Source organism: Serratia sp. CY32780 (assembly GCF_052169135.1).
Taxonomy (GTDB): Bacteria; Pseudomonadota; Gammaproteobacteria; order Enterobacterales; family Enterobacteriaceae; genus Serratia; species Serratia sarumanii.
This window is the reverse complement of sequence record NZ_JBJNLI010000008.1, coordinates 1-56,577: the sequence shown is the minus strand read 5'-3', so window position 1 is coordinate 56,577 and position 56,577 is coordinate 1. Positions and strand designations below refer to the sequence as shown.

At 60.3% G+C, this 56,577-nt stretch carries 53 protein-coding genes and 1 riboswitch (1 of these 54 only partly in view); of the genes, 25 read left to right on the top strand and 28 right to left on the bottom strand.

Annotated elements, in window-relative coordinates; genetic code table 11:
* Window positions 1-1,492 carry the 5' portion of a 2,3-bisphosphoglycerate-independent phosphoglycerate mutase gene (gene gpmM / locus ACJ8HH_RS22955; RefSeq protein WP_089186597.1) on the bottom strand. 53 nt of this gene lie to the left of the window's left edge, so 1,492 of the gene's 1,545 nt are visible here — the first part of the coding sequence; its start codon is at window positions 1,490-1,492; its stop codon lies beyond the left edge, outside the window.
* Between the two features lie 297 nt (window positions 1,493-1,789).
* Here gpmM and ACJ8HH_RS22950 point away from each other — a divergent pair, with 297 nt between their 5' ends.
* The 5 genes from ACJ8HH_RS22950 (at window position 1,790) to cysE (ending at window position 4,973) form a co-directional block, all read left to right on the top strand.
* Entirely contained in the window at window positions 1,790-2,224 is a 435-nt protein-coding gene (locus ACJ8HH_RS22950; protein WP_038872623.1) for a rhodanese-like domain-containing protein, read from the top strand.
* 28 nt (window positions 2,225-2,252) lie between these two features.
* Window positions 2,253-2,501 carry a glutaredoxin 3 gene (gene grxC / locus ACJ8HH_RS22945; RefSeq protein ID WP_004931142.1) on the top strand — a complete coding sequence of 83 codons (249 nt, stop codon included), beginning with the start codon at window positions 2,253-2,255 and terminating at the stop codon, window positions 2,499-2,501.
* Window positions 2,502-2,558: 57 nt separating this feature from the next.
* On the top strand, window positions 2,559-3,029 hold the full coding sequence (gene secB, locus ACJ8HH_RS22940; protein WP_025304678.1) for a protein-export chaperone SecB: 471 nt from the start codon (window positions 2,559-2,561) through the stop codon (window positions 3,027-3,029).
* On the top strand, window positions 3,029-4,048 hold the full coding sequence (gene gpsA / locus ACJ8HH_RS22935) for an NAD(P)H-dependent glycerol-3-phosphate dehydrogenase (RefSeq protein WP_038872626.1): 1,020 nt from the start codon (window positions 3,029-3,031) through the stop codon (window positions 4,046-4,048). The genes secB and gpsA overlap by 1 nt, the downstream gene beginning before the upstream one ends.
* A 103-nt stretch (window positions 4,049-4,151) precedes the next feature.
* Entirely contained in the window at window positions 4,152-4,973 is an 822-nt protein-coding gene (cysE, locus tag ACJ8HH_RS22930) for a serine O-acetyltransferase (RefSeq protein WP_004931135.1), read from the top strand.
* A 61-nt stretch (window positions 4,974-5,034) separates the two neighbouring features.
* Here cysE and ACJ8HH_RS22925 read toward each other — a convergent pair whose 3' ends face one another.
* From ACJ8HH_RS22925 to cpxR, 5 genes are all read right to left on the bottom strand, one after another.
* On the bottom strand, window positions 5,035-5,706 hold the full coding sequence (locus tag ACJ8HH_RS22925) for a DUF3313 domain-containing protein (RefSeq protein WP_038872629.1): 672 nt from the start codon (window positions 5,704-5,706) through the stop codon (window positions 5,035-5,037).
* Window positions 5,707-5,810: 104 nt separating this feature from the next.
* A complete protein-coding gene (locus tag ACJ8HH_RS22920; RefSeq protein WP_197766327.1) occupies window positions 5,811-6,584 on the bottom strand; it encodes a CHAD domain-containing protein in 774 nt (257 codons plus the stop codon).
* Window positions 6,585-6,645: 61 nt separating this feature from the next.
* Complete coding sequence (trmL, locus tag ACJ8HH_RS22915) at window positions 6,646-7,119, bottom strand: tRNA (uridine(34)/cytosine(34)/5-carboxymethylaminomethyluridine(34)-2'-O)-methyltransferase TrmL (RefSeq protein WP_197766326.1); 474 nt, start codon at window positions 7,117-7,119, stop codon at window positions 6,646-6,648.
* A 43-nt stretch (window positions 7,120-7,162) separates the two neighbouring features.
* A complete protein-coding gene (gene cpxA, locus ACJ8HH_RS22910) occupies window positions 7,163-8,557 on the bottom strand; it encodes an envelope stress sensor histidine kinase CpxA (protein WP_047729612.1) in 1,395 nt (464 codons plus the stop codon).
* Window positions 8,554-9,252: an envelope stress response regulator transcription factor CpxR gene (cpxR, locus tag ACJ8HH_RS22905; protein ID WP_004931124.1), complete on the bottom strand. Its 699-nt coding sequence runs from the start codon at window positions 9,250-9,252 to the stop codon at window positions 8,554-8,556. The genes cpxA and cpxR overlap by 4 nt, the downstream gene beginning before the upstream one ends.
* 148 nt (window positions 9,253-9,400) lie before the next feature.
* Here cpxR and cpxP point away from each other — a divergent pair, with 148 nt between their 5' ends.
* The 4 genes from cpxP (at window position 9,401) to ACJ8HH_RS22885 (ending at window position 13,285) form a co-directional block, all read left to right on the top strand.
* The gene (gene cpxP, locus ACJ8HH_RS22900) at window positions 9,401-9,880 is read left to right on the top strand and encodes a cell-envelope stress modulator CpxP (protein WP_004931122.1); all 480 of its coding nucleotides are present in this window, start codon (window positions 9,401-9,403) and stop codon (window positions 9,878-9,880) included.
* Between the two features lie 132 nt (window positions 9,881-10,012).
* Window positions 10,013-10,915 (top strand): CDF family cation-efflux transporter FieF, encoded by a 903-nt coding sequence (gene fieF, locus ACJ8HH_RS22895; RefSeq protein WP_197766325.1) that lies wholly within the window; start codon window positions 10,013-10,015, stop codon window positions 10,913-10,915.
* A 231-nt stretch (window positions 10,916-11,146) separates the two neighbouring features.
* Window positions 11,147-12,109, top strand: coding sequence for a 6-phosphofructokinase (pfkA, locus tag ACJ8HH_RS22890; RefSeq protein WP_004931116.1), 963 nt, complete (start codon window positions 11,147-11,149; stop codon window positions 12,107-12,109).
* Between the two features lie 186 nt (window positions 12,110-12,295).
* Window positions 12,296-13,285, top strand: a complete 990-nt coding sequence (locus ACJ8HH_RS22885; RefSeq protein WP_197766324.1) for a sulfate ABC transporter substrate-binding protein — start codon at window positions 12,296-12,298, stop codon at window positions 13,283-13,285.
* A gap of 65 nt (window positions 13,286-13,350) precedes the next feature.
* Here ACJ8HH_RS22885 and tpiA read toward each other — a convergent pair whose 3' ends face one another.
* Together tpiA and ACJ8HH_RS22875 are read right to left on the bottom strand one after the other, a co-directional pair.
* Window positions 13,351-14,118: a triose-phosphate isomerase gene (gene tpiA, locus ACJ8HH_RS22880; RefSeq protein WP_004931113.1), complete on the bottom strand. Its 768-nt coding sequence runs from the start codon at window positions 14,116-14,118 to the stop codon at window positions 13,351-13,353.
* A 127-nt stretch (window positions 14,119-14,245) separates the two neighbouring features.
* Window positions 14,246-14,830 (bottom strand): DUF1454 family protein, encoded by a 585-nt coding sequence (locus ACJ8HH_RS22875; RefSeq protein ID WP_047729614.1) that lies wholly within the window; start codon window positions 14,828-14,830, stop codon window positions 14,246-14,248.
* 199 nt (window positions 14,831-15,029) lie between these two features.
* Here ACJ8HH_RS22875 and ACJ8HH_RS22870 point away from each other — a divergent pair, with 199 nt between their 5' ends.
* Window positions 15,030-15,449: a DUF805 domain-containing protein gene (locus tag ACJ8HH_RS22870; protein ID WP_019452229.1), complete on the top strand. Its 420-nt coding sequence runs from the start codon at window positions 15,030-15,032 to the stop codon at window positions 15,447-15,449.
* A gap of 11 nt (window positions 15,450-15,460) precedes the next feature.
* Here the strand turns inward: ACJ8HH_RS22870 and fpr are convergent, their stop codons facing one another.
* Window positions 15,461-16,207: a ferredoxin--NADP(+) reductase gene (fpr, locus tag ACJ8HH_RS22865; protein ID WP_047729616.1), complete on the bottom strand. Its 747-nt coding sequence runs from the start codon at window positions 16,205-16,207 to the stop codon at window positions 15,461-15,463.
* Window positions 16,208-16,210: 3 nt separating this feature from the next.
* Window positions 16,211-16,822, bottom strand: a complete 612-nt coding sequence (locus ACJ8HH_RS22860; RefSeq protein WP_197766323.1) for an HTH domain-containing protein — start codon at window positions 16,820-16,822, stop codon at window positions 16,211-16,213.
* A gap of 297 nt (window positions 16,823-17,119) precedes the next feature.
* Here ACJ8HH_RS22860 and emrD point away from each other — a divergent pair, with 297 nt between their 5' ends.
* A complete protein-coding gene (gene emrD / locus ACJ8HH_RS22855) occupies window positions 17,120-18,304 on the top strand; it encodes a multidrug efflux MFS transporter EmrD (RefSeq protein WP_004931102.1) in 1,185 nt (394 codons plus the stop codon).
* A 194-nt stretch (window positions 18,305-18,498) separates the two neighbouring features.
* Here emrD and glpX read toward each other — a convergent pair whose 3' ends face one another.
* The 3 genes from glpX to ACJ8HH_RS22840 form a co-directional block, all read right to left on the bottom strand.
* Window positions 18,499-19,509, bottom strand: coding sequence for a class II fructose-bisphosphatase (gene glpX, locus ACJ8HH_RS22850; RefSeq protein ID WP_033636438.1), 1,011 nt, complete (start codon window positions 19,507-19,509; stop codon window positions 18,499-18,501).
* 128 nt (window positions 19,510-19,637) lie between these two features.
* On the bottom strand, window positions 19,638-21,146 hold the full coding sequence (glpK, locus tag ACJ8HH_RS22845; protein ID WP_033649890.1) for a glycerol kinase GlpK: 1,509 nt from the start codon (window positions 21,144-21,146) through the stop codon (window positions 19,638-19,640).
* Window positions 21,147-21,188: 42 nt separating this feature from the next.
* Window positions 21,189-22,034, bottom strand: a complete 846-nt coding sequence (locus ACJ8HH_RS22840) for an MIP family channel protein (protein WP_197766322.1) — start codon at window positions 22,032-22,034, stop codon at window positions 21,189-21,191.
* Between the two features lie 524 nt (window positions 22,035-22,558).
* On the opposite strand from ACJ8HH_RS22840, the gene zapB reads away from it, so the two are divergent.
* Window positions 22,559-22,798, top strand: a complete 240-nt coding sequence (zapB, locus tag ACJ8HH_RS22835; protein ID WP_004931092.1) for a septal ring assembly protein ZapB — start codon at window positions 22,559-22,561, stop codon at window positions 22,796-22,798.
* 60 nt (window positions 22,799-22,858) lie between these two features.
* Here zapB and rraA read toward each other — a convergent pair whose 3' ends face one another.
* The 7 genes from rraA to priA form a co-directional block, all read right to left on the bottom strand.
* On the bottom strand, window positions 22,859-23,344 hold the full coding sequence (rraA, locus tag ACJ8HH_RS22830; RefSeq protein ID WP_004931090.1) for a ribonuclease E activity regulator RraA: 486 nt from the start codon (window positions 23,342-23,344) through the stop codon (window positions 22,859-22,861).
* A 75-nt stretch (window positions 23,345-23,419) separates the two neighbouring features.
* On the bottom strand, window positions 23,420-24,337 hold the full coding sequence (locus tag ACJ8HH_RS22825; protein WP_033636436.1) for a 1,4-dihydroxy-2-naphthoate polyprenyltransferase: 918 nt from the start codon (window positions 24,335-24,337) through the stop codon (window positions 23,420-23,422).
* Between the two features lie 96 nt (window positions 24,338-24,433).
* Window positions 24,434-25,768: an HslU--HslV peptidase ATPase subunit gene (gene hslU, locus ACJ8HH_RS22820; protein WP_060423742.1), complete on the bottom strand. Its 1,335-nt coding sequence runs from the start codon at window positions 25,766-25,768 to the stop codon at window positions 24,434-24,436.
* A 12-nt stretch (window positions 25,769-25,780) separates the two neighbouring features.
* Complete coding sequence (gene hslV / locus ACJ8HH_RS22815) at window positions 25,781-26,311, bottom strand: ATP-dependent protease subunit HslV (protein ID WP_033649891.1); 531 nt, start codon at window positions 26,309-26,311, stop codon at window positions 25,781-25,783.
* Between the two features lie 102 nt (window positions 26,312-26,413).
* Window positions 26,414-27,349: a cell division protein FtsN gene (gene ftsN, locus ACJ8HH_RS22810; protein WP_033654538.1), complete on the bottom strand. Its 936-nt coding sequence runs from the start codon at window positions 27,347-27,349 to the stop codon at window positions 26,414-26,416.
* Window positions 27,350-27,414: 65 nt separating this feature from the next.
* Window positions 27,415-28,443, bottom strand: a complete 1,029-nt coding sequence (gene cytR, locus ACJ8HH_RS22805; RefSeq protein WP_004931082.1) for a DNA-binding transcriptional regulator CytR — start codon at window positions 28,441-28,443, stop codon at window positions 27,415-27,417.
* 291 nt (window positions 28,444-28,734) lie between these two features.
* Window positions 28,735-30,930 (bottom strand): primosomal protein N', encoded by a 2,196-nt coding sequence (priA, locus tag ACJ8HH_RS22800; RefSeq protein ID WP_197766321.1) that lies wholly within the window; start codon window positions 30,928-30,930, stop codon window positions 28,735-28,737.
* A gap of 199 nt (window positions 30,931-31,129) precedes the next feature.
* Between priA and rpmE the strand changes: the two genes are divergently transcribed.
* Window positions 31,130-31,345, top strand: a complete 216-nt coding sequence (gene rpmE, locus ACJ8HH_RS22795; protein WP_004931078.1) for a 50S ribosomal protein L31 — start codon at window positions 31,130-31,132, stop codon at window positions 31,343-31,345.
* Window positions 31,346-31,422: 77 nt separating this feature from the next.
* On the opposite strand, the gene metJ is transcribed toward rpmE, so the two are convergent.
* On the bottom strand, window positions 31,423-31,740 hold the full coding sequence (gene metJ / locus ACJ8HH_RS22790) for a met regulon transcriptional regulator MetJ (protein WP_006317756.1): 318 nt from the start codon (window positions 31,738-31,740) through the stop codon (window positions 31,423-31,425).
* 304 nt (window positions 31,741-32,044) lie between these two features.
* On the opposite strand from metJ, the gene metB reads away from it, so the two are divergent.
* The 3 genes from metB (at window position 32,045) to metF (ending at window position 36,766) form a co-directional block, all read left to right on the top strand.
* Window positions 32,045-33,205, top strand: coding sequence for a cystathionine gamma-synthase (gene metB / locus ACJ8HH_RS22785; protein ID WP_033645215.1), 1,161 nt, complete (start codon window positions 32,045-32,047; stop codon window positions 33,203-33,205).
* A 2-nt stretch (window positions 33,206-33,207) separates the two neighbouring features.
* Window positions 33,208-35,643, top strand: a complete 2,436-nt coding sequence (locus ACJ8HH_RS22780) for a bifunctional aspartate kinase/homoserine dehydrogenase II (protein WP_060452108.1) — start codon at window positions 33,208-33,210, stop codon at window positions 35,641-35,643.
* Between the two features lie 226 nt (window positions 35,644-35,869).
* A complete protein-coding gene (gene metF / locus ACJ8HH_RS22775) occupies window positions 35,870-36,766 on the top strand; it encodes a methylenetetrahydrofolate reductase (protein WP_033649895.1) in 897 nt (298 codons plus the stop codon).
* A gap of 109 nt (window positions 36,767-36,875) precedes the next feature.
* Here metF and ppc read toward each other — a convergent pair whose 3' ends face one another.
* Entirely contained in the window at window positions 36,876-39,512 is a 2,637-nt protein-coding gene (gene ppc / locus ACJ8HH_RS22770) for a phosphoenolpyruvate carboxylase (protein ID WP_033638623.1), read from the bottom strand.
* Window positions 39,513-39,769: 257 nt separating this feature from the next.
* Window positions 39,770-40,915 (bottom strand): acetylornithine deacetylase, encoded by a 1,146-nt coding sequence (gene argE, locus ACJ8HH_RS22765; RefSeq protein WP_033649896.1) that lies wholly within the window; start codon window positions 40,913-40,915, stop codon window positions 39,770-39,772.
* A 216-nt stretch (window positions 40,916-41,131) separates the two neighbouring features.
* Here argE and argC point away from each other — a divergent pair, with 216 nt between their 5' ends.
* The 4 genes from argC to argH all read left to right on the top strand — a co-directional run bounded on the left by argC (window position 41,132) and on the right by argH (window position 45,618).
* A complete protein-coding gene (argC, locus tag ACJ8HH_RS22760; protein ID WP_025304655.1) occupies window positions 41,132-42,136 on the top strand; it encodes an N-acetyl-gamma-glutamyl-phosphate reductase in 1,005 nt (334 codons plus the stop codon).
* 20 nt (window positions 42,137-42,156) lie between these two features.
* Complete coding sequence (argB, locus tag ACJ8HH_RS22755) at window positions 42,157-42,930, top strand: acetylglutamate kinase (RefSeq protein WP_033636427.1); 774 nt, start codon at window positions 42,157-42,159, stop codon at window positions 42,928-42,930.
* Between the two features lie 25 nt (window positions 42,931-42,955).
* Entirely contained in the window at window positions 42,956-44,176 is a 1,221-nt protein-coding gene (locus ACJ8HH_RS22750) for an argininosuccinate synthase (RefSeq protein ID WP_033649897.1), read from the top strand.
* Between the two features lie 68 nt (window positions 44,177-44,244).
* Window positions 44,245-45,618, top strand: a complete 1,374-nt coding sequence (gene argH, locus ACJ8HH_RS22745) for an argininosuccinate lyase (protein ID WP_033636426.1) — start codon at window positions 44,245-44,247, stop codon at window positions 45,616-45,618.
* A 36-nt stretch (window positions 45,619-45,654) separates the two neighbouring features.
* On the opposite strand, the gene ACJ8HH_RS22740 is transcribed toward argH, so the two are convergent.
* The 3 genes from ACJ8HH_RS22740 to ACJ8HH_RS22730 form a co-directional block, all read right to left on the bottom strand.
* On the bottom strand, window positions 45,655-45,981 hold the full coding sequence (locus ACJ8HH_RS22740; RefSeq protein WP_060452109.1) for a type II toxin-antitoxin system HicB family antitoxin: 327 nt from the start codon (window positions 45,979-45,981) through the stop codon (window positions 45,655-45,657).
* A gap of 182 nt (window positions 45,982-46,163) precedes the next feature.
* A complete protein-coding gene (locus tag ACJ8HH_RS22735; RefSeq protein WP_060452110.1) occupies window positions 46,164-47,612 on the bottom strand; it encodes a dihydrolipoyl dehydrogenase in 1,449 nt (482 codons plus the stop codon).
* A 72-nt stretch (window positions 47,613-47,684) separates the two neighbouring features.
* Complete coding sequence (locus tag ACJ8HH_RS22730) at window positions 47,685-48,416, bottom strand: glutathione peroxidase (protein ID WP_019452251.1); 732 nt, start codon at window positions 48,414-48,416, stop codon at window positions 47,685-47,687.
* A gap of 151 nt (window positions 48,417-48,567) precedes the next feature.
* Between ACJ8HH_RS22730 and oxyR the strand changes: the two genes are divergently transcribed.
* On the top strand, window positions 48,568-49,485 hold the full coding sequence (oxyR, locus tag ACJ8HH_RS22725) for a DNA-binding transcriptional regulator OxyR (protein ID WP_033636422.1): 918 nt from the start codon (window positions 48,568-48,570) through the stop codon (window positions 49,483-49,485).
* On the opposite strand, the gene sthA is transcribed toward oxyR, so the two are convergent.
* Window positions 49,468-50,865 (bottom strand): Si-specific NAD(P)(+) transhydrogenase, encoded by a 1,398-nt coding sequence (gene sthA, locus ACJ8HH_RS22720; protein ID WP_004931047.1) that lies wholly within the window; start codon window positions 50,863-50,865, stop codon window positions 49,468-49,470. The genes oxyR and sthA overlap by 18 nt on opposite strands.
* Before the next feature lie 217 nt (window positions 50,866-51,082).
* Here sthA and fabR point away from each other — a divergent pair, with 217 nt between their 5' ends.
* Both fabR and ACJ8HH_RS22710 read left to right on the top strand, forming a co-directional pair.
* A complete protein-coding gene (fabR, locus tag ACJ8HH_RS22715; RefSeq protein WP_004931044.1) occupies window positions 51,083-51,715 on the top strand; it encodes an HTH-type transcriptional repressor FabR in 633 nt (210 codons plus the stop codon).
* Between the two features lie 15 nt (window positions 51,716-51,730).
* A complete protein-coding gene (locus ACJ8HH_RS22710) occupies window positions 51,731-52,102 on the top strand; it encodes a YijD family membrane protein (RefSeq protein ID WP_033649905.1) in 372 nt (123 codons plus the stop codon).
* 34 nt (window positions 52,103-52,136) lie between these two features.
* Here ACJ8HH_RS22710 and trmA read toward each other — a convergent pair whose 3' ends face one another.
* A complete protein-coding gene (trmA, locus tag ACJ8HH_RS22705) occupies window positions 52,137-53,240 on the bottom strand; it encodes a tRNA (uridine(54)-C5)-methyltransferase TrmA (protein WP_033636420.1) in 1,104 nt (367 codons plus the stop codon).
* Between the two features lie 115 nt (window positions 53,241-53,355).
* Window positions 53,356-53,575, top strand: a riboswitch (cobalamin riboswitch).
* 69 nt (window positions 53,576-53,644) lie between these two features.
* On the opposite strand from trmA, the gene btuB reads away from it, so the two are divergent.
* Complete coding sequence (gene btuB, locus ACJ8HH_RS22700; RefSeq protein ID WP_033649900.1) at window positions 53,645-55,516, top strand: TonB-dependent vitamin B12 receptor BtuB; 1,872 nt, start codon at window positions 53,645-53,647, stop codon at window positions 55,514-55,516.
* The gene (gene murI / locus ACJ8HH_RS22695; RefSeq protein ID WP_033636418.1) at window positions 55,461-56,324 is read left to right on the top strand and encodes a glutamate racemase; all 864 of its coding nucleotides are present in this window, start codon (window positions 55,461-55,463) and stop codon (window positions 56,322-56,324) included. Before btuB ends, murI begins: the two co-directional genes overlap by 56 nt.
* Window positions 56,325-56,577: the final 253 nt, after the last annotated feature.

The window sequence follows — 56,577 nt, the reverse complement described above, 5'->3', positions numbered from 1 at the left end:
CCATCAGCGTTAACAGGGTTGGCGCGATGTCCGAAAGCTTGCCGCCTTCGACCGCCCGCGCCGGTTTGCCGACGTAAATCAATGGCACCGGCAGGCTGGTGTGGGCGGTGTGCGCCTGGCCGGTGGCCGGATCGCGCATCTGCTCGGCGTTGCCGTGATCGGCGGTGATCAGCAGCTGGCCGTCGACGTCGCGCACTGCATCAACCACCTGGGCGATGCAGGCGTCCAGCGTTTCCACCGCTTTGACCGCCGCTTCATACACGCCGGTATGCCCTACCATGTCGCCGTTCGGGTAGTTGCAGATAATGGCATCGTATTTGCCGCTGCGGATGGCGCTCAGCAGCTTGTCGGTCAGCTCGGCGGCGCTCATCTCCGGCTGCAGATCGTAGGTGGCAACCTTCGGCGAGTTGACCAGCACGCGGTCTTCGCCCTTGAACGGCGTTTCCACGCCGCCGTTATAGAAGAAGGTGACGTGGGCGTATTTTTCGGTTTCCGAGATGCGCAGCTGGGTTTTGTCGTGCTTCATCAGCCATTCGCCGAAGGTGTTGGCCAGCGACGCCGGCGGATAGGCGCAGGCGGTCGCGATGTCGGCGGCGTATTCGGTCAGCATCACGAAATCGCCGAACTGTACCTGCTTGGCGCGTGGGAAACCGTCGAAATCCGCGTTCACGAAGGCGCGGGTGATCTGGCGCGCGCGGTCGGCGCGGAAGTTCATGAAGATCAACGCGTCGCCGTCCTGCATTGCGGCATCAGCCTCACCGGCGGCGCGGATCACGGTCGGTCTGACGAACTCGTCGTTTTCACCGCGCTGATAAGCGGCCTGCAGGCCGGCCATCGCATCCTCGGCCACGGCGTCGCCTTTGGCCGCGGTCAGCAGGTCATAGGCCAGCTGCACGCGATCCCAGCGGTTGTCGCGGTCCATCGCGTAGTAGCGGCCGATCAGCGAGGCGATGCGGCCGACGCCCAACGCGGCGAAGGCGTCACGGCAGCGTTGCAGCGGGGCTTCGGCGCTGCGCGGCGGCGTGTCGCGCCCGTCGAGGAAGGCATGCAGATAAACGGCTTTGGCGCCGCGTTGGGCGGCTAGCTTGATCATGGCCAGGATGTGCTCGTCGTGGCTGTGCACGCCGCCCGGCGACAGCAGGCCCATGATATGCACCGCCTTGTCGGCCGCTACGGCCTTATCGACGGCGGCGGTCAGCACCGGGTTGGCGAAGAAGTCGCCGTCGGCGATCGCTTTGTCCAGCCGGGTCAGATCCTGGTACACGATGCGCCCGGCACCCAAATTGACGTGGCCGACTTCGGAGTTGCCCATTTGGCCGTCGGGCAGGCCGACATCCAGCCCGGAGGCGGCGATCAGCGTATGCGGCTGCTCCCGCCACAGGCGATCCATCACCGGGGTGCCGGCGTTCAGGATCGCGTTGTCCTGCCGCTCTTCACGATGGCCGTAACCGTCCAGGATCACCAGTACCATCGGTTTTTTGTTGCTCGACATTGCATTGACCTCTTATGAACTTTTTAAGCTGCGAATAGCCATGCGCCCGCCGCAGGCATGGCTATTCACCCTCGAAAAACCGGCTGATTTTACACCGCCGGCGGCGATAAATAGCCCAAAGAGATCAAGGTTGCGGCGAATCGCGCGGGCTTTTATGCTCTGACGTCGGGAATTTCTCAGCGCAGCCCGCAGTTTCTGCAATCGCGCTTGCTTATTGGCTGTATTTGCCGCACTCGGCAGGTATACTCTGGAACCTTGACTTATTTATCCCTTAACTGACGGGAGTTGTTACACCCCATGCTGCAAGAAATTATGCCATTCGTAAGCAGACACCCTATTCTGAGCCTGGCTTGGATCGCTCTGCTGGTCGCCGTGATCGTCATGACCTTCAAAAGCCGTTTCTCCAAGGTTAAAGAGATCGCCCGCGGTGAAGCTATTCGCCTGATCAACAAAGAAGAAGCCGTGGTGGTCGACACCCGCAGCCGCGACGATTTCCGCCGTGGTCACCTGGCCAACGCCATCAACCTGACCGCCAGCGAAATCAAAAACGGCAGCCTGGGCGAGCTGGAAAAACACAAAGCGCAGCCGATCATCGTCGTGTGCGCCAACGGCACCGCCTCCCGCGAGCCGGCGGAGAACCTGAGCAAGGCCGGTTTTGAAAAGGTGACTATGCTGAAAGACGGCATTTCCGGCTGGAGCGGAGAAAACCTGCCGCTGGTGCGCGGTAAGTAACCGTTTAACCTATTTGAGGTGGCAATCCATGGCTAACATTGATATCTACACCAAAGCGACCTGTCCGTTCTGCCATCGCGCCAAGGCGCTGTTGAACAGCAAGGGCGCGGCGTTTAACGAGATCGCCATCGACGGCGATAACGCCAAGCGCGAAGTGATGATCGAGCGCAGCGGGCGCACCACGGTGCCGCAGATTTTCATCGACGGCCGGCATATCGGCGGCTGCGATGATTTATATGAACTCGATGCTCGCGGCGGCCTGGATCCGCTGCTTTAAGCAGCTTGCCGGTTCACCGAGTGTCAATAAGGACGTTTAACCAAGGGTATTACTCACATGTCAGAACAAAACAGCACCGAAATGGCTTTCCAGATCCAACGTATTTATACCAAGGACATCTCCTTCGAAGCGCCGAACGCGCCGCAGGTTTTCCAGCAGGAATGGCAGCCGGAAGTTAAACTTGATCTGGATACCGCGTCCAGCCAGCTGGCTGACGAAGTGTATGAAGTGGTACTGCGCGTAACCGTGACGGCGAGCCTGGGCGAAGAAACTGCGTTCCTGTGCGAAGTGCAACAGGCGGGCATCTTCTCGGTAGCAGGCATCGAAGGCACGCAGCTGGCGCATTGCCTGGGTGCATACTGCCCGAACATCCTGTTCCCGTATGCGCGCGAGTGCATCACCAGCCTGGTTTCCCGCGGTACATTCCCGCAGCTGAACCTGGCACCGGTCAACTTTGACGCGCTGTTCATGAACTATCTGCAGCAGCAGGCGGAAGGCGAAGGTGCCGCACCACATCAGGATGCCTGATGAACACCGTCAATGCTTCAATGACTGTCATCGGTGCCGGCTCGTACGGCACCGCATTGGCCATTACGCTGGCGCGTAACGGCCACTCCGTGGTGCTGTGGGGGCACAACCCCGCGCAAATTCAAACGTTGCAGCAAGATCGCTGCAATCAGGCGTTTCTGCCCGACGTTCCCTTCCCCGACACCCTGCTGCTTGAAGCCGATTTGGCGCGTGCGCTGGCGGCCAGCCGCGACGTGCTGGTGGTGGTACCGAGCCACGTGTTCGGCGACGTGCTGCGCCAGCTGAAGCCGCATCTGCGCCCGGACGCCCGCATCGTGTGGGCCACCAAGGGGCTGGAAGCGGAAACCGGCCGGTTGCTGCAGGACGTGGCGCGTGAGGCGTTGGGCGAGACGATCCCGCTGGCGGTGCTCTCCGGGCCGACGTTCGCCAAAGAGCTGGCCGCCGGTTTGCCAACGGCGATCGCGCTGGCGGCGACCGATGCGCAGTTCGCCGACGATCTGCAACAGCTGCTGCACTGCGGCAAGAGCTTCCGTGTCTATAGCAATCCCGACTTCATCGGCGTGCAGCTTGGCGGCGCGGTGAAGAACGTGATCGCCATCGGCGCCGGCATGTCCGACGGCATCGGTTTCGGCGCCAACGCCCGCACCGCGTTGATTACACGCGGGCTGGCGGAAATGAGCCGTCTGGGTTCTGCGCTCGGCGCCGATCCTTCGACGTTCATGGGCATGGCGGGGCTGGGGGATCTGGTGCTAACCTGCACGGACAACCAATCGCGCAACCGCCGCTTCGGCATTATGCTGGGGCAGGGCAAAGGCGTGCAGGAAGCGCAGGACAGCATCGGCCAGGTGGTCGAGGGCTATCGCAATACCAAAGAGGTGTTGGCGCTGGCGCAGCGACACGGCGTGGAAATGCCGATCACCGAACAGATTTATCAGGTGCTTTACTGCCATAAAGACGCCCGCGAAGCGGCGCTGAGCCTGCTGGGGCGAGCCCGAAAGGACGAAAAACCCAGCGCGTGACATAAAACGATATGCCGGGGCAGCGTGCTGACCCCGCAAATGACCTGGGCCGCTTCGCGCTACCGTGTGAAGCGGCCCGTTTGGCAAGGCAGAGGGGAATGTGATGTCGTCAGAAGAGTTGGAGCAGGTCTGGAACAGCATTAAATCAGAAGCGCGAGCACTGGCTGATTGTGAACCGATGCTGGCCAGCTTTTTCCATGCGACGTTGCTCAAGCACGAGAACCTGGGCAGCGCGCTCAGCTATATGCTGGCCAACAAGCTGGCGACGCCGATCATGCCCGCCATCGCGGTGCGCGAGGTGGTGGAAGAGGCCTACAAGTCCGACAACCAGATGATCGTTTCGGCGGCGCGCGATATCCTCGCGGTGCGGCTGCGCGACCCGGCGGTCGATAAATACTCCACGCCGCTGCTTTACCTGAAAGGGTTCCATGCGCTGCAGGCTTACCGTATCGGTCACTGGCTGTGGCAGCAAGGGCGGCAAGCGCTGGCTATCTACCTGCAAAATCAAATTTCCGTCGCCTTCGGCGTGGACATCCACCCGGCGGCGACCATCGGCTGCGGCATCATGCTCGACCACGCCACCGGCATCGTGATCGGTGAAACGGCGGTGGTGGAGAACAACGTCTCTATCCTGCAGTCGGTCACCCTGGGCGGTACCGGTAAAACCAGCGGCGATCGTCACCCGAAAATTCGCGAAGGGGTGATGATTGGCGCCGGCGCCAAAATTCTCGGCAATATCGAAGTGGGCAAGGGCGCGAAGATCGGCGCGGGCTCGGTGGTCTTGCAGGCGATACCGCCGCACACCACCGCCGCCGGCGTACCGGCGCGCATCGTCGGGCGTCCGGAGAGCGATACGCCGTCGATGGATATGGACCAATACTTCAACGGCACCAATCACGGCTTTGAGTACGGCGACGGCATTTGAGTGCCGTCTGCGCAGCCATTCAGGGGGAGCTTCGGCTCCCCCTGTGTTTTTCAGGCGGCGGTCAGCCCTGTTTCGGGAAGTTGGTGATATCGGTAACGATGTCGTCGATCGCCGCCTTGACGTCATCCGCCGTGACCGGCGTGCTGTCGTTGTTGACGGTTTTGCCGTAAGCCTTGCGTACCACTTCCATCACCGTTTTACCGGTATCCTGGTCGATCAGCTCGCCTTCGATATACAGCGCGGTATTTTGCGTCCGGTGCCCGGTCGCCGCCATGGTGCTGGCAACGACCGCCGCGACCGGTACCACCTCATAGAACTTCATGTCTTCGTTTTCGGCAGAAACGGCGGTGATGGCGAGTTTGGCTACTAACACACGTGAGCCTGCCGGGCTGGGCAGAATGGTGAAGCGGTTCTGCAGCGCGGCTTTAATCCGCTGGGTCGCATACGCCTTGATTTTGTTCAGCGTGTCCTGGCTGACGCGCGTGGTCGGTTTTTCCGCCGGGAAATAGACCACCGGTTGGAAATAGAGGCCGCGGTAGTTGGATTCCTTGTAGTTTGGATCTATCCAGCGCAGCGTTTTATGGCCGCTTGGCGAGGTGGTTTCCTGCAGTTTGCTGTAATCGGACAAGAAGCCCGAATATTGAGACGTTTGGGTGACTTTGGACGAACAGCCCGCCAGCAACAGGCCCGCTGCCAGAACCGCCATGGCAACGCTCAAGCGTTGTTTCTTCATATGGTTTCCTATGATGAGTGGTGATTACCCTTACAAAACATAGCGCATTATCTGTGCCTCATCGGGCATTTTCGGGGCCGGGCGTGCCCTGCCGTGGCCTTTTTTCAGGATCGTGATGCGCCGCCGGTTTTCGCCGCCAGCGCCGGTGATAAGGCGGCGAGTAGGGTATCCGTTCTGGCCAGCGCCTGGCGTTGCTCAACTTGCCATAGGGGCAACAACGGCCAGAGATCCGCCTGATGCTCGGCCTGCAGGCACCAGACCTCCCGATCGTGCCAGTCGCCGAGGGCGTTTTGCGCCGCTTTGAGGCCCGCCGTCGCTTCGGCAGAGAGGGAAAGGCGTTGCGGATAGGCTTCGGCGGCATAACGCAGGCGTTTTATCAGCAGCCGCAGACGGTGGCGATCGTAGCCGGTATCGGCCAATGCCCGGCGCAGCTGCCGCTGCTGGCGCTGTAGGCGCCGGTTCAGGCGGTATTTGGCGGTGCGTCGCGCGGTGCGGCGGAAGCGGCGCGGCCAGGCGTGCAACAGCGAGGGAAAGTCGATGAGCTGCGGATGGGCGAGCAGTTGGCGGTAGCGAGCCTGAAGATCGCTCCGGCGCACGTTGGCCTGCCAATCGAGGCGATGGTGCGCCAGCTCGGCGATCAGCACCTCGAGATCGCGCAGCGGCGTCGTGAGCCTGCCCAACTCGGCGGCGGCCCGATCGAGCCGCGTTGCGCCGGGGCTGCCGCGCAACGGGCGCAGCAGGCTGCGAATGCGGCGCAGACAGACGCGCAGGTCGTGCAGCGCTTCGCTGTCTTGCGCCTGCTGCAGCCGCAGCAGCGCCTCGTTCAGCGCCGTCTCGAGGCGGCGAAGCTGGGTGACAATATCCTCGATGAAAGCCATGTGCCGTTCCTGGAAAGAACATCGCAGCGATGATGCTTCCAGTATGGCGCGTCGTCGCGGATTATGCCTTGATCAGCGCGCCGGCATAGTCCAGCTGCCGCCAGGCCTCATACACCACCACCGATACGGCATTCGACAGGTTCATGCTGCGGCTTTGCTCCTGCATCGGGATGCGGATTTTTTGCTGCGCAGGCAGCGCATCGAGGATGTCGGCGGGCAACCCGCGCGTTTCCGGGCCGAACAGCAGATAGTCGCCGGCCTGATAGCTGACGGCGCTGTGCGCCGGCGTGCCTTTGGTGGTCAGGGCAAACAGCCGCTGTGGGTTTTCGGCGGCGAGAAAGGCGGCGTAATCGGCATGGCGGCTGACGCGGGTGAACTCATGGTAGTCCAACCCGGCGCGGCGCAGGCGCTTGTCGTCCCACGGGAAACCCAGCGGTTCGATCAGGTGCAGGTTAAAGCCGGTGTTGGCACACAGGCGGATGATATTGCCGGTGTTGGGTGGAATTTCGGGTTCAAATAAAACGATGTTCAGCATGTTGCAGGCCCCTCGTGAACGAGGGGCGCAGGATAGCAAACTCTTACTGTTCTGTCTTAGTCGACAGACGTTGATGATGCAGCGGCAGCCACAGCACCAGCCGCAGGCCGCCAAGCGGGCTGTCTTCGGCCTTCACCCAGCCGCGATGCTGGTTGACTGCCGCTTCGACGATCGCCAAGCCGAGGCCGGTGCCGCCGGATTCGCGGTCGCGCGCTTCATCGGTGCGGTAGAACGGACGGAAGATCTGCTCGCGATCTTCGGCGCTGACGCCGGGGCCGTCGTCGTCAACCTCGATGGTCACGCCCTGATTGTCGGCGCTGAACGCCACGGCAATGCGGGTGTGCGAATAACGCAGGGCGTTGCGCACGATGTTTTCCAACGCGCTGTCCAGCGCACTCGCGTTGCCGAACAGCGTCCACGGGCCGGGCGGCGCGGTGATCTCCAACTGCTTGCCCATCTGTTCCGCTTCGAAACGGGCATTGTCCAGCACGTCGGCCCACAGGTCGTTGGCCTTCAGCTGCTCGCGCGCCAGCTCGCCTTTTTGCTGCCCGCGCGACAGCGCCAGCAGATCGTTGATCATCGAATCCAGCCGCTGCGCTTCGGTTTCGATGCGCGCCAGCTCGTGGCCTTCACCATGGCGGCGACGCATCAACGCGGTGGCCAGCTGCAGGCGCGTCAGCGGCGTGCGCAGCTCGTGCGAGATGTCCGAGATCAGCCGTTGCTGCGCGTTCATCATGCGTTCCAGCGCGCTGACCATCTGGTTGAAGCTGGCGCCGGTGGCCAGAAACTCCTGCGGGCCTGCCTCCAGTTCCGGATGCTGCTTCAGGTTGCCACGCGCCACGTCATCGGCGGCGTTCTTCAGCTTGCGTGCCGGTTTCGCCAGGCTCCAGGCCAGCCACAGCAGCAGCGGGGCGCTGATCAGCATGGTGACGATCAGCAGCAGCAGCGGCCGGTCGAACATCAGGTTGATGAAATCGGATTGCGGGCTGTTGGCGGGGCGGATCAGGTACAGCTGGTAGTTGTCTTCGCCGTCGCGCACCGCGAACGGCCCGACCAGCTCGACGCGACCGTACTTTTTCTTCTTCGGATGATCTGAATTATCGGATTGGCCGATGAAGTTGCGGACGATCTGCATTTCATTGCGCTGCGCGCCGATCACCCGGCCTTCGCTGGTGACCAGCAGCAGGCGTTGGCCCGGCGGCGCCCATTTGTCGATGGCGCGGAACAGGCGGCGCCACCACATCAGATCGTTGGCCGGATCGTTTTGCAACTCGGCCTCGACGTGCTGTTCCAGCATCAACCCCTGCCGCTGCTCGCTGTCGAGCAGCGAGGTCATTTGGCGGGAGTCGAGCTTGGGCACCATCAGCACCAACATTAGCACCAGGGCTAACGTGAACCAGAAAATGGCGAAGATGCGTGCCGTCAAACTGTTGATCATGTTGCAGATACCATCAAATAACCCCGCCCGCGCAGGGTTTTGAACCACGGATGCCCGTCTTTGCGATCCGGCAGCTTACGCCGCAGGTTGGAAATGTGCATGTCGATGGCGCGATCGAACGGGGTCAGGCGTTTGCCCAGCACTTCCTGGCTCAGCAGTTCGCGCGACACCACCTGGCCGAGATGCTGCGCCAGCAGGTAAAGCAGGGTGAATTCGGTGCCGGTCAGATCCAGTACCTGACCGTCGAAGCTGGCCTCCTGGCGGCCGGGGTTGAGCTGCAGGCCATCGACATCCAGCGTCGGGGCGCCGCTGTCGACCTGCTGCTGCTGTTCGCTCCAGTTGGAACGGCGCAGAATGGCGCGAATGCGCGCGACCAGTTCGCGATCGTTAAAGGGTTTCGGCAGGTAATCATCGGCGCCCAGCTCCAGGCCCAGCACGCGGTCCAGTTCGCTGCCGCGCGCGGTCAGCATGATGACCGGCGTTTGGTGATGTTGGCGCAGTTCTTTCAGCGTATCGATGCCGTTTTTCTTCGGCATCATGATATCGAGCAGCAGCAGATCGACGGAGCTGTCCAGCAGCGACAACGCCTGCTCGCCATCGTGCGCGACGACGATATTAAAACCTTCCATTTCAAGCAGTTCTTTTAACAGCGAGGTCAACTCGCGGTCGTCGTCAACTAACAGAATCTTGTTCATTATGATTTACCTCCAGACGCAAAATACGTCATCAACTGTTGCCATTCCATGACTTTACGTAGTTTTACATGCACTGACGCAGGTTTTCAGGTGTAGCGGTACACTGCTCCTCGTTGATTCGCAAAGTGAGAAAGCTTGAGGAGTTGAAATGCGTAAGGTGACCGCATTAGTTATGGCATCACTGCTGGCAATTGGTTCGACCGCTGCCTTCGCTGCCGACACTATACCGGACACAGCCCAACCTCCCGGCAACGACGCGATGACCCGAATACCCGGCCAGCACCATATGTTCGACGGTGTCAGCCTCAGTGAACAGCAGCGCCAGCAAATGCGCGATTTGATGCGCCAGGCCCGGCACGATCTGCCTGGTGTCAATGTAGCTGAAATGGAAGCCATGCATAAACTGGTGACCGCAGAGAAATTTGACGAAGCCGCCGTGTATGCCCAGGCGGAAAAGATGGCCCAACAGCAGGTCAAGCGCCAGGTCGAAATGGCCCGGGTGCGCAACCAAATGTATAACCTGCTGACGCCAGAGCAAAAAAGTGTTTTAGACCAGAAACATCAGCAGCGTATGCAGCAGATGGAGCAACAAATTTCTGGTTTGCAGCAAGCTTCTGCCCAGAAGTGAAGTACGACTGAGTAGTCCCCTGTTTTTCCTTGCCATAGACACCATCCCTGTCTTCCCCGCCATGATGGCGGGGTTTTTTTTATCCGACATTTCGCTATATTGAGCGCCACACCTTTTGACCGGGATCCCTTCATGGAACAGCGCTATGCACGCCTGGTAAAGTCCGCTGCGTTGGCCGCTACCGCGCTGGCGTCGTCGCTGCTGTTGATCAAAATCGTCGCCTGGTACCACACCGGTTCGGTCAGCCTGCTGGCGGCGCTGGTGGATTCGCTGGTCGATATTGCCGCCTCGCTGACCAACCTTCTGGTGGTGCGCTATTCGCTGCAGCCGGCCGATGCCGAGCACACCTTTGGCCACGGCAAAGCGGAATCGCTGGCGGCGCTGGCGCAAAGCATGTTTATTTCCGGCTCCGCCCTGTTTCTGTTCCTCACCGGCTTCCAGCATTTGTATGCGCCGCAAACGCTGCGCGATCCCGGCGTCGGGATCGTCGTGACGGTGATCGCGTTGATCAGCACCCTGATTCTGGTCACCTATCAACGTTGGGTGGTCAGAAAAACGCGCAGCCAGGCGGTGCGCGCAGATATGCTGCATTATCAGTCAGATGTCATGATGAATGGTGCTATTCTTATCGCTCTTGGGCTAAGCTGGTACGGCTTCCGGCGGGCGGACGCGCTGTTCGCGCTGGGCATCGGCGTTTACATCCTGTATAGCGCGCTGCGCATGGGCTACGAAGCTGTGCAGTCGCTGCTGGATCGGGCGTTGCCGGATGACGAACGCCAGGCGATTATCGAGGTGGTTTCCTCCTGGCCCGGGGTGAAAGGCGCGCACGATCTGCGCACGCGGCAGTCGGGGCCGACGCGTTTCATCCAGCTGCATCTGGAGATGGAAGACACGCTGCCGCTGCGTGAGGCGCATCGGTTGGCCGATCAGGTGGAACAGGCGTTGCGGCACCGTTTTGCGGGGGCGGACGTCATCATTCACCTGGATCCGTGCTCCGTGGTGCCACCGGGTAGGCAGGGGCATTGGGAGCTATAATCAGATAGAGGCATAGATCGAAGTATTATCATGAATATCTGAGTTAGCTCAGCGTGCCATGCGGTGTTTTTACCGTTATATTGCGTGACTTGAATCAATTCAGCTGGGTGTTTTTGATATAATATCCAGCAATAAGCCGTAAAGCTGGTTTTCTGCAGCCGGAGAGGTTTCAAGACGATCGGCGGAGACAGAATTCTTAAGAAATTGCATCTACACAGTTCAGAGGTAGTCATGATCAAGAAAATCGGTGTACTGACGAGCGGCGGTGATTCGCCGGGTATGAACGCTGCAATCCGCGGCGTTGTGCGTTCTGCGCTTTCAGAAGGTCTGGAAGTTTTTGGTATTTACGATGGCTACCTTGGCTTGTACGAAGATCGCATGGAGCAGCTGGACCGCTATAGCGTGTCCGACATGATCAACCGCGGCGGCACCTTCCTTGGCTCGGCCCGCTTCCCGGAGTTCAGGGATGAAAACGTGCGCGCCAAGGCGATTGAAAACCTGAAGAATCGCGGCATCGACGCGCTGGTGGTGATCGGCGGCGACGGTTCCTACATGGGCGCCAAACGCCTGACGGAAGAAGGCTTCCCGTGCATCGGCCTGCCGGGCACCATCGATAACGACGTTGCCGGCACCGACTACACCATCGGTTACTTCACTGCGCTGGAAACCGTGGTGGAAGCGATTGACCGCCTGCGCGATACCTCCTCTTCGCACCAGCGTATCTCCATCGTGGAAGTGATGGGCCGTTACTGCGGCGATCTGACGCTGGCGGCGGCGATTGCCGGCGGTTGCGAATTCATCGTGCTGCCTGAAATCGAATTCAACCGCGAAGATCTGGTGTGCGAAATCAAGGCCGGTATCGCCAAGGGTAAAAAACACGCCATCGTGGCGATCACCGAGCACATCTGCGACATCGATGAGCTGGCGCGCCACATCGAGCAGGAAACCAAGCGTGAAACTCGCGCTACCGTGTTGGGCCACATTCAACGCGGCGGTTCGCCGGTTGCCTACGACCGCATCCTTGCCTCGCGCATGGGCGCCTACGCCATCGAGCTGCTGCTGCAGGGTTACGGCGGCCGCTGCGTCGGTATCCAGAACGAAAAAATGGTGCATCACGACATCATCGACGCGATCGAAAACATGAAACGTCCGTTCAAGGGTGACTGGCTGGAAACGGCGAAAAAACTGTACTGATATGCCGCTCACCGCACGACAAAAAAGCCTCCGCTCGCGGGGGCTTTTTTATGCCCGTCGGCGATATATTCCGGAATCATCTATCCCAAAATTTTTTATTCTTTAATTGCCGGGAAAGTTTCTGGCAGGCTCTGATGCTAAATCAACCGATTGAGGTTGCGCTTAATTTTCTCGGAGAGCCTGTCGATGCGTAAATGGGGTGTTGGTCTGACATTGGTGCTGTTGGCGTCCGGCGCCATGGCGAAGGATATTCAATTGCTGAACGTGTCATACGATCCGACGCGTGAGTTCTATCAGGCTTACAACACGGCATTCAGCAAGCACTATCAGGCGGAAACCGGCGACAAGGTGACGGTGCGCCAGTCGCATGGCGGCTCCGGCAAACAGGCGACCTCGGTGATCAACGGCATCGAGGCCGACGTGGTGACGCTGGCGTTGGCCTATGACGTCGACGCCATCGCCGAACGCGGGCGCATCGAGAAAGACTGGATCAAACGCCTGCCGGACAACTCGGCGCCTTACACCTCGACCATCGTCTTCCTGGTGCGCAAAGGCAACCCGAAACAAATTCACGACTGGCCCGATTTGCTCAAGCCGGGTGTGTCGGTGATCACCCCGAACCCGAAAACCTCCGGCGGTGCCCGCTGGAACTACTTGGCCGCCTGGGGCTACGCGTTGCACCACAACAACAACGATAAGGCCAAGGCGCAGGAGTTCGTCAAAAACCTGTACAAGAACGTCGAAGTGCTGGATTCCGGCGCGCGCGGCGCGACCAACACCTTCGTTGAGCGCGGCATCGGCGACGTGCTGATCGCCTGGGAAAACGAAGCGCTGCTGGCGGAGAAAGAGCTCGGTAAAGACAAGTTCGAGATTATCACCCCGAGTGAATCGATCCTGGCCGAACCGACGGTGTCGGTAGTGGATAAGGTGGTCGATAAACGCGGTACCCGCGATGTGGCGACCGCCTACCTGAAGTATCTGTATTCGCCGGAAGGGCAGACCATCGCGGCACAGCACTATTATCGTCCGCGCGATGCGGCGGTGGCGGCCAAGTTTGCCGGGCAGTTCCCGCAGCTGAAGCTGTTCACCGTGGATGACACCTTCGGCGGCTGGACCGAAGCGCAGAAGGTGCACTTCGCCACCGGCGGCGTGTTCGACGAGATCAGCAAACGCTGATGCCGTCTGAGCGGCAATAAAAAACCCCGGCTTGCCGGGGTTTTTTTATGGCAAGCCTAAGGTAATCAGGCTTTTTTCGCTGCGGCAGCGGCTTTGACGATCACGGCGAAAGCGTCGGCTTTCAGCGAAGCGCCGCCAACCAGCGCGCCGTCGATGTCCGGCTGAGAGAACAGCTCTGCGGCGTTCTTGTCGTTCACCGAACCGCCGTACTGGATGATGATTTCAGCGGCAACCGCGGCATCGTGCTTGGCGATGTGGTCACGGATAAATTTGTGCACGGCCTGCGCCTGCGCAGGGGTAGCGGACTTGCCGGTACCGATGGCCCAGACCGGCTCATAGGCGATCACGGTGCCTTTCATCGCCGGTGCGCCCAGCGTTTTCAGCACGGCGTCGATCTGGCGCGCGCACACTTCTTCAGTTTTGCCCGCAGCGTTTTCCGCTTCGGTTTCACCGATGCACAGTACCGGGATCAGGCCGGCTTCTTTCAGCACGGCGAATTTCTCGGCGATGACTTCGTCGCTCTCTTTGTGGTAGGTGCGACGCTCGGAGTGGCCGATGATGATGTACTGGGCGCCGACGTCTTTCAGCATGTTGGCGGAAACTTCACCGGTGAAGGCGCCGGACAGGTTAACGTCCACGTTCTGCGCGCCCAGCGCGATGCGGCTGCCGGCCAGCGCGTGCTTGGCCTGATCCAGATACATCACCGGCGGGGCGATGGCGACGCCACAGCCGTCAACGCTGCTCAGCTCATTGCGCAGGCCGGCGATCAGTTCGTTGACCATGTGGGTGCTGCCGTTAAGCTTCCAGTTACCCATAACTAATGGATGACGCATGTTTTTTCCTCCAACTAGAAAACGCGAGAGTCGAAATGACAACTGCCGGACCGGCAGTTTACCTGCCCAACAGTATAGAGATCATTAAGCGCGAAGGCTTTGCTTTTCGTCATTAAATGCCGCGCCGTTACGGCTCGGAAAGCGCCAGCTTAATCGGTTCAACCGCGAAGGTTACGCCTTTATCGCCGTTGTCCGAGACGACATAGCGAATGGCGCCGACCTGCTGTTGGTAAAAGCGCGACCCTTTGCCTTTTTCCAGCAGGCTGTTCACCTTGTTCTGGCTCTGTTCCACCGTCAACGCCGGTTCGAACTGGCGCATCAGCGCCGCCATGTAGCTGATGGCGATGGCGCGCGCGGCTTTTTCTTCATTGGCCTGCTGCAGCGGCAGGTGAGTGATCTGCAACGTTTTGATTTTACCGGTGCCTTTCTCCAGCGCGGTGGAGGCGTACAGGTTTTCGTTGAGTTTGCTGGCGGCGCGCGTCAGCAGCGGCGAATCGTCTTCGGCGGCGGGAATGGCGCGGAATTCGCCAATCGGCAGCTTCGGGTTATCGCGGTTGTATTTTTCGCGGAATTTGACCACCGTCAGATCGAACGTCGGTGCCCCGGCCAGCAGGTAAGGTGCGGCGGGCGTCGCATCGGCGGGCGGCGGATCGGCCCAGGCGCTGGCGGCCACCTGAAGCAGGCAGGCGATGACGAGGGTTTTTCTCAGCATGGCGTATGGCATCAAGGACAAAGATGGCTCCGATTAAAGCGATAACCCGCGGGGCTTGTCAAAGATCCCACGCCATTATCGGTTCGCTGACGAGAAAGCTGTGCGGCGCACCGCGTTATGCGAGGCGGAAAACTCGGCCCGGCAGCGCCTATGTTACACTGCGGCGCAGAATATGGGCAGGCTTAGAGCGCAGGAATCGATGACGTTACAACAGTGGTGTTTTTCTTTTAAGGGCCGCATCGGGCGGCGCGACTTCTGGATTTGGATGGGGCTGTGGTTGGTGCTGATGGCGGCGGCGTTTACGCTGGCCAATTATCAGCTGGTCGCCATCCAATCCATCGCCTTCTTTATCGTGGCGCTGCTGTGGCCGACGGCGGCGGTGCTGGTCAAGCGCCTGCACGATCGCAACAAGGCCGGCTGGTGGGCGCTGCTGCTGATCCTGGCGTGGATGCTGGCGGCGGGGAACTGGCAGATGCTGGCGCCGATCTGGCAATGGGGCGTTGGGCGTTTCATTCCGACGCTGATTATCGTGATGATGATGATCGATCTGGGTGCCTTCGTCGGCACGCCGGGAGATAACCGGTTTGGCCCGGAAGCCGAACCGGTGAAGTTCCGCTGATCCTCGCCGGGTTACCAGTAGTGTTCGCTGGTGATGTGGCCCGGCTTGCGGCGCAGGTGCTTGCGCATCTGGCGGTGGTCTTTCAGCGTTTGCTGGGTGTCCCGCACCATTTGCGGGTTGCCGCACAGCATCACGTGGCTGGTTTCGGCGTCGATAGTCAAACCGATCGCCGCTTCCAGCCGGCCGTCCTCGATCAGCGCCGGTACGCGGCCGGTCAATGAGCCGGGCGCCTCTTCGCGGCTGACGACGGTCTGGATGCGCAGCTTGCCGTTGTAGCGTTGCTGCAGTTGCTGCATCAGCGGCAGGTAGCTCAGGTCACGCGCAAAGCGCGCGGCGTGCACCAGCACCAGGTTGTTGAAGCGCTCCAGGCCGGCGCCCTGCTGCAGAATCGATAAATAGGGGCCGATGGCGGTGCCGGTCGCCAGCATCCACAGCGTATCGCAGTCGGGCACCTCGTCCAGCACGAAGAAGCCGGCCGCTTCTTTGGTTACCATCACGTCCGAGCCCGGCTGCAGCTGACTGAGGCGCGGGCTCAGCTTGCCTTCCGGCACGGTGACCAGATAGAACTCCAGATTGGCGTCGTCGGGGGCATTGACGTAGGAGTAGGCACGTTGCACCCGTTCGCCGTCGATCTCCAGCGCCAGCTTGGCAAATTGCCCGGCGGTGAAAGGATCGATGGGGGCATTGACCACCAGGCTGAACAGCCCGTCGGTCCATTGTTTTACCTGCGTAACCTTGCCGTTTACCCATTCAGCCATACTCTAAAGCTCCCGTGGTCGAATCAAATAAGCACAATGTCGTGAGCCGGAAATGGCGTGCGCGGTGCGCTCTACCCGGTAGTCGTTGCCGAACAGGCGGTGAAACAGCTGCAGCTCGGAATTGCACAGGCTGCTGCAGCTGGAACCGGCCACGCCGATCGGGCAGTGGTTTTCCACCAACAGCGTGCCGTGCGGGTGGTCGAACAATTCGGCCATGTAACCGTCGTGTTGCCGCAGGCGCACCAGGCGGGCTAACCGGTCCTGATGGCTGCGCTCGGCGGACAGCGCTTCGGCATAACGCAGATAAAGCTGCTCTTCGCGCGCGTTGAGCAACGGCTCCACCCCGGCGCCGCCAAACAGCTGCAGCGCGGATGCCCGCAGCCGCTCCTGATCGGCGGCGGCAAAGGCGTGCCCTCGCTCGGTCAGCGACCAGTAGCGCGTCGGGCGGCCGACCTTGCTGCGCGCTTCTTCGTAACAAACCAACTCACGTTTTTCCAGGGATTGCAGATGTTGTCGGATGCCCATCGGCGTAATGTCCAGACGCTCCGCCAGCATTTTGGCCGAGTGCGGGCCGAGAGCCTTTAACTGCAATAAAATCAGCTCAGGTGTTTTCATGAACCAAATCCCTATGGTGTTATTTTATTTCAAGTTGATGAAAAGAATTATCGATTAAATGCTAAAGCGCGGCTACTGCAAGGGCGCTATTTTTAACTCCAAAGCGTTAGACGTACAGTTTAATTTACGAGCCTGGTCGGGTTTGCTGCCAGTGTGACCTGGATCAATATCTGCCTGAAACTCGCTAAAAAAATCAGATTTGATTAGTTTATGCCGCCATAGAGGGCTGCTCGCCGTTCTGGCTGCTGCAACGGCCATACCGGGACGCTGTGACGAGTTGAAACGTTAACGAAGATAATGAGAAAACTAGAGAATTTTCACCTGCTGGTGATGCTTATCCTGTTGGTCGCCGTCGGCCAGATGGCGCAAACCATTTATGTTCCCGTGATTGCTGATATCGCCCACGATCTGTCGGTTCGCACCGGCGCCGTGCAACGGGTGATGGCGGCGTATCTGCTGACCTACGGTTTCTCCCAGCTGATTTACGGTCCGATATCGGACCGTATCGGACGTCGTCCGGTGATCCTGACCGGCATGATGATCTTCCTGGTCGGTGCGCTGGGCGCGCTGCTGTCCACCAACCTGACGATGCTGGTCGCCGCCAGCGCGATTCAGGGCATGGGCACCGGCGTGGCGGGCGTGATGGCGCGCACCATGCCGCGCGATCTGTATGCCGGCACCGCGCTGCGCTACGCCAATAGCCTGTTGAACATGGGGATTCTGGTTAGCCCGCTGCTGGCGCCGGTGATCGGCGGCGCATTGGCAATGGTGTTCGGCTGGCGCGCCTGTTATGCCTTCCTGTTGGCGCTGTGCGCCTGCGTCGCCTTCGCCATGTTTCGCTGGTTGCCGGAGACCCGCCCGGTGCAGACGGAAAAACGCCGCATGCTGGCCAGTTTTCGCCAGCTGCTGGGCGACAGCACCTTCAGCTGCTATCTGGTGATGCTGATCGGCGCGCTGGCGGGGATTGCGGTATTCGAGGCCAGCTGTGGCGTGTTGATGGGCGGCGTATTGGGGCTGAGCGGTCTGACCGTCAGCATCCTGTTCATTCTGCCGATCCCGGCGGCGTTTTTCGGCGCCTGGTACGCCGGGCGCGACGGCAAGACCTTCCACACCCTGATGTGGCATTCGGTGATTAGCTGCCTGCTGGCGGGGGCGATGATGTGGATCCCGGGCTGGTTCGGCGTGATGAACATCTGGACGCTGATCGTGCCGGCCGCGCTGTTCTTCTTCGGCGCCGGCATGCTGTTCCCGCTGGCGACCACCGGGGCGATGGAGCCGTTCCCTTACCTGGCCGGCGCGGCGGGCGCGTTGGTGGGCGGCATGCAGAACATGGGATCGGGGCTCGCGACCTGGCTTTCCGCCATGCTGCCGCAAACCGGGCAGTTCAGCCTCGGATTGCTGATGTTCGCGATGGCGCTGCTGATCCTGCTGTGCTGGTGGCCGCTGTCCAACCGGATGCAACATCAGGGGCATACCGCATAACGACAGGGCGCCATTCGGCGCCCTCATACCGTTGACAAAGGGGAGAAAAAGCGTGGTTTTTCTCCCCTTTGTGGTTATCAGCCGAAAATCAATAAATTGATTTTCCTGGTTTTCTATTCGCTGCTCTCTGCCAACCCGGCAAGGGCATGAGGTTTGTCATCAATCATCAGGGCGCCATTCGGCGCCCTGTTTCGTTACAGCAAAAATTCGTGCAGCGCCGGGTCTTTACGATCCAGATAGTGAGTTGAACGGATGCGGCGGATGGTGCGCGACTTGCCGCGGATCAGCAACGTTTCGGTCGTGGCCATATTGCCCTGGCGGCTGATGCCTTCCAGCAGATCGCCCTTGGTGATGCCGGTGGCGGAGAAGATCACGTTGTCGTTGCGCGCCATCTGATCCAGACGCAGCGCCTGACCGGCTTCGATACCCATCTCCCGGCAGCGCGCCAGCTCCTGTTCGCCGATGCGGCGGTTCTCGGCGCTGTCGCCTTTCACCTCATGGCGCGGCAGCAAACGCGCCTGCATGTCGCCGTCCAGCGCGCGGATCACCGCGGCTGAGATCACCCCTTCCGGCGCGCCGCCGATGCCATACATCACATCGACCTCGCTTTCCGGCATGCAGGTGAGAATGGAGGCCGCCACGTCGCCGTCAGGAATGGCGAACACCCGCACGCCGAGCTGCTGCATCTGCGCGATGACGCCGTCGTGGCGCGGTTTGGCCAAAACGATCACCGTCAGCTGCGACAGCGGTTTGCCCAGCCGGGCGGCGACGTTCTGCAGATTCTCCGCCAGCGGCAGGTTGAGATCGATGGCGCCGCGCGCCGCCGGGCCGACCACCAGCTTCTCCATGTACATGTCCGGCGCGTGCAGGAAGGTGCCGCGATCGCCCACCGCCAATACCGCCAGCGCATTGGACTGGCCCATGGCGGTCATGCGGGTGCCTTCGATCGGATCGACCGCGATGTCGACCGCGTCGCCCTGGCCGGTGCCGACCTGTTCGCCGATATACAGCATCGGCGCTTCGTCGATCTCGCCTTCGCCGATCACGATGCGCCCATCGATATCCACGTTGTTAAGCATGATGCGCATGGCGTGGACCGCCGCGCCGTCGGCGGCGTTCTTGTCGCCGCGTCCCAGCCATTTGTAGCCCGCCAGCGCGGCGGCTTCGGTAACGCGGGAAAATTCGATGGCTAATTCACGTTTCATGGCAAACCTGTCTGTGAGAAAGGGAAGAAAATATCGGCAAAGTCTATCACAGCGCGGCGGCGGCGGGGCGGGGCAAAAAAAAGCGCCGCCCGCAGGCAGCGCTTGTTGGTGAAACGGCAGCTTCGGGATTACTCGTGATCTTCCCACGCCTGAGCGCGCGCCACCGCTTTTTTCCAGCCGCCGTAGCGGTAGTTGCGTTCGGTGGTTTCGATGCTTGGGCGGAATTCGCGTTCAATCACCGCTTTGCTCTTCACTTCGTCCAGATCGTTCCAGTAGCCGATGGCCAGGCCCGCCAGGAACGCGGCACCCAGCGCCGTCGATTCACGCACCTCAGGGCGTTCTACGCGGGTGCCGAGGATATCGGACTGGAACTGCATCAGGAAGTTGTTGGCGACCGCGCCACCGTCCACGCGCAGCGATTGCAGGCGGGTGTTGGCGTCGGCCTGCATGGCGTCCAGCACGTCACGGGTCTGGAAGGCGATGGATTCCAGCGTGGCGCGGATGATGTGGTTGCTGTTGGCGCCACGGGTCAGCCCGAAGATGGCACCGCGGGCGTACGGATCCCAGTAAGGGGCGCCCAGGCCGGTGAAGGCCGGCACCACATAGACGCCGTTGCTGTCTTTCACCTTGGTGGCGAAGTATTCGGAGTCGGCGGCGTCGCTGATCAGTTTCAGCTCGTCGCGCAGCCACTGGATAGACGCACCGCCGATGAACACCGCGCCTTCCAGCGCATAGTTCACTTCGCCGCGCGGGCCGCAGGCGATGGTGGTCAGCAGGCCGTTTTTCGAACGCACCGCTTCTTTGCCGGTGTTCATCAGCAGGAAGCAGCCGGTGCCGTAGGTGTTCTTCGCCATGCCCGGTTGAACGCACAGCTGGCCGTACAGCGCCGCCTGCTGGTCACCGGCGATACCGGCGATAGGAATACGCGTACCGCCCTTACCGCCGATGTTGGTCTGGCCGTACACCTCGGAGGAAGGACGGACTTTCGGCAGCATGGCGCGCGGGATATCCAGCACTTCCAGCATGCGTTCATCCCAGTCCAGCTCGTGGATGTTGAACATCATGGTGCGTGAGGCGTTGGTGTAATCGGTAACGTGTACGCGCCCCTGGGTCATTTTCCACACCAGCCAGGTGTCGACGGTGCCGAACAGCAGTTCGCCGCGCTTGGCGCGCTCGCGGGCGCCTTCGACGTTGTCCAGGATCCACTTCACCTTGGTGCCGGAGAAGTACGGGTCAACCACCAGGCCGGTATTGTGACGGATGTACTCTTCCAGGCCGTCGCGTTTGAGCTTCTCGCAGATGTCGGCGGTGCGGCGGCACTGCCAGACGATGGCGTTGTAAATCGGCTTGCCGGTCTCTTTTTCCCAGACGATGGTGGTTTCGCGCTGGTTGGTGATGCCGATGCCGGCGATCTGATCGGAACTGATGTCGGCTTTCGCCAGCACTTCTACCAGCGTCGAACTTTGCGACGCCCAGATTTCCATCGGGTCGTGCTCAACCCAGCCGGCCTTGGGATAGATCTGCGGGAATTCGCGCTGCGATACCGCAACGATGTTGGCGTCGTGATCGAGCACGACGGCGCGTGAGCTGGTGGTCCCTTGGTCGAGTGCGACAATGTATTTTTTTTCTACAGTCATGGTAATTATCCTGCTGTTGTTAACCGTGTAAAACTGCACCCATCATGCTTTGCGCTGCTGGGTCTTGGCGTCGGGCTCTTCTTCCGTCACGCAGACGTCGCACGGCAGGTGGCGGCCAATCAGCGCGCGGTAACCGAAAGCGCCCAGGGCACAGCCGACGATAGGGGCGAAGATCGGCACCAGGAAGTACGGGATGTCGCGTGCGCCGGTGAAGGCGACTTTGCCCCAGCCGGCCAGGTAGGCGAACAGTTTCGGCCCGAAGTCACGCGCCGGGTTCAACGCAAAGCCGGTCAATGGTCCCATGGAGGCGCCGATCACGGCAATCAGAATACCGATCAGCAGCGGCGCCAGCGGGCCGCGCGGGATGCCGTTGCCGTCGTCGGTCAGCGCCAGGATCAGGCACATCAGAATGGCGGCGATCACCATTTCTACCAGGAAGGCCTGGCCGACGGAGATATGCGCGTTAGGGTAAGTCGAGAAGATGCCGGCCAGCTCGAGGCTTTCGTTGCTGCCGCGCACCATGTGGTGAGCCGCTTCGAAGTCGAAGAACAGGTTGTAGTACAGCCCATAGACCAGGGCGGCGGCGCAGAAGGCACCGGCGATCTGCGCAATGATGTAAGGCACCACTTTGCGCCCGTCGAAGCAGGCGAACAGCCACAGAGCGAGGGTGACCGCGGGGTTGAGATGCGCGCCGGAAATGGCGGCGGTCAGATAGATGGCCATGGCGACGCCCAGGCCCCAAATGATGCTGATTTCCCACTGGCCGAAGCTGGCGCCCGCCAGTTTCAGCGCGGCAACGCAGCCTACGCCAAAGAAGATCAGCAGCGCCGTGCCGAGGAACTCGGCGATGCACTGGCCTTTTAATGTCGGACTGGTGGTTTGGCTCATAATGTTGTTGTCCTGCAAAACGGCGGTTGTTGGTTTATAGGCTCAGTTAGGTATACATCTGACCTATGGGCACAGTTTTTTTCATCTCGTCCAATTATTGAATGAGGACGTGATGTAAATTTATCGTTAACGAACATAAACGAGAAATAGCGAAATCAAAATGTGTGTAGCTCGTCATAAAATTGAGCGATTTCGCGTCGTTTAGTGTTCTTTCTGAGCCATAAAAGTGTGATCTGACCAGTGGTTTGGCGAGGGGCGTTAACAACTCGCGGCGGCGGCGGCGGGGATTTTCAGTTTTTGCTGATGGCGGAGGCAGGAAAATTGCAACAGACTGCGCGATGATCCGGTATGTTGCTAGACAGGCGGAGACTGGCTACTTACAATCGTTTTTAACGAATCGAGACTGGCGCGCCTTCCATAACGGCGCGCGTCACTGAGCGCGATGCAATATTCGCAGTAGCTGCAGCCGACGTTGCGGCCGCTACTTATAGATGTACGCCTTGCTATCATGAGGGGACTGAAGCATGTCATTTGAAGTATTTGAGAAACTGGAAGCAAAAGTACAGCAGGCGATTGATACCATCACCTTGTTGCAGATGGAAATTGAAGAGCTGAAAGACAAAAACAACTCTCTGTCGCAGGAAGTTCAGGCTGCCTCCGGCAACCACGAAGCGCTGGTGCGCGAAAACCAACAGCTGAAAGAAGAACAGCACGTATGGCAAGATCGCCTGCGCGCTCTGCTGGGCAAGATGGAAGAGGTCTGATTCCTCACGCCAGGCAGCAACGAAAAGGGCGCCTGCGGCGCCCTTTTTCATGACCGAAAATCACTCGATGTCGAGCGGGTCTTCGGAGAGGATGATGCCGGTGTTGTCGGCATACAGGTGATCGCCGGAGAAGAAGGTGACGCCACCGAAGTTGACGCGGATATCGCTTTCCCCCACGCCTTCGCTTACCGCGCCCGCCGGGATCGCCGCCATCGCCTGAATGCCGATGTCGAGCTCTTCCAGATCGTCCACCTGACGCACCGCGCCGTACACCACGATGCCTTCCCATTCGTTCTGGGCGGCCAGGCGCGCCAGTTCGGCGTTGATCAGCGCCCGGCGTACCGAACCGCCGCCGTCGACCAACAGCACGCGGCCGCGGCCGTTTTCTTCAAGCAGATCGAACAACAGGCCGTTATCCTCAAAGCATTTCACCGTGGTGATCTGCCCGCCAAATGAAGTACGCCCGCCAAAATTGGAGAACAGAGGTTCAACAACGTTCACCTCTTCATGATAGATGTCGCAAAGTTCGGAAGTATCGTATTTCATAGGATTTTACGTCTGTTTGCCGCTGGAATGTTCAGTATATCCCTTTATTCGCCCTGTTGGCAAAATCATCAGTTTTTAACTGAGCGCCACGCCGATGGCGAACAGCAGGTTGGCCAGCAACGCCGCCTTGACCATGTGCTCCAGCATCGGCCGCATGCCGACCGGCGTCGGATCGCGCAGTACGCGCAGGCCGTGGCGCACCAGCAGCGGGATCGCCAGCACGAACAGCCAGCCCCACGGGCTGTGGAGATTGAACAGCGTAAACAGCGCGAAACACAGCACCGCGCCGCCGAGCAGCAGGGCATGGTAAATGCGCGCCTTGTGCGGGCCGAGACGCACCGCCAGCGTGTTCTTGCCGTTTTCGCGATCGCTCTCGATATCGCGCAGATTGTTGATGTTGAGCACCGCCGTCGCCAGCAGACCGCAGGCGGTGGCCGGCAGCATCACGACGCTGTCGAAGGTGTGCGTTTGCAGATAGTAGGTGCCGGCTACGCTCAGCCAGCCAAAGAATACCAGCACCGAGATGTCGCCCAGCCCCAAATACCCGTAGGGCTTGTTGCCGACGGTATAGGTGATGGCCGCCACGATAGACAGCCCGCCCAGCACCAGGAAGCCCACCACGTCGCTGGGTTGTTCGCAGGCGACGGCGATCAGCGAACAGCCGGCGAGGGCGATCAGCACCACCGTCACCACCAGCGCCCGTTTCATCTGCGCCTGGGTGATCATGCCTTTTTGCATGCCGCGCAATGGCCCGATGCGATCTTCTTTGTCGCTGCCTTTGACGGCATCGCCGTAGTCGTTCGCCAGATTGGAGAGGATCTGCAGCAGGCCGGCAGTCAACAGCGCCAGCAGCGCCACTTCGGGTTTCAGGCTGCCGTGCCAGGCGGCGATTGCCGAACCGACCACGATGGAGGCAAAGGCCAACGGCAGGGTGCGGGGGCGTAGACTTTCCAGCCAGGCGGAGATCGGGGTGGTGGGGGTCGATGAGCTCATGTTTCGCTTCTGTCAGTAAGTTGCGGTGTCCGTTAGAAATAATTGTGGGAGGCAATGCCTCCCACACAGATGACTGACAAGACAAAGATTGAGCGATTATAGGATAAAACGACTCAAATCTTCATCCGCCACCAGTTCATCCAGATGACTGCGCACGTAATCCGCATCAATTGTAATGGATTGGCCATTAATTTCACTCGCCTCGTAGGAAATATCTTCCATCAGACGCTCAAGCACGGTGTGCAGACGACGCGCGCCGATGTTCTCGGTGCTTTCGTTGACCTGCCACGCGGCTTCGGCGATGCGGCGGATGCCGTCGGCGGTGAACTCGATGTTGACGCCTTCGGTGCCCATCAGCGCTTTGTACTGCTCGGTCAGCGACGCGCTCGGCTCGGTCAGGATGCGCTCGAAGTCTTCGGTGGTCAGCGCCTGCAGCTCAACGCGGATCGGCAGACGGCCCTGCAGCTCCGGGATCAGATCTGACGGATTGGCGGTCTGGAACGCGCCGGAAGCGATGAACAGGATGTGGTCGGTCTTCACCATACCGTGCTTGGTCGACACGGTGCAGCCTTCCACCAGCGGCAGCAGATCGCGCTGTACGCCTTCGCGCGAGACGTCCGGGCCGGAGCTTTGGCCGCCGCGCTTACAGATTTTGTCGATCTCGTCGATAAACACGATGCCGTGCTGTTCAACCGCTTCGATCGCCTGCTCTTTCAGCTCTTCCGGGTTCACCAGCTTGGCGGCTTCTTCTTCCACCAGCAGCTTGAAGGCTTCTTTGATCTTCAGCTTGCGCGGTTTTTGCTTCTGGCCGCCGAGGTTCTGGAACATCGACTGCAGCTGGTTGGTCATCTCTTCCATGCCCGGAGGCGCCATGATTTCCACGCCCATCGGCGCGGCGGCCAGATCGATTTCGATCTCTTTGTCATCCAGCTGGCCTTCGCGCAGTTTCTTGCGGAATGCCTGGCGGGCGGCGGACGGTTCCTGATTTTCTTCCGGCTGGCCCCAGTTGTTTTTGGCCGGCGGGATCAGCACGTCGAGAATGCGCTCTTCGGCCAACTCTTCGGCACGGGTGCGGTTTTTCTCGATCGACTGCATGCGCACCATTTTGATGGCGGCATCGGTCAGATCGCGGATGATGGAGTCCACTTCTTTGCCCACATAGCCCACTTCGGTGAACTTGGTGGCTTCAACCTTGATGAACGGCGCGTTGGCCAGCTTCGCCAGACGGCGGGCGATTTCGGTTTTACCGACGCCGGTCGGGCCGATCATCAGAATGTTTTTCGGGGTCACTTCGTGACGCAGCATCTCGTTGAGCTGCATCCGGCGCCAGCGGTTGCGCAGGGCAATGGCGACAGCGCGTTTGGCCTTGTTTTGGCCAATGATATAGCTGTCCAGTTCGCTGACGATCTCGCGCGGGGTCATTTCAGACATGGTATTCGATCCTTACGCTTTGGAAGGCAATTCTTCAATGGTGTGGAAATGGTTGGTGTAAATACAGATGTCGCCGGCGATGTTGAGGGATTTCTCAACGATGTCGCGGGCGCTCAGCTCGGTATTTTCCAACATGGCGCGGGCTGCGGCCTGAGCGTAAGGGCCGCCGGAGCCGATGGCGATCAGATCGTTTTCCGGCTGCACCACATCGCCGTTGCCGGTGATGATCAGCGAAGCGTTTTCATCGGCGACCGCCAGCAGCGCTTCGAGCTTGCGCAGCATGCGGTCGGTGCGCCAGTCTTTCGCCAGCTCGACGGCGGCTTTCACCAGGTGGCCCTGATGCATTTCCAGTTTGCGTTCAAACAGTTCAAACAGCGTGAAGGCGTCAGCGGTGCCACCGGCGAAACCGGCGATCACTTTGTCGTTGTACAGGCGACGCACTTTCTTGACGTTACCCTTCATCACCGTATTACCCAGGGTTGCCTGGCCATCACCACCGATGACGACCTGGCCGTTGCGGCGTACGCTTACAATTGTTGTCACGAGCAGACCCTCGTTAAAGACGGAAAGAAGCCCCCGCAGCGCCTGCTTTCGCAGACGCTACGAGGCATATTGAGAGTATAGATGGGGGGGGATTGACGCTTTTCAACCCCCAACGGAGAGGGGAATGCAACTCGACATGCCGACGCCCTTCAGGCGCGAAAGGGTTTTGTCCGCGGCGGCGCGGCTGCTGTACGGGCCGAGCACCACGCGATTCCAACCGCCGCCGGCGGTGATGCGGCTCTCGATGCCTTCGAACGCCAGGCGCGCACGCACGGATTCAGCCTGATCGGTGGCGCGGAACGAACCGCATTGCACCATCCACTTCTGTTTTGATTCCGGTTTGGTTTCCTGCTTGGCCGTTTCCTGTTTCACTTCCGGTTTGGGCTCCGGTTTCGGTTGCGGCTTCGGCTCAGGCTGTTTCACCTGCACCGGTTGCTGGGTAGTCGGTTTTGGCTGCGGGTGCGGCTGCACCGGCGCGGTGGTGGCCCCGTTGTTGAACGGGTTGCGCGGCGGCTGGCTGACCTGCTGCTGTTGCTGCACCGGCTGCTGCTGCATTTGCTGTTGTTGCATCTGCTGCTGCTGGCGAGTGCTGCGCGCGTTGGCCTGGCCCGGATCGTTATACGGCACTTCGTTCAGCTGCGTCGGGCGCTGCTGCATGTCGGCCTGCATCTGTTCCAGCAGTTGCCGCTGTTCGGCGGTCAGCTGAGTTTTGGAATTGAGCTCGCCGCCGGCCGTCGGTTCGGTCGGGGTTTGCACGCCGATCTGCCGGTTTTCCAGCTCTTTGATATAGCGCCAGCGCTCTTCGGGCTTCGGCGGCAGGCCGTTGCCGGGGCGCGTGGTGTGCGCAGGCAACAACGGCGCGTCTTCCGGCTTGTTGTGCGTAATGAAATAGAGGCCACCGACAAAGACAACCAGCAACGCGGCGGCTAACGCCAGCACGGTTTTGGAAACCTTCGGAGAACTGCGTTTTTTACGGCTGGGGGTTTTACGCTTAGCTCCTGCTGCGCGCCCACGGCTTACATAGTCTTTTTGTGCCACTATTATTCCGCTGTGTCCTGATGAAAGGATAAGTCCGTCATGTTACTGAACCCTAAAATATTTGACTAGCGTTTCGGGGCAGCGGTGCTGCCTCTGATAATCAATTCACTGTCCAACAGCCGGGAGCCGCTGGCCACTGTCTGGCCGTTCAACTGCTCCAACAGCAACAACATCGCCTGCTGGCCGATCTGGAAGCGCGGCTGCGCCACCGTGGTCAGCGGCGGATCGCAATACTGCGCCAGCTTGAGGTCGTCAAAGCCGACGATCGACAGATCCTGCGGCACCCGCAGCCCCATTTTCTTCGCCTGGGACAGCACGCCGATCGCCATGACGTCGCTGTGGCAGAACACCGCCGTCGGCGGTTTCGGCTGTGCCATCAGCGCCGTCAGCGCTTGCGCGCCGGCTTCGTAGGTAAAATCACCCCGGGTAATATAGCTGCTTTCGACGGTAATGCCATTACGACGTAGCGCTTGAACGTAACCCTGCAGCCGATAATGGCTCAGCGGCATCTGTTCCGGCCCGGCGACGCAGGCGATCTGCCGGTGGCCCAATTGATGCAAATAATGCACGGCTTCAAAGGCGGCGGTCAGGTTGTCGATGTGCACCGTCGGCAGTTCCAGCTCGGGAGCGAACTCGTTGGCCATCACCATCGGCGGCAGGTTGCGCTGCTCTTCCTTGCTGGCGTCGAACGGCAGGTTGGAGCCCAGCAGCAGCATGCCGTCGATCTGTTTGGTGATGATCAGATTGACGAAGGTGCGCTCCTGCTGGTTTTGCTGCGCGCAGTCGCCGATCAGCACCAGATAGCCTTGTTGGGCGGCGGTCTGTTCGATCCCCTGGATCACATCGGCGAAAAACGGATCGCAGATGTCGGGCACGATCACCAGGATGGTGCGGGATTCGTTGCGCTTGATATTGCGTGACAGAGCATGAGGAGAATAACCCACGGCCAGGACGGCCTGTTCCACTTTCTGGCGCGTCGGCGTTGACACCTTTTCCGGGTTCATCAGCGCACGCGATACGGTAGCCGTTGAAACGCCCGCCATTTCGGCGACGTCTTTCATGGTCGCCATGGATAACTCTTTCTTGTGTTCCAACGCCTTTCTCCTTGCGTCAGCCCCATGCCGACGCCACTACTGCTGTTTGCTCACAATGTCCGGCATGCGGTGGCGAAATTGTTGTCATTGAGCGCCACTCGCGTTCGGGCACTCCGTCGCGCTGCGATGTGGCGACAAAATTTGCCCTCGCAGACATTCTAAACAGAATACGCCCCGCCTTTGTTACCTAATTTGCATAAAAAATGTGACCTGAGAAGGTTTTTTAGCGTTCGCTCGCAATTTCAAGGGTAAACGTTTGCACTGCGGCAGCTAAATCGGACTTTTCCGGGATCAGCTGTCGATCGGATCGACATCCAGCGTCCATTTCACCTTGCGCGTTTGCGGCAGGGTGCCGATCAGCGGCAGCGAGCTTTTCATCAGCTGTTGCAGGACGCGCCGCGTCGGGTGCTGCAGCAGCAGCTGCCAGCGGAAACGGCCGCCGCGTTTGGACTGCAGCGCCGGCACCGGGCCCATCACCCACAGCGAATCGTCCTTCAGCGGGCTGGCTTCCAGCAGGTTGCGCAGCTGCTGCAGGAACAGCGGGGCCTGCTGGTTGTCGTGATCTTCGGCGCGCACGATGATGTGGCTGGTGTAAGGCGGCAGAAACACGCTGTTGCGCTCCGCCAGCGTCTGTTTGGCGAAGGCGTCGTAACCCTGTTGCAGCAGTACCTGCAGCAGCGGGTGCTCCGGATGGTGGGTTTGCAGCAGCACTTCACCCTGTTTGCCCGCGCGGCCGGCCCGCCCGGAGACCTGGGTATACAGCTGAGCGAAACGCTCGGCGGAGCGGAAGTCGGCGGAGAACAGCGCGCCGTCCACGTCCAGCAACGCCACCAGCGTGACGTCGGGAAAATGGTGGCCCTTGGCCAGCATCTGCGTGCCGATCAGAATGCGCGCTTCGCCGCGATGGATATCCGCCAGGTGCTGCTCCAGCGCCCCTTTGCGGCTGGTGGTGTCGCGATCGATGCGGGTGATCGGCGTGTCGGGGAACAGCGGCGCCAGCTCCTGCTCCAGCTGTTCGGTGCCGACGCCGACCGACACCAGGTGAGTGGAGCCGCACTGTGGGCACTGGTGCGGCACCGGCCGCTGGCTGTCGCAGTGGTGGCAGCGCAGCTGGCGCTGGTGCTGGTGGAAGGTGTAATAGTGATCGCAGCGCTGGCATTCGGCTATCCAGCCGCACTCGTGGCACAGCAGCGCCGGAGCGTAACCGCGGCGGTTGAGGAACAGCATCACCTGATTGCCGGCTTTTAAATGGTGCTGCATGCTCTTCAGCAGCGGCTGCGATAGGCCGACCTTCAGCGGCAGCCCCTTCAGATCGATCAGGTGCTGCGCCGCCGGTTTGGCGTTGCCCGCGCGCTGGGTGAGCTTCAGCTGGCGATATTTACCCAGCTGCACGTTGTGCAGCGTTTCCAATGCCGGGGTCGCGGAGCCCATTACCATCGGGATGTCCTCTTCCCGGGCGCGGAACACCGCCAGATCGCGGGCGTGGTAGCGCCAGCCTTCCTGCTGTTTATAAGAGCTGTCGTGCTCTTCGTCGATGATGATCACGCCCAGCTGACGGAACGGCGTGAACAGCGCCGAACGGGTGCCGATGACGATGGCGGCTTCGCCGCTGCGCGCGCGCAGCCAAACCGCCAGCCGCTCGCTGTCGTTCAGCCCGGAGTGCAGCACGTCTACCGGCGCGTTGAAGCGCTCGCGAAAGCGGGCGATGGTTTGCGGCGTCAGGCCGATTTCCGGCACCAGCACCAGCGCCTGTCGGCCTTTGGCCAGCACGTTTTCCAGCACGCTGAGGTAGACTTCGGTCTTGCCGGAGCCGGTTACCCCGGCCAACAGCCAGGCGGCGAACCGCTCATCCTCGCTTCTGATCGCCCCGACGGCGGTAGCCTGCTCGGTGTTCAGCCGCAGCCGCTCGCCGAGCACCGCGAAGTTGGGGCGCCAGTCGTGCGTATCCGCGACCTGAGCGCGCAGATCGATCAGCCCTTTGGCGCGCAGCGCCTGCAGGGCGCTTTCCGTCAGCTCAAGCTGGCTGACCTGATGGCGATAGACCGGGCGTTGCAGTAGCGCCGCCAGCGCCTGCTGCTGTTTCGGCGCGCGTTTCAGGCTTTCGGGCGGGGTGGCGCGCCCCTCTTCGGTGGCGAACCATTGCCACAGCGGTGCGGCCTCGGCCGGTTTGCCTTGCCGCAGCAGGATCGGCAGCGCATGGAACAGCACTTCGCCGATGGGGTAGTGATAGTAATCGCTGGCCCAGCGCAGGATGCGCCACAGGCTGGGGGAGAACAGCGATTCGGCGTCGATCACGCTGTCGATCGGTTTGAGCTTGTCCAGCGGCAGTTCACTGGTGTCGCTGCAGCCGGTGACGATGCCGATCGCATGCTGCCTGCCCCAGGGCACGCCCACGCGCGCGCCGGCCACCGGCTGCATGCCGGGCGGCAGCAGATAGTCGAAGGTGCGGGCGAGGGGGACCGGCAAGGCAACGTGTACGACGGGCATGATCTCATCCAAATTGAAAAAAGTGGGCATCAGTTTACACGGCGCATCGGCAAATGTACGGTTCCGATTGCGCGCCCCGGCTAATGCTGTATAATTTGCCGCCTTTGGTATAATTCGATACCAAAATTCTATTATCAACCACGTGTGGTGTCTGGCGAAACAGGGCTGGATAGCGACACGGCCTTAACTGAGGTTTCCCATGAAACAAGGTATCCACCCAAAATACGAAGAAGTTACTGCTAACTGCTCTTGCGGTAACGTGATGAAGATCCGCTCCACCGTGGGCCACGATCTGAACCTGGACGTTTGTGGCGCATGCCACCCGTTCTACACTGGCAAGCAGCGTGACGTTGCTACCGGTGGCCGCGTTGACCGCTTCAACAAGCGTTTCAGCGTACCAGGCGCTAAGAAATAAGATTTCTTATCGTCCGATGAAAAAGGCGCCTTTGGCGCCTTTTTTCGTTTCTGCCGCCGGCGTTCGCCGGGCGGTTCTCAATATTCCCAGGTATCGGGATCGACACCCAGTTCGCGCATCAACACTTTCGCGGCTTCCGGGATTTCATCGCTGCGCTCTTTGCGCAGGTCTTCATCGTTCGGCAGCGGCTGGCCGGTAAAGGCATGCAGAAACGCTTCGCACAGCAGTTCGCTGTTGGTGGCGTGGCGCAGGTTGTTCACCTGGCGACGGGTCCGTTCGTCGGTGAGGATTTTCAGGACCTTCAGCGGAATGGATACCGTGATCTTTTTGACTTGCTCGCTTTTTTTACCGTGTTCAGCGTAAGGGCTGACATACTCGCCGTTCCACTCAGCCATGGGACACCTTAACTTTGTCAGAAAAATTACAAAATTCTAAAAACCGGCCAATTATGCCCGATCTTCACTGTTCTCACTAAATAAATGTCAATTTTACGCGACCAGGGTCACTGAATGCCCCGCCTCGGCCGGGCATTGCGGCTTAACATCTTATCGTCATGTCATATCGGCATAATTTTAGCGGGTATTGTGCCATTGCTCAATCTATACGCAGAGAAGTTTAGATGTCCAGATGTATTGACGTCTATCAATCCTACGATTACTCTTTAGGCCTCATTCACCGAACCGAGAGCCGAGCGAGCCCATGACGCGTAAACCAGCCACGATTGCCGTACGCAGCGGCCTGAACGACGACGAACAGTACGGCTGCGTTGTCCCGCCGATTCATCTGTCCAGCACCTATAACTTTACCGACTTCAACCAACCCCGAGCCCATGATTACTCGCGCCGCGGCAACCCGACGCGCGACGTGGTGCAACGCGCGTTGGCGGAGCTGGAAGGCGGCGCCGGCGCGGTGATGACCGGCAGCGGGATGTCGGCGATCCATCTGGTGACCACCGTGCTGCTGAAGCCTGGCGATCTGCTGGTGGCGCCGCACGACTGCTACGGCGGCAGCTATCGGTTATTCGACAGCCTGAGCAAACGCGGTGCCTATCGCGTGCTGTTTGTCGATCAGGGTAATGAAGCCGCCCTGCAACAGGCGCTGGCGCAAAAGCCGAAGCTGGTGCTGATCGAAAGCCCCAGCAACCCGCTGCTGCGGGTGGTGGACATCGCGGCGATCTGCGCCGCCGCGCACGCGGCGGGCGCGTTGACGGTGGTGGACAACACCTTCCTCAGCCCGGCCCTGCAACAGCCGATCGAACTCGGTGCCGATCTGGTGGTCCATTCGTGCACCAAATACCTGAACGGGCATTCGGACGTGGTGGCCGGGGCGGTGATCGCCAAAGATCCCGAGCTGGCGGTCGAGCTGGCCTGGTGGGCGAACAATATCGGCGTGACCGGCGGCGCGTTCGACAGCTATCTGCTGCTGCGCGGCATGCGCACGCTGTCGCCGCGCATCAAGGCGGCGCAGCAAAACGCTGAAGCGATTGTTGACTATTTACAGCAGCAACCGTTGGTGAAAAAGCTGTATCATCCCTCCCTGCCGGAGAATCCGGGGCATGAGATCGCCCGCCGGCAGCAGCGCGGTTTCGGCGCGATGCTGAGTTTTGAACTGGACGGCGATGAAGCGGTGCTGCGCCGTTTTCTCTCTGCCCTTGAGCTGTTTACTCTGGCAGAATCGTTGGGCGGCGTAGAAAGCCTGATCTCGCATGCAGCGACCATGACCCACGCCGGCATGGCGGCGGAGGCGCGGGCAGCGGCCGGCATCTCCGAGAGCCTGCTGCGCATTTCCGTGGGTATTGAAGACAGTGAAGATTTGATTGCCGATCTGGAACGCGCTTTCCAGGCGGCGGCAACGAGGTAAGCATGAATGCAATTGCTGTAGCAGGGCCGGTGAGTGGGCGTCAACTGCACAAGTTTGGCGGCAGCAGTCTGGCGGATGTGAAGTGTTATCTGCGTGTGGCCGGGATTATGGCGGAATACAGCCAGCCGGGCGACATGATGGTGGTATCGGCCGCCGGCAGCACCACCAACCAGTTGATCAACTGGCTGAAGCTCAGCCAGAGCGATCGCCTGTCTGCGCACCAGGTGCAGCAGACGTTGCGTCGTTATCACAGCGATCTTATCAGCGGCCTGCTGCCGCCGGAAAGCGCCGAGCCGCTGATCGCCGAGTTCATTCAGGATCTGGAACGTCTGGCGGTGCTGCTGGACGGCAAAGTCGACGAGGTGTGCTATGCCGAAGTGGTCGGGCACGGCGAGATCTGGTCGGCGCGCCTGATGGCGGCGGTGCTCAACCACCTGGATATGCAGGCGGCCTGGCTGGATGCGCGTGATTTCCTGCGCGCCGAGCGCGCCGCGCAGCCGCAGGTGGATGAAGGCCGTTCTTATCCGCTGCTGCAGCAATTGTTGGCTCAACATCCGGGCAAACGCCTGGTGGTGACCGGCTTCATTTCGCGCAACGACGCCGGGGAAACCGTGCTGTTGGGGCGTAACGGCAGCGACTACTCCGCCACTCAGGTCGGCGCGTTGGCCGGCGCGGCGCGCGTCACTATCTGGAGCGACGTGGCCGGGGTTTACAGCGCCGACCCGCGCAAGGTGAAAGACGCCTGCCTGCTGCCGCTGCTGCGCCTGGACGAAGCCAGCGAGCTGGCGCGCCTGGCGGCACCGGTGTTGCATACCCGCACCCTGCAGCCGGTCTCCGGCAGCGATATCGATCTTCAGCTGCGCTGCAGCTACCAGCCGGAGCAGGGCTCGACGCGCATCGAGCGCGTATTGGCGTCCGGCACCGGCGCCAAGATTGTCACCAGCCACGATGACGTGTGCCTGATTGAGCTGCACGTCGCCGCTCAGCATGACTTCAAACTGGCGCAGAAAGAGTTGGATCTGGTGCTCAAGCGCACGCAGATCAAACCGTTGGCGGTGGGCATCCATCCTGACCGCAATCGGGTGCAGCTGTGCTATACCTCCGAGGTGGTCAACAGCGCGCTGGCGATCCTGCAGGCCTCGGCGCTGCCGGGTGAACTGCACCTGCGCGAAGGGTTGGCGCTGGTGGCGATGGTCGGCGCCGGGGTGTGCAAGAACCCGCTGCACAGCCACCGTTTCTATCAGCAGCTGAAAGATCAGCCGGTCGAATTTATCTGGCAGGCGGAAGATGGCATCAGCCTGGTGGCGGTATTACGTCAGGGGCCGACCGCGCTGCTGATTCAGGGGCTGCACCAAAGCTTGTTCCGCGCCGAGAAGCGCATCGGTCTGGTGCTGTTCGGCAAGGGCAACATTGGGTCGCGCTGGCTGGAGCTGTTTGCCCGCGAGCAGACCAATATTTCCGCGCGCAGCGGCTTCGAATTTATCCTGGCGGGGGTGGTGGACAGCCGCCGCAGCCTGCTGAACTACGAAGGGCTGGACGCCAGCCGCGCATTGGCGTTCTTTGAGGACGAGGCGCAGGCGCTCGACGAAGAGTCGCTGTTCCTGTGGATGCGCGCGCACCCGTTCGACGATCTGGTGGTGCTCGACGTGACCGCCAGCGAAGAGCTGGCCGGGCAGTATCTGGATTTCGCCAGCTACGGTTTCCACGTGATCAGCGCCAACAAGCTGGCGGGAGCCTCGTGCAGCGATACCTATCGCCAAATCCGCGACGCCTTCGCCAAAACCGGCCGCCACTGGCTGTACAACGCCACCGTCGGCGCCGGTCTGCCGGTCAACCACACGGTGCGCGATCTGCGCGACAGCGGCGACAGCATTTTGGCGATCAGCGGCATTTTCTCCGGCACGCTTTCCTGGCTGTTCCTGCAGTATGACGGCACGGTGCCGTTCACCGAGCTGGTGGATCAGGCCTGGCAGCAGGGGCTGACCGAACCGGATCCGCGGGTCGATCTCTCCGGCCAGGACGTGATGCGCAAGTTGGTGATCCTGGCGCGCGAAGCGGGCTACGACATCGAACCTAACCAGGTGCGGGTCGAGTCGCTGGTGCCGGCGGGCTGCGAGCAGGGCTCCGTCGATCAGTTCTTCGAGAACGGCGAGGCGCTGAACCAGCAGATGCAGCAGCGTTTTGAGGCCGCCAGCGAAATGGGCCTGGTGCTGCGTCACGTGGCGCGTTTCGACGCCAACGGCAAGGCGCGGGTCGGCGTGGAGGCGGTGCGTCCTGAGCATCCGCTGGCCTCGTTGCTGCCGTGCGACAACGTGTTCGCCATCGAAAGCCGCTGGTATCGCGATAATCCGCTGGTGATCCGCGGGCCGGGCGCCGGCCGCGACGTGACCGCCGGAGCGATCCAGTCAGACCTTAACCGGTTGGCGCAGCTGCTTTAATCCTCTGCGGGCGCGGGTTCACCGCGCCCCTTCGCTTTTCCTGCCATACTTATCCCTGCCGCCGTCATGAAATTCCCTCGTTGAGCGGGTGAAGATTAATCATCTTATTCCCCTCATTTTCCTGTTGACTCTTTAGCCAACATGCGGCATTTTCTATCTAGACGTCTAAACGTATAGACGCTCATCAGGATGAAAAAAACAGTGATTGATAAGAGGTGAGCAGGGTATGAGCTTTTTCCACGCAAACCAGCGGGAAGCGCTGAATCAGAGTCTGGCGGAGTTGAACGGCCAGATTAACGTATCATTCGAGTTCTTCCCGCCGCGCACCAGCGAGATGGAAGAGACCCTGTGGCAGTCGATCGATCGTCTGAGCATCCTCAAACCCAAATTCGTTTCCGTCACCTACGGCGCCAACTCCGGCGAGCGCGATCGCACCCACAGCATCATCAAGGGGATCAAGGAGCGCACCGGCCTGGAGGCGGCGCCGCACCTGACCTGCATCGACGCCAGCCCGGCGCAGCTGCGCGACATCGCGGCCGATTATTGGAACAGCGGCATTCGCCATATCGTGGCGCTGCGCGGCGATCTGCCGCCGGGCGGCGGCAAGCCGGACATGTACGCGACCGATCTGGTGGCGCTGCTGAAAGACGTGGGCGACTTCGACATTTCCGTCGCCGCCTACCCGGAAGTGCACCCGGAGGCGAAGAGCGCCCAGGCCGATTTAATCAACCTGAAGCGCAAGATCGACGCCGGCGCCAGCCGCGCCATCACCCAGTTCTTCTTCGACGTTGAGAGCTACCTGCGCTTCCGCGACCGCTGCGTCACCGCCGGTATCGACGTGGAAATCGTGCCGGGCATTCTGCCGGTGTCCAACTTCAAGCAGCTGCAGCGCTTCGCCACCATGACCAACGTGCGGGTGCCAAGCTGGATGACCAGCATGTTCGAAGGGCTGGACGACGATGCGGAGACCCGCAAAATGGTCGGCGCCAACATCGCCATGGACATGGTGAAGATCCTCAGCCGCGAAGGGGTGAAAGATTTCCACTTCTATACGCTGAACCGCGCCGAGATGAGCTACGCCATCTGCCACACGCTGGGCGTGCGCCCGGTGGCAGCCGCCTGACAGGCCTGTTCCATTGAAAAAGGGCGTCGCTTACCGCGGCGCCCTTTTTTTGTGGGGAAGACAAGACATAAAAAAACGGCCCCGATAAACGGGGCAGCGATGAGGCTCACTAGCCGGTGTTGCGCATCCCGGCGGCGACGCCGGCGATGGTGACCATCAGCGCCTGCTCGACGCGGGCGTCCGGCTGCTCCTGCTGGCGCGAACGGTGCAGCAGCTCGGCCTGCAAGACGTTCAGCGGGTCGGTATAAACGTTGCGCAGCGCGATGGATTCGGCGATCCACGGCAGGTCTTCCATCAGGTGCGCATCGTTGGCGATGGTCAGCACCACCTTGATGTCGCTTTCCAGCTGATCGCGCAGCTGTTGGCCCAGCGGCCACAGCGATTTATCCACCAGGCGCTGATCGTAGTATTCCGCCAGCCACAGGTCGGCCTTGGCGAACACCATTTCCAGCATGGCGATGCGGGTGGAGAAGAACGGCCAGTCGCGACACATCGCCTCCAGCTCCGCCTGCTTGCCGGCTTTCACCGCTTCCTGCAATCCGGCGCCGGCGCCGAGCCAGGCCGGCAGCATCAGGCGGTTCTGCGTCCAGGCGAAGATCCACGGAATGGCGCGCAGGCTTTCCACGCCGCCGTTCGGCTTGCGTTTGGCCGGGCGTGAGCCCAGCGGCAGTTTACCCAGCTCCAGCTCCGGCGTGGCCGCGCGGAAGTAAGGCACGAAGTCCGGGTTTTCACGCACGTAGCCGCGATACATCCGGCAGGAGGTGTCTGACAGATCGTCCATCAGCGCCCGCCATTCTTTCTTCGGTTCCGGCGGCGGCAGCAGGTTGGCCTCGAGGATCGCGCCGGCATACAACGCCAGGCTGCTGATGGTGACTTCCGGCAGGCCGAACTTGAAGCGGATCATCTCTCCCTGCTCGGTGACGCGCAGGCCGCCCTTCAGGCTGCCCGGCGGCTGCGAGAGCAGCGCCGCATGCGCCGGCGCGCCGCCGCGGCCGATGGAGCCGCCGCGGCCGTGGAACAGCGTCAGCGCCACGCCGGCCTTTTCACAGGTTTTGATCAGCGCGTCCTGCGCGCGGTACTGCGCCCAGGAAGCGGCCATCACACCGGCGTCTTTCGCCGAGTCGGAGTAGCCGATCATCACCATCTGTTTGCCCTGAATAAAGCCGCGATACCAGTCGATGTTCAGCAACTGAGTCATCACGTCGTCGGCGTTGTTCAGATCGTCGAGGGTTTCGAACAGCGGAGCGACCGGCAGCGCGAACGGGCAACCGGCCTCTTTCAGCAGCAGGTGCACCGCCAGCACGTCGGAAGGCGTGCGCGCCATCGAAATCACGTAGGCGGCGATCGAGCCCTGCGGCGCTTCGGCGATCACCCGGCAGGTTTCCAGCACTTCCTGCGTGTCGGCGCTCGGTTGCCATTTCAGCGGCACCAGCGGGCGTTTGGAGTTCAGTTCGCGGATCAGGAACGCCTGTTTATCGGCTTCCGACCAGCTTTCATAGTCGCCCAGCCCCAGGTAGCGGGTCAGCTCGGCGATGGCCTCGGTATGGCGGGTGCTTTCCTGGCGCACGTCGATGCGCACCAGCGGCACGCCGAAGCAGCGCACGCGGCGCAGGGTATCCAGCAGCTGACCGTTGGCGATGATGCCCATGCCGCAGGCCTGCAGCGATTGGTAGCAGGCATACAGCGGCTCCCACAGCTGCTCGTTGTTCACCAGCAGGTCGTGCGGCTTCAGCACGCGTTCGCCCTTCAGGCGGCCTTCCAGATAGGCCTGGGAGCTCATCAGCTGGCTGCGCAGCTGCTTCATGATTTCGCGGTACGGTTCCTGCACCTCGTCACCGCCGGCGCGGGCGCGCAGCTCCGGGGTACATTCGGTCATCGACAGCTCGGAGACCAGCACCTGAATATCGCGGGTGAACAGGTCGCAGGCTTTCCAGCGGCTGAGCAACAGCACATGGCGGGTGATTTCGGCGGTCACGTTCGGGTTGCCATCGCGGTCGCCACCCATCCAGGAGGTGAAGCGCACCGGCACCGCTTCCGCCGGCAGGCTGTAATCGATGGAGTTTTCCAACTGCTCGTTGAACTCGCGCAGGAACGCCGGCACGCCTTCCCACAGGCTGTTTTCCACCACCGCGAAGCCCCATTTGGCTTCGTCGATCGGGGAAGGGCGATGTTTGCGAATTTCATCGGTGTGCCACGACTGGGCCACCAGCTGGCGCAGGCGGCGCATGATCTTGTTGCGCTCGTAGTCGGCCAGATCGTTGTGATCGAGCTGGCTGAGACAGGTGTTGACCTCCACCAGCTTGTGGATCAGGGTGCGGCGGGTGATCTCCGTCGGGTGCGCCGTCAGTACCAGCTCGATGGAAAGTTGCGACACCGCGTGCTGCAGCTCTTTGTCGCTGAGCTTTTTGTCTTTGAGACGGCTGAACAGCTGCGCCAGCGCTTCCGGATTGCTGGCGGCTTCGCCGTTGGGCGAAATGCTGTGGTACTGCTCGGCGACGTTGGTCAGGTTGAGGAACTGGCTGAAGGCGCGCGCCACCGGCAGCAGCTCGTCGTTGGACAGGTTCTGCAGGGTGGAGAGCAGCTCCTGGCGATGCGCTTCGTTGCCGGCGCGTGAAGATTTGGAAAGCTTACGGATGGTCTCAACGCGATCGAGAATATGCTCGCCCAGCGCTTCTTTGATGGTATCGCCGAGCAATTTGCCGAGCATACTGACATTACTGCGCATTGCCGAATATTGTTCGTTCATATAACCCCTGACCCAGTTCTGTATGATTTTTATCTTGTAAATAAATTTCACGCGTCAGGCGCAGACCGCCTGCCTGATCACATCGCGTTCCTGTCCAATCGTCAATTGACACTATTTTTAGCAAAAAAACATCAAAATCGGCGCATTTTCTGAAATTTAATTACGCCGCATCGGTTATCAGCGTGGCTTATTTCGCCGTTTTCTACTTATTTTGAGTTAGGGGAAGCATAGCGCGTTTCCCCTGTTAAATGTCGGGTTTACTGCCGGCAAAAGTGATTGACCAGCTGGCCCAGCAGTTTGCGCGTCGGTTCGATAAACGCGGTGTCGATGTATTCGTCCGGCTGGTGGGCCTGATCGATGGAACCGGGCCCGAGCACCAACGTCGGGCAGACCTGCTGCACGAACGGCGCTTCGGTGCAGTAGTTGACCACCTGCGTGCGGGTGCCCAGCAGCTCCTCGATCACCGCCACCATGCGGTGGTCGGTCGGGCATTCGTAACCCGGCACCGACGCGTGCAGCTCTTCGATGGTCAGACGGCCCGGCCAGCGTTGGCTCACCGGCTCCAATGCCTGATGCATCAGCTCGTTGATGTTGTCTAGCGTCATGCCGGGCAGCGGGCGGATATCCAGGTGCAGCTCGCAGCAGGCGCAGATGCGGTTGGCCGCGTCGCCGCCGCTGATATGGCCGAAGTTCATGGTGGGATAAGGCACGGCGAACGCCGGATTGTTGTAGCGCTCCTGCAGGGTTTTGCGCAGCTCCATCAGGCGACCGATGGATTCGTGCATCAGATCGATGGCGTTGACGCCGCGCGCCGGATCGCTGGAGTGGCCGGACTGGCCGACGATGCGAATGGCGTTGGCCATGTGGCCCTTGTGCGCGCGCACCGGCTGCAGCGAGGTCGGTTCGCCGATGATGGCGAAATCCGGACGAATGGCGGTGGAAGCGGCGAAATAACGCGCGCCGGCCATCGTCGTTTCTTCATCTGCGGTAGCCAGAATGTACAGCGGCTTGGTCAATTTGCTCGCGTCGATGTCGCGCACCGCATCCAGAATAAAGGCGAAGAAGCCTTTCATGTCGGCGGTGCCCAGGCCGTAGAGCTTGTTGTCGTGCTCGGTCAGGGTGAAGGGATCGCGCGTCCAGCGGCCTTCGTCGTAAGGCACCGTATCGGTATGGCCGGCCAGCAGCAGGCCGCCGCTGCCTTCGCCGATGCTGGCCAGCAGGTTGAATTTGTGGCGCGATTCCGGCACCGGCTGCACGTCGACGCGAAAGCCCAGGTCGGCAAACCAGCCGGCCAGCAAGTTGATTAACGCCTCATTGCTCTGATCGAGGCCGGCATCGGTGGCGCTGATCGACTTCGTTGCGATCAACGCCCGGTACAGCTCAATAAATGGAGGTAATTTCATCTTCACTGTTGACAGCCTTTGGTTAGGATAGTATCAATATTCATGCATTTATTTTGAATAAAAATACAGTAAGCCGAAGCGTAAGGGAACCCGATACCCGGATGTTTATAAAAGCATCAACGCCTGGCTCCGTGGGTGAACGGCGCAACAACGCTGGCTAGCCCTGTTACCTGGGTCGCAAGCGACCGCACGTCAGTTTAGAAGGTGAAAGGCCACATGTTGAATACGCTGATCGTTGGTGCCAGCGGTTACGCCGGAGCGGAGCTCACGGCTTACCTGAATCGCCACCCACACATGAACATAACCGCTTTAGCGGTTTCAGCGCAAAGTGCAGATGCAGGAAAGTTGCTTTCCGATCTCCATCCCCAGTTGAAAGGCATCGTCGATCTGCCGCTACAGCCGTTGACCGACGTTGCCAAGGCGGCGCAGGGCATCGACGTGGTGTTCCTCGCCACCGCCCATGAAGTCAGCCACGATATCGCACCGGCCTTCTTGGCGGCGGGCTGCGTGGTGTTCGATCTGTCGGGCGCCTTCCGCGTGCAGGACGCCGGTTTTTATAGCCAGTACTACGGTTTTGAACATCAGCATGGCGCCCTGCTGGAGCAGGCGGTATACGGCCTGGCGGAATGGCAGAGCGACAAGATTAAACAGGCGCAGCTGATTGCCGTGCCGGGCTGTTACCCGACGGCGGCGCAGCTGGCGCTGAAGCCGTTGATCGAGAAGCAGCTGCTGAACCTCGACCAGTGGCCGGTGATCAACGCCACCAGCGGCGTCAGCGGCGCCGGTCGTAAGGCCAGCATGACCACCAGCTTCTGCGAAGTGAGCCTGCAGCCGTACGGTATTTTCACTCATCGGCACCAGCCGGAGATCGCCGCGCACCTGGGCGTGCCGGTTATCTTTACGCCGCACCTGGGCAACTTCCCGCGCGGCATCCTTGAAACCATCACCTGCCGCCTGAAGGCCGGCGTGACCGCGCAGGATGTGGCCGCCGCCTATCACGCCGCCTATGACGACAAGCCGCTGGTGCGGCTGTACGACCAGGGCGTGCCGGCGCTGAAAGCGGTGGTGGGGCTGCCGTTCTGCGACATCGGCTTTGCGGTGCAGGGCGAGCATCTGATTGCCGTGGCGGTGGAAGACAACCTGCTGAAAGGCGCGGCGGCGCAGGCGGTGCAATGCCTGAATATCCGTTTCGGCTTCCCGGAAACCCAGTCACTCCTTTAAACCAGCGTGAGTAAACAGCAATGAACCCGTTAATTATCAAGTTAGGTGGCGTGTTATTAGACAGTGAAGAAGCGCTGGAGCGTCTGTTTACCGCGCTGGACAGCTACCGGCAGCAGCATCAGCGCCCGCTGGTGATCGTGCACGGCGGCGGCTGCGTGGTGGACGAACTGATGAAGCAGCTCTCTTTGCCGGTGGTGAAAAAGAACGGCCTGCGGGTCACGCCGGCCGATCAGATCGACATCATCACCGGCGCGCTGGCCGGCACCGCCAACAAAACGCTGCTGGCGTGGGCGATTAAACACCAAATCAACGCCGTCGGCCTGAGCCTGGCGGACGGCGGCAGCGCAGTCGTGACCCCGCTCGATCCGGCATTGGGCCACGTCGGCAACGCGCAGCCCGGTTCCCCCGCGCTGCTCAATACCCTGCTGAGCGCCGGCTACCTGCCGGTTGTCAGCTCCATCGGCATCACCGCCGATGGGCAGTTAATGAACGTGAACGCCGATCAGGCGGCGACGGCGCTGGCGGCGACGCTGGGGGCGGATCTGATCCTGCTGTCGGACGTCAGCGGCATCCTCGACGGCAAGGGGCAACGCATTGCGGAAATGACGGCGCAAAAAGCGGAACAACTGATCGCGCAAGGCATTATCACCGATGGTATGGTGGTGAAGGTGAATGCGGCGCTCGACGCAGCCCGCACCCTCGGCCGCCCGGTGGATATCGCCAGCTGGCGCCATGCCGATCAGCTTCCTGCTTTGTTTAACGGCGTGTCGATTGGCACCCGGATCCTCGCTTAATTTTAGAATTAGAAAGGAATAGATCATGCAAAACCAAGGCATCAAAAAAATCGTTCTGGCGTACTCCGGCGGCCTGGATACCTCGGCCATCATTCCATGGCTGAAAGAGAACTACGGCGGCTGTGAAGTGGTGGCGTTCGTGGCGGACATCGGTCAGGAGCGCAGCGATCTGGAAGGCGTGGAGCAAAAAGCCCTGCAGTCCGGTGCCTCTGAATGTCACGTGGTCGATCTGCGTGAAGAATTTATCCGCGATTACGTTTATCCGGTGCTGCAGACCGGCGCCCTGTACGAGGGCAGCTACCTGCTGGGCACCTCGATGGCGCGGCCGATCATCGCCAAGGCGCAGGTCGAGCTGGCGTTGAAAGTGGGCGCCGACGCGCTGTGCCACGGCGCGACCGGCAAAGGCAACGACCAGGTGCGCTTCGAGACCACCTACACCGCGCTGGCACCGCAGCTGAAAGTGGTGGCGCCGTGGCGTGAGTGGAACCTGCGTTCCCGTGAAGCGCTGCTGGATTACCTGAAAGAGCGCAACATCCCGACTACCGCGTCGTTGGAGAAGATCTACAGCCGCGATGAAAACGCCTGGCACATCTCCACCGAAGGCGGCGTGCTGGAAAGCCCGTGGAATGCGCCGAACAAAGATTGCTGGGTGTGGACCGTCGATCCGCAGGAAGCGCCGGACCAGCCTGAGCAGGTGACCGTCACCGTTGAGAAAGGCCGCGTCGTGGCGGTTAACGGTAAAGCGCTGTCGCCGTACCAGTGCCTGGAAACCCTGAACGCGCTGGGCGCCAAGCACGGCGTCGGCCGTATCGACATCGTGGAAAACCGCTTGGTGGGTATCAAATCCCGCGGCTGCTATGAAACCCCGGGGGGCACCATCATGGTGGCGGCGCTGCGCGCCGTCGAGCAGCTGGTGCTGGACCGCGACAGCTTCAAATGGCGCGAGCAGCTGGGCCTGGAGATGTCTTATGTGGTGTACGACGGCCGCTGGTTCGCGCCGCTGCGCCGCTCGCTGCAGGCCTCTGCCGAAGCATTGGCTGAAGAGGTAAACGGTGAAGTGGTGCTGCAGCTGTACAAAGGCCAGGTGACGGCGATCCAGAAAAAATCCGCCAACAGCCTGTACTCCGAAGAGTTCGCCACCTTCGGCGAAGACGAAGTTTACGATCACAGCCACGCGGGCGGCTTTATCCGCCTGTTCTCTCTGTCTTCACGCATCCGCGCGTTGAACGAGAAAAAGAATAAATAATCGATTGGCGTGACTCTGCAAGGGCGCAGCATGCTGCGCCCTTTCGCATAAAAATTCAGGAGTAAGATATGGCACTTTGGGGCGGACGGTTCACTCAGGCGGCGGATCAGCGGTTCAAGCAACTCAACGATTCGCTGCGGTTCGATTATCGCCTGGCGGAGCAGGATATCGTGGGCTCGGTGGCCTGGTCGAAGGCGCTGGTGACCGTTAACGTGTTGACGGCAACGGAGCAACAGCAGCTGGAGCAGGCGCTGAATGCGCTACTGACGGAGGTCCAGGCCGATCCTTTGGCGATCGTCCAAAGCGATGCCGAAGACATCCACAGCTGGGTGGAGCAGAAGCTGATCGAGAAGGTCGGCGATTTGGGCAAGAAGCTGCACACCGGCCGCAGCCGCAACGATCAGGTCGCGACCGATCTGAAGCTGTGGTGCAAACAGCAAGTCGGCGATCTGCATCAGGCGATCGTCCAGCTGCAGCAGGCGCTGGTGGAGACCGCCGAAGCCAACCAGGATGCGGTGATGCCGGGGTATACCCACCTGCAACGCGCGCAGCCGGTGACCTTCGCGCACTGGTGCCTGGCCTATGTCGAGATGCTGGCGCGCGATGAGAGCCGCCTGCAGGATACCCTGAAACGGCTGGACGTCAGCCCGCTGGGCAGCGGCGCGCTGGCCGGCACCGCTTATCCTATCGATCGCGAGCAGCTGGCCGGCTGGCTGGGCTTCGCCTCGGCGACCCGCAACAGCCTGGACAGCGTATCCGATCGCGATCACGTGCTGGAGCTGCTGTCCAACGCCGCCATCAGCATGGTGCACCTGTCGCGCTTCGCCGAAGACCTGATCTTCTTCAACAGCGGCGAAGCAGCGTTTGTCGAGCTGTCCGACCGTGTGACCTCCGGTTCTTCGCTGATGCCGCAGAAGAAAAACCCGGACGCGCTGGAGCTGATCCGCGGCAAGTGCGGCCGCGTGCAGGGCGCGCTGACCGGCATGATGATGACGCTGAAAGGCCTGCCGCTGGCGTACAACAAAGACATGCAGGAAGACAAAGAAGGGCTGTTCGACGCGCTCGACACCTGGATGGACTGCCTGCAGATGGCGGCGCTGGTGCTGGACGGCATTCAGGTGAAGCGCCCGCGCTGCCAGGAAGCGGCGGAGCAGGGCTATGCCAACGCCACCGAACTGGCGGATTACCTGGTCGCCAAGGGCGTGCCGTTCCGCGAGGCGCACCATATCGTCGGCGAGGCGGTGGTAGAAGCGATTCGCCAGGGCAAACCGCTGGAAGCGCTGCCGCTGGCGGACTTGCAGCAGTTCAGCGCAACGATCGGCGACGACGTTTACCCGATCCTGGCCTTGCAATCCTGCCTGGACAAGCGTGCGGCCAAAGGCGGCGTCGCGCCGCAGCAGGTGGCCGCGGCAATCGCCGCAGCGAAACAGCGTTTGGCTTGACGACGACAAGGGCGGCCCGGTGCCGCCCTTGAACCTCTACCCCGCCAGGCGTGCGCACAGATAACGGTTCAGACTCACGCCTTCCTCCATCGCGCCGATCGCCAGCCGCCGATGCTGTTCCGGCGTCATGCGCAACACCAGTTTTCCGCTGAAGTTCTTTTCCGCCAGCGCCTGCGGCGGCGTTTCACCTTGCGCCAACATATCGTCGATCGTTTCGCTCACCACTTTTTCGATACCCTCCAGCGCGCCGGTACGCGTGGCCGCCAGCCAGGACAACGAGGGGAATTCGGCGCACAGCCCGACATATTCACGATCTTCCGCTGACCAGGTGATGCGATAGGTATAGTGTTTATGCTTTTCCATGTTCTTCCTCCATTCTGGCTCCTTGCTTTATTCTAGTATCGTTATTGGTATCACTTCAATGTCGAAGCATAAAAAATGAACGCAGAAGGGCCGTGAGGCAAGAGGAGGGAGGAAAATGTGGAAAGTGCTGCGCAAAAAAACCGGGCCTGAAGGCCCGGTGGGGATGAACGGAGAATGAGAGGTTATTCGCCCGGGCAGCGCTGGCAGCGCTCGATTTCGGCCGTGCCGAGTTTGAGCTTCGCCTGCAGGTCACGCAGCGCGGTGCGCAAGCCTTCCTCGATCACCGGGTGATAGAACGGCATGTCCAGCATCTGATCGACGGTCATCTGTTGCTGATGCGCCCAGGCCAACAGGTGCGCGATGTGCTCGGCGTCCGGGCCGATCATTTCCGCGCCGAGGAAACGGCCGGTGCCTTGCTCGCCGTAGACGTGCAGAATGCCTTTGTTGCGCAGCATCACCCGCGAGCGGCCCTGATTCTCAAACGAGACCTGGCCCACTTCAAAGCAGCCGCAGGCGCTGAACTTCTCGCTCAGCTCGCGGAAGGTCGAGCCGACCATGGCGATCTGCGGATCGGAGAACACCACTGAAATCGCGCTGCGGCGCAGGCCCGGATTGATCTCCGGGAAACTGCCGGCGTTGGCGCCGGCGATGCGCGCCTGATCGCTGGCCTCATGCAGCAGCGGCAGCTGGTTGCTGGCGTCGCCGGCGATGAAAATATGCGGCACGCTGGTTTGCATCGTCAGGCGGTCGGCCAACGGCACGCCTCGGGCGTCGAGCTGTAAGCCGGTGTTTTCGAGGCCCAGCCGATCGACGTTGGGGCGGCGGCCGGTGGCGGCCAGCACGTAGTCCACCAGGATCTCCTGCGGTTGGCCCTGCAGATCCCGATAGCGGATAAATACGCGGTCGCCTTCGCGCTGCATCATCTCTACCTTCACGTCGGCGTCGAGATAGAACTCTTCCCCCAGCGCGTTGGCGGCGTAGTCGCGCACGGCGCTGTCGGTCAGCGGCCCGACGGCGCCGCCGATGCCGAAGACCTTGGTGTCGACACCGAGGCGGTGCAGCGCTTGCCCCAGCTCGAGCCCGATGACGCCAGGGCCGAATACCGCTACGGACTGCGGCAAATCATCCCAGTTGAACAGATCGTCGTTGACGATCAGACGATCGCCCAGTTCGTTCCACGGCGCCGGCCAGCTGGGGCGGGAACCGGTGGCGATCACGATGCGCTGCGCCACGATGCGCGTATGCTCGTCGACCTTCAGCGTGTTGTCGTCGATAAAGCGGGCATAGCCCTGAATTTTATCGCCGGCCGGGATCTCGTCCACGCCTTCCAGCACGAAGCCGACGAAGCGATCGCGTTCGCGTTTGACGCGCGCCATCACTTCGCGCCCGTCGATGCGGGTTGTACCGGTTGGGTGCACGCCAAAGCCCGGCGCGCGTTCGATTTGATGTACCGCTTCGGCAGCGGCTATCAATAATTTGGATGGCATGCAGCCAACGCGCGCACAGGTGGTGCCGTAAGGCCCGCCTTCGATCATCACCACGTTGGGGGTAGACAGTTTGGCCGCGCGATAGGCGCCGAGCCCTGCGGTGCCGCCGCCGATGACCGCAACATCAACGTTCAACAGTTTCATATCCGCTCCTGAAAGGTAAAAAAAGGGCGGGCCGTAGCCCGCCAAAGTTCACGTTGGCTTTGTTATTACTTATTAAGCTGACAGGAAAGTTTCCAGATCGTCGCTGCCGCCGATGTGACGGCCACCGATGAACACTTGCGGCACCGTGGCGCGGCCGCTGACGGCGCGCAGACTGACGGTGGTGGCGTCTTTGCCCAGTACGATCTCTTCATACTGAATGCCGCGCTCTTGCAGCATTTGCTTGGCTTTGGCGCAGAATGGGCAGCCCGGCTTGGTGAACAGGGAGACCGACTCCTGCACTTTGAATTCCGGCGCCAGGTATTTCAGCATGGTGTCGGCGTCGGACACTTCAAACGGGTCGCCCGGCTTGTTCGGTTCGACGAACATTTTCTCGACCACGCCGTCGCGCACCAGCATCGAGTAGCGCCATGAACGCGGGCCAAAGCCCAGATCCGCTTTCTCGACCAGCATGTTCATGCCTTTGGTGAATTCACCGTTGCCGTCCGGCACGAAGGTGATGTTTTCCGCATGCTGATCGGCTTTCCAGGCGTTCATCACGAAGGTATCGTTCACCGAGACGCACAGAATGCCGTCGACGCCGTGCTGCTTGAATACGCTGGACAGTTCGTTGTAGCGCGGCAAATGGCTCGAAGAACAGGTTGGCGTAAATGCGCCCGGCAGCGAGAACACGATAACGGTTTTGTTTTTGAACAGGTCATCAGTGGTCACATCAATCCATTGGTCGCCCTGACGGGTGTGGAAAGTAACCTGAGGAACTTTCTTGCCTTCTTGACTGGTAAACATTGATTAACCCCTTAATTAGCAAAATTAATTTTTAGCATTTAGCGCGATATCGCTTCGTTGGGACACATTATTGTCGCTGGGGGTTGATAGATCTAATCGCTCATTGCTATCTTATCTATCGCCATGAGCTATCATGGAATGGAGGGAAACAATGAATATTCGTGATTTAGAGTATCTGGTCGCCTTGGCCGAGCACCGGCACTTCCGCCGCGCGGCCGATTCATGCCATGTAAGCCAACCCACGCTGAGCGGGCAGATCCGCAAGCTGGAAGACGAGTTGGGCGTCATGCTGCTCGAGCGCACCAGCCGCAAGGTGCTGTTCACCCAGGCGGGTCTGCTGCTGGTGGAGCAGGCGCGTACCGTGCTGCGCGAAGTGAAAGTATTGAAGGAGATGGCCAGCCAGCAGGGCGAAGCCATGTCCGGGCCGCTGCACATCGGCCTGATCCCGACCGTGGGGCCTTATCTGCTGCCGCAGATCATCCCGACGCTGCACAAAACTTTCCCGAAACTGGAAATGTACCTGCACGAAGCGCAAACCCAGCAACTGCTGGCGCAACTCGACAGCGGCAAATTGGACTGCGCCATTCTGGCATTGGTGAAGGAAACCGAGGCGTTTATCGAAGTGCCTCTGTTCGATGAACCGATGAAGCTGGCGGTGTATTCCGATCACCCGTGGGCGCAGCGCGAGCGCGTGGCGATGCCGGATTTGGCGGGAGAGAAGCTGCTGATGCTGGAGGATGGGCACTGCCTGCGCGATCAGGCGATGGGCTTCTGCTTCCAGGCGGGCGCGGACGAAGATACCCACTTCCGCGCCACCAGTCTGGAAACGCTGCGCAATATGGTCGCGGCCGGCAGCGGCATTACCCTGCTGCCGTCACTGGCGGTGCCGCCGCAGCGCGAACGCGACGGCGTCTGCTATCTGGATTGCTACAAGCCGGAACCGAAGCGCACCATCGCGTTGGTGTATCGCCCCGGTTCCCCACTGCGCAGCCGTTATGAGCAGTTGGCCGAAGCGATCCGCGAGCACATGCAGGGCTACATCGACAACGCGTTAAAACAGGCGGTTTAAGCCGTTAAGCGCCGCCACCCGGTAGGCTTCGGCCATGGTCGGATAGTTGAAGGTCGTATTAACGAAATACTCGATAGTATTGCCTTCACCTTTCTGTTCCATGATCGCCTGACCGATGTGGATGATCTCCGCCGCACGCTCGCCGAAGCAGTGGATCCCGAGGATCTGCAGGGTGTCGCGATGGAACAGGATCTTCAGGCTGCCAACGTTCATCCCGGCGATCTGCGCGCGCGCCAGATGCTTGAACTGGGCGCGGCCCACTTCATACGGCACCTTCATCGCCGTCAGTTCCTGCTCGGTTTTGCCGACGGAGCTGATTTCCGGAATGGTGTAGATGCCGGTCGGGATATCTTCGATTAGGTGACCGCTGGCTTCGCCGGAAGCGATCGCCTGCGCGGCGATGCGGCCCTGATCGTAGGCGGCGGAAGCCAGGCTCGGATAGCCGATCACGTCACCGACCGCATAGATGTGCGACAGCGCGGTTTGGTACATGCTGTTCACCTTCAGCAGCCCGCGGCTGTCCGATTCCAGGCCGACGTTTTCCAACCCCAGCGAATCTGTGTTGCCGGTACGGCCGTTGGCGTACAGCAGGCAGTCCGCTTTCACCTTCTTGCCGGACTTCAGGTGCACGATCACGCCGTCTTCGGTGCCTTCAATCTTCTCGAACTCCTCGTTATGGCGGATCACCACGCCGTTGTTCCAGAAGTGGTAAGAGAGCGAATCCGACATCTCCTGATCGAGGAATGCCAGCAGGCGATCGCGGGTGTTGATCAGATCGACCTTGACGTTCAGACCGCGGAAGATAGACGCGTATTCGCAGCCGATCACCCCGGCGCCGTAAATGATCACGTGGCGCGGTTCATGGCTCAGCTCGAGAATGGAGTCGCTGTCATAGATGCGCGGGTGATTGAAATCGACGCTGGCCGGGTGATAAGGGCGCGAGCCGCAGGCGATCACGATGTGGTCGGCGCGGATGGTGTCCTGAGTGCCGTCCATATAGCTGACGCTGACGGTGTTGGCGTCGATGAAGCGCGCGTCGCCGGCGAACAGTTTGCACTGGTTCCGCTCATAGAACCCTTGGCGCATGCGGGTTTGCTGGCTGATGACGTTATCGGCGTGGCGTAAAATGTCAGGGAAGGTCGCGCTGAGCGTGCGCGAGTTGTTGTAAAGCGGGTTCTGGTTGAATTCGATAATGCGGCTGACGGCGTGGCGGAGGGCTTTGGAAGGGATGGTGCCCCAGTGGGTACATCCGCCGCCTACGTTGTTGTACCGTTCGATAACGGCCACGCGGGCGCCCTGTTTCACCAGCCCCATGGCGGCACCTTCACCACCAGGGCCCGAGCCAATCACAATGGCATCAAATTGATAGTGCTGTTGCATGTAGGAGAGACCTGTTTTTTATACAAGATTACAACGGTATCTTAACATCATAGCGCTGCTCACCCAATCACCATTAGGCTTTTTGAGGCAAAGCACAATCGGCTCAGGGCGGAAGTGTGATAGAGCGCGTTAGTATAAATGCTGTTGCAATAAAATTTGCTATATTGCCGAGTCTAGGGCGTTAGACTGAGAGAATGGAACCTATCCGGATATGCATATGGGCGTCAGAGCACAACAAAAAGAACGGACTCGTCGTTCCCTGATCGAAGCCGCATTCAGCCAGCTGAGCGCCGAACGCAGCTTCGCCAGCCTGAGCCTGCGGGAAGTTTCACGCGAGGCGGGCATCGCGCCCACATCGTTTTACCGCCATTTCCGCGATGTGGATGAGCTGGGGCTGACCATGGTGGACGAAAGCGGCCTGATGCTGCGTCAGTTGATGCGCCAGGCGCGCCAACGCATCGCCAAGGGCGGCAGCGTGATCCGCACCTCGGTGTCCACCTTTATGGAATTTATCGGCAACAACCCGAACGCCTTCCGCCTGCTGCTGCGCGAGCGCTCCGGCACGTCGGCGGCATTCCGTGCGGCGGTGGCGCGCGAGATCCAGCATTTCATCGCCGAACTGGCGGACTACCTCGAGTTGGAAAACCACATGCCGCGCAGCTTTACCGAAGCGCAGGCGGAGGCGATGGTCACCATCGTGTTCAGCGCCGGCGCGGAAGCGCTGGATATCGACGTCGAGCAGCGGCAGCAGCTGGAAGAGCGGCTGGTGCTGCAGCTGCGGATGATCTCCAAAGGGGCGTATTACTGGTATCGCCGCGAACAAGAAAAAGCTTCTGTGTCCCACGTATAAAAAAGGTAAAAAATGATGGAAAAACCAGGCCGTGAAAATGGCACCTTACTGCTGGCGTTGATTGCCGGCCTTTCGATCAACGGTTCGTTTGCCGCGCTGTTCAGCTCGGTGGTGCCGTTTTCGATCTTCCCGCTGATTGCGTTGGTGCTGGCGGTGTACTGCCTGCATCAGCGTTACCTGAACCGCGCTATGCCGGACGGCATGCCGAAGCTGGCGGCGGCCTGTTTCCTGCTGGGGCTGCTGATGTACAGCGCCATCGTGCGCGCCGAATACCCGCAGATCGGTTCCAACTTCCTGCCGTCGGTGATCTGCGTGGCGTTGGTGCTGTGGATCGGGATGAAACTGAAGGCGCGCAAGGCGCCGGATGCGCCGACTCAAGAGTCGTAATGAAACGGGGCGCCATGATGGCGCCCCTGTCGTATCAGCGGTGCTTTTCCAGCAGCACGCCGCATTCCATGTGATGGGTATACGGGAACTGATCGAACAGCGCCAGGCGGCTGACCCGGTGCGTGGCCTGCAGCGTTTCCAGGTTGGCGCACAGCGTTTCCGGATTGCATGAGATATACAGAATGCGCGGGTAGGCCTGCACCATCTTCACCGTTTCCTCGTCCAGCCCGCTGCGCGGCGGATCGACGAAAATCGTCTCGCAGTTGTAGCCGCTCAGATCGATGCCTTTCAATCGGTTGAATTCGCGCACCCCGTTCATCGCCTGAGTGAAGTCTTCCGCCGCCATGCGGATGATCTGCACATTGTCGATATGGTTGGCAGCGATGTTGTATTGCGCCGCCGCCACCGACGGTTTGGCGATCTCGGTCGCCAGCACGCGCTCGAAATTGCGCGCCAGCGCCAGCGAGAAGTTGCCGTTGCCGCAATACAGCTCCAGCAAATCGCCTTTGGAACCGGCGGTCACCGCCAGCGCCCATTCCAGCATCTGCACGTTCATGGCCGCGTTGGGCTGAGTAAAGCTGTTTTCCACCTGGCGGTAGATCATGTCGCGGCCGGCGACCGGCAGTACTTCGTCAACATAATCCTGGTCGAGCATGATTTTGGTCTTCGACGCCCGGCCGATCAGCTGCAGGTCGAAACCCTGCGCGCGCAGATCGTCACGCAGCTGCTCGGCGCGCCGTTGCCAAACGTCATCCAGCTTGCGGTGGTACAGCAGCGAGGCGATGATTTTGCCGCTTTGCGTCGACAGATAATCGATCTGGAACAGCTTGTGACGCAGGATCGGTTCCGGTTTCAGCGCGGCGATCAGGGCGCTCATCAGGCGGTTGATCAGTTCGCTGGCGGCCGGGAAACGATCGACGCGAATACGCTGCTTGGTCTGCTGATCGAACATGATGTGGTACATGTCGTCCGCGTCGTGCCAGATGCGGAATTCGGCGCGCATGCGGTAGTGGTCGACTGGCGAGCGGAACACTTCCGGCTCGGGCGCCGCGAACGGTGACATCAACGTCTTCAGGCGGGCGACTTTCTCCGCCAGTTGGTCATCGTAACGTTCAATAGGCAAATTCTCGGGCGTCATGTGTGTCTTCTCGTCAGGCAAATTTGATCAGCGGGGATTGTAGGGAATCAGCCCGTGAAGTCCAGTTTTGTCGCGTTTATTATTTGTAACATTAGTAGCAGTCTAGACATCTATTTTCATTGATCGTAGCATTGCCGTCCGGCCTCAAGCAGCGAGTGAAAAGGGAATCCGGTGTGAATCCGGAGCTGACGCGCAGCGGTAAGGGGAAGTCACGGCGATAGCGTTTCGACGCAGACACTGTCCATTGCAGGATGGGAAGTCATCGCCCGTTGCCGGTCGCGCCCCGCGGCCTGCAAATCCCAAGCCCGAAGACCTGCCGGTGTTACGTCGCAATGTCCGTGGCCGTCGCGAACTATCGGCCATGATCCTGCGGCATCCGCCAATTAAGTTTGGATGCTTTTCTCATGACAATTACAAAAAATACGCTGCTGGCGGTGGTTTCCTCCGTCACGGCTTTTTCTGGATGGGCGCAAGACAACACCACAACCACGAATGGCGATAACCTGGTGGTGACCGCCAACCGTTTCCCGCAGCCGGTTTCTTCCGTGCTGGCGCCGACTTCCATCGTCACCCGCAACGATATCGATCGCTGGCAGGCCAAGAGCCTGACCGACGTGATGCGCCGCCTGCCGGGCGTGGATGTTGGCCAGAACGGCGGGCTGGGGCAAAAGAGCTCGCTGTTTATTCGCGGCACCAACTCCAGCCACGTGCTGGTGCTAATTGACGGCATTCGCCTTAATCAGGCGGGCGTCAGCGGCTCTTCCGATCTTAGCCAAATCCCAATTTCGCTGGTGCAGAAAGTCGAATACATCCGCGGCCCGCGCTCGGCGGTGTACGGCTCCGACGCCATCGGCGGCGTGGTCAACATCATTACCACCCGCGAAAAGAACGGCACGACGCTTTCCGCCGGCCTCGGCTCCAACGGCTATCAATCCTATGACGCGTCGACCCAACAGCAGCTGGGCGACAGCACCGTGGCGACGGTGGCGGGCGACTACACCTATACCAAAGGGTATGACGTGGTGGCCTATGGCAGTACCGGTATGCAAAGCCAGCAGGATCGCGATGGCTTTATGAGTAAATCGCTGTATGGTGCGCTTGAGCATCAGTTCAGCGAATCGGTCAGCGGTTTTGTACGTGGGTATGGCTACGACAACCGCACGGCGTACGATAGTTACTATTCCTCTCCGGCCAGCTCTCTGCTAGATACTCGCAAGCTGTACAGCCAAACCTGGGATACCGGATTGCGTTATAAAGAAGGCATTTACGCAACACAATTGACCGGCAGCTACAGCCATAGCAAGGATTACGATTACGATCCTCGCCGCGGTATGCATGACAGCTCGGCCAGCCTGGTGGATTCCGAACAGTACAACCTGCAGTGGGGCAATACGCTGCAGGTTGGACAGGGTACCGTAAGCTCTGGCGTCGACTGGCAGCAACAGAAAATCAAACCGGACTCCACCACCGTAAAGGGTGAAAAAAGCCAACGTGATGCAGGCATCTATCTGACCGCGCAGCAACTGGTTGGCCCGGTGACGCTGGAAGGCGCGGTTCGGGGTGACGATCATTCCGAGTTTGGCTGGCACGGCACCTGGCAAACCAGCGCGGCCTGGGAGTTCGTCGAGGGATACCGTTTTATCGCGTCGTATGGCACGGCGTTCAAAGCACCCAATATGGGCCAGCTATACGGCAACTTTGGCAATAACACCGATCTGAAGCCGGAAGAAAGCAAGCAGTGGGAAGGCGGTTTTGAAGGGCTGACCGGGCCGGTGACCTGGCGCATCTCCGGTTATCGCAACGACATCGACAATTTGATCGATTCGACGGGGGAAACCAACTACGTCTACTACAACGTGGGTAAGGCCACCATCAAAGGGATTGAAGCGACGGCGTCTTTTGATACCGGCCCGCTGACGCACCAGATTGGTTACGATTATGTCGATCCGCGTAACGCAAAAACTCACGAAGTGCTGCTGCGCCGCGCCAAACAGCAGGTGAAATATGAGCTGGACTGGCAGCTGTATGACTTTGACTGGGCGGTGACTTATCAATATCTGGGTCAACGTTATGACAAGGACTACAGTACCTATCCGGAGCAGAGCGTGAAACTCGGCGGCGTGAGCCTGTGGGATCTCGCAGTTTCGTATCCGGTCACATCTCATCTGACAGTTCGTGGTAGAATTGCCAACCTGTTTGATAAAGATTATGAGACGGCCTATGGCTACGCTACTCCAGGAAGAGAATACTACCTCACTGGAAGCTATACCTTCTAACAGCACCGCCACACCTCGCCCGACGGTGCTGGTTTTCGATTCCGGCGTCGGCGGGCTGTCGGTATATCAGGAGATTCGGCAGTTGCTGCCGGATCTCCACTATATATACGCTTTCGATAACGTGGCGTTCCCCTACGGTGAGAAGTCCGAAGAGTTTATCGTTGAGCGTGTGGTGGAGATTGTCGGCGCAGTGCAGCAGCGGCATCCTTTGGCGATTGTCGTCATTGCCTGCAACACCGCCAGCACCGTTTCCTTGCCGGCCCTGCGCGAGCGTTTCAGCTTCCCGGTCGTGGGCGTGGTGCCCGCCATCAAGCCTGCCGCCCGTCTTACCGTTAACGGCATCGTCGGCCTGTTGGCGACCCGCGGCACCGTACAACGCAGCTACACCCACGAACTGATTTCCCGTTTCGCTACCGACTGCAAGATTGAACTGCTGGGCTCTTCAGAGCTGGTGGAGTTGGCGGAGGCTAAGCTGCACGGCGAAGCCGTGCCGTTGCCGGTACTGAAGAAGATCCTGCATCCGTGGCTGAGCATGCGCGAGCCGCCGGATACCGTCGTGCTGGGCTGCACCCATTTCCCTCTATTAGCTGAAGAGCTGATGCAGGTGTTGCCGGAAGGCACCCGGCTGGTGGATTCCGGCGCGGCGATTGCCCGTCGTACCGCCTGGCTCATCTCGACGCAGGAAAATCTGGTCTCGAGCCAGGAAGAGAATCTGGCCTATTGCATGGCGTTGAATGAAGATACTGACGCTTTATTGCCCGTTTTGCAGAGCTACGGCTTTAAATCGTTGAAAAAACTGCCGCTTTAACGGTGTTTTGGTTAAACATTCAACGGTCGGAAAAAATATTGAAAATAGGGGTTGCGGCCTGCCGAGAACTCCCTATAATGCGCCTCCACTGACCGGGAACAACGACTGACAAGCCGCCGGGTCAGCGAGAAGATAGCGAAATAAACGCTTGACTCTCCGGGCTAAAAGCGTAATATACGCAGCCCGCGCCGATGAGTTTCTCGGCACTGCTCTTTAACAATTTATCAGACAATCTGTGTGGGCACTCCACAAG

Coding starts and splice junctions, on each gene's coding strand:
- ACJ8HH_RS22925 (WP_038872629.1), bottom strand. CDS start 5,706: ATGAAGAAACAACGCTTGAGCGTTGCCATGGCGGTTCTGGCAGCGGGC.
- btuB (WP_033649900.1), top strand. CDS start 53,645: ATGACAATTACAAAAAATACGCTGCTGGCGGTGGTTTCCTCCGTCACG.
- hslU (WP_060423742.1), bottom strand. CDS start 25,768: ATGTCTGAAATGACCCCGCGCGAGATCGTCAGCGAACTGGACAGCTAT.
- ACJ8HH_RS22860 (WP_197766323.1), bottom strand. CDS start 16,822: ATGAAAACACCTGAGCTGATTTTATTGCAGTTAAAGGCTCTCGGCCCG.
- zapB (WP_004931092.1), top strand. CDS start 22,559: ATGTCATTTGAAGTATTTGAGAAACTGGAAGCAAAAGTACAGCAGGCG.
- ACJ8HH_RS22875 (WP_047729614.1), bottom strand. CDS start 14,830: ATGCTGAGAAAAACCCTCGTCATCGCCTGCCTGCTTCAGGTGGCCGCC.
- glpK (WP_033649890.1), bottom strand. CDS start 21,146: ATGACTGTAGAAAAAAAATACATTGTCGCACTCGACCAAGGGACCACC.
- cpxP (WP_004931122.1), top strand. CDS start 9,401: ATGCGTAAGGTGACCGCATTAGTTATGGCATCACTGCTGGCAATTGGT.
- trmA (WP_033636420.1), bottom strand. CDS start 53,240: ATGACGCCCGAGAATTTGCCTATTGAACGTTACGATGACCAACTGGCG.
- argH (WP_033636426.1), top strand. CDS start 44,245: ATGGCACTTTGGGGCGGACGGTTCACTCAGGCGGCGGATCAGCGGTTC.
- ACJ8HH_RS22825 (WP_033636436.1), bottom strand. CDS start 24,337: ATGAGCTCATCGACCCCCACCACCCCGATCTCCGCCTGGCTGGAAAGT.
- ppc (WP_033638623.1), bottom strand. CDS start 39,512: ATGAACGAACAATATTCGGCAATGCGCAGTAATGTCAGTATGCTCGGC.
- metJ (WP_006317756.1), bottom strand. CDS start 31,740: ATGGCTGAGTGGAACGGCGAGTATGTCAGCCCTTACGCTGAACACGGT.
- grxC (WP_004931142.1), top strand. CDS start 2,253: ATGGCTAACATTGATATCTACACCAAAGCGACCTGTCCGTTCTGCCAT.
- ACJ8HH_RS22735 (WP_060452110.1), bottom strand. CDS start 47,612: ATGAAACTGTTGAACGTTGATGTTGCGGTCATCGGCGGCGGCACCGCA.
- rraA (WP_004931090.1), bottom strand. CDS start 23,344: ATGAAATACGATACTTCCGAACTTTGCGACATCTATCATGAAGAGGTG.
- gpsA (WP_038872626.1), top strand. CDS start 3,029: ATGAACACCGTCAATGCTTCAATGACTGTCATCGGTGCCGGCTCGTAC.
- argB (WP_033636427.1), top strand. CDS start 42,157: ATGAACCCGTTAATTATCAAGTTAGGTGGCGTGTTATTAGACAGTGAA.
- secB (WP_025304678.1), top strand. CDS start 2,559: ATGTCAGAACAAAACAGCACCGAAATGGCTTTCCAGATCCAACGTATT.
- ACJ8HH_RS22740 (WP_060452109.1), bottom strand. CDS start 45,981: ATGGAAAAGCATAAACACTATACCTATCGCATCACCTGGTCAGCGGAA.
- cpxA (WP_047729612.1), bottom strand. CDS start 8,557: ATGATCAACAGTTTGACGGCACGCATCTTCGCCATTTTCTGGTTCACG.
- ACJ8HH_RS22750 (WP_033649897.1), top strand. CDS start 42,956: ATGCAAAACCAAGGCATCAAAAAAATCGTTCTGGCGTACTCCGGCGGC.
- ACJ8HH_RS22840 (WP_197766322.1), bottom strand. CDS start 22,034: ATGAGCCAAACCACCAGTCCGACATTAAAAGGCCAGTGCATCGCCGAG.
- ACJ8HH_RS22885 (WP_197766324.1), top strand. CDS start 12,296: ATGCGTAAATGGGGTGTTGGTCTGACATTGGTGCTGTTGGCGTCCGGC.
- rpmE (WP_004931078.1), top strand. CDS start 31,130: ATGAAACAAGGTATCCACCCAAAATACGAAGAAGTTACTGCTAACTGC.
- ACJ8HH_RS22710 (WP_033649905.1), top strand. CDS start 51,731: ATGGAAAAACCAGGCCGTGAAAATGGCACCTTACTGCTGGCGTTGATT.
- ACJ8HH_RS22870 (WP_019452229.1), top strand. CDS start 15,030: ATGACGTTACAACAGTGGTGTTTTTCTTTTAAGGGCCGCATCGGGCGG.
- cysE (WP_004931135.1), top strand. CDS start 4,152: ATGTCGTCAGAAGAGTTGGAGCAGGTCTGGAACAGCATTAAATCAGAA.
- argC (WP_025304655.1), top strand. CDS start 41,132: ATGTTGAATACGCTGATCGTTGGTGCCAGCGGTTACGCCGGAGCGGAG.
- ACJ8HH_RS22920 (WP_197766327.1), bottom strand. CDS start 6,584: ATGGCTTTCATCGAGGATATTGTCACCCAGCTTCGCCGCCTCGAGACG.
- trmL (WP_197766326.1), bottom strand. CDS start 7,119: ATGCTGAACATCGTTTTATTTGAACCCGAAATTCCACCCAACACCGGC.
- priA (WP_197766321.1), bottom strand. CDS start 30,930: ATGCCCGTCGTACACGTTGCCTTGCCGGTCCCCCTCGCCCGCACCTTC.
- murI (WP_033636418.1), top strand. CDS start 55,461: ATGGCTACGCTACTCCAGGAAGAGAATACTACCTCACTGGAAGCTATA.
- sthA (WP_004931047.1), bottom strand. CDS start 50,865: ATGCAACAGCACTATCAATTTGATGCCATTGTGATTGGCTCGGGCCCT.
- ACJ8HH_RS22730 (WP_019452251.1), bottom strand. CDS start 48,416: ATGTTTACCAGTCAAGAAGGCAAGAAAGTTCCTCAGGTTACTTTCCAC.
- glpX (WP_033636438.1), bottom strand. CDS start 19,509: ATGAAACGTGAATTAGCCATCGAATTTTCCCGCGTTACCGAAGCCGCC.
- cpxR (WP_004931124.1), bottom strand. CDS start 9,252: ATGAACAAGATTCTGTTAGTTGACGACGACCGCGAGTTGACCTCGCTG.
- oxyR (WP_033636422.1), top strand. CDS start 48,568: ATGAATATTCGTGATTTAGAGTATCTGGTCGCCTTGGCCGAGCACCGG.
- pfkA (WP_004931116.1), top strand. CDS start 11,147: ATGATCAAGAAAATCGGTGTACTGACGAGCGGCGGTGATTCGCCGGGT.
- ACJ8HH_RS22780 (WP_060452108.1), top strand. CDS start 33,208: ATGAATGCAATTGCTGTAGCAGGGCCGGTGAGTGGGCGTCAACTGCAC.
- argE (WP_033649896.1), bottom strand. CDS start 40,915: ATGAAATTACCTCCATTTATTGAGCTGTACCGGGCGTTGATCGCAACG.
- metB (WP_033645215.1), top strand. CDS start 32,045: ATGACGCGTAAACCAGCCACGATTGCCGTACGCAGCGGCCTGAACGAC.
- tpiA (WP_004931113.1), bottom strand. CDS start 14,118: ATGCGTCATCCATTAGTTATGGGTAACTGGAAGCTTAACGGCAGCACC.
- fpr (WP_047729616.1), bottom strand. CDS start 16,207: ATGGCTGAATGGGTAAACGGCAAGGTTACGCAGGTAAAACAATGGACC.
- emrD (WP_004931102.1), top strand. CDS start 17,120: ATGAGAAAACTAGAGAATTTTCACCTGCTGGTGATGCTTATCCTGTTG.
- metF (WP_033649895.1), top strand. CDS start 35,870: ATGAGCTTTTTCCACGCAAACCAGCGGGAAGCGCTGAATCAGAGTCTG.
- fieF (WP_197766325.1), top strand. CDS start 10,013: ATGGAACAGCGCTATGCACGCCTGGTAAAGTCCGCTGCGTTGGCCGCT.
- ACJ8HH_RS22950 (WP_038872623.1), top strand. CDS start 1,790: ATGCTGCAAGAAATTATGCCATTCGTAAGCAGACACCCTATTCTGAGC.
- fabR (WP_004931044.1), top strand. CDS start 51,083: ATGGGCGTCAGAGCACAACAAAAAGAACGGACTCGTCGTTCCCTGATC.